The organism is Mycobacterium sp. NGS35 (assembly GCF_059812855.1).
The window spans coordinates 54,761-110,178 of the sequence record NZ_JCALDL010000013.1 but is presented as its reverse complement, the minus strand read 5'-3'; the positions used below and the strand labels follow the sequence as shown (position 1 = coordinate 110,178).

Below are 55,418 nucleotides of genomic sequence, written 5' to 3'. Positions count from 1 at the left end.
CCGCCGACCAGCGCCAGGAACGCTTCGACTTGATCCGCTACGCCGTCGACACATTGACCAAGGATCCAGCTGCGGCCGTGTACATCGACGCTGGCCACTCGCGCTGGCTGAGCGCCGAGGAGATCTCTGCACGGCTCAATCAGGTGGGCATCGACCACGCGCGCGGTTTCAGTCTCAATACCTCGAACTTCTACACCACCGACGAGGAAATCGGTTACGGCGAAGCGATTTCGGGGCTCACCAATGGCGCGCACTACGTCATCGACACGTCGCGCAACGGCGCCGGGCCGGCACCTGAGGGCCCGCTGAACTGGTGCAACCCCAGCGGCCGAGCACTCGGCGCCCAGCCGACGACCGCCACCGCGGGCCCACATGCCGACGCCTACCTGTGGATCAAACGTCCCGGTGATTCCGACGGATCATGTGGACGCGGCGAACCAGCACCGGGCCACTTCATGACCCAATACGCGATCGATCTGGCTCGCAACGGCAGCCGATAGCAAGCGGCCAGCAACTGCGCTGAATCACGAACGACGCAGGCCCGCAACAGGTTTCGCCCGCCCCAAGCCGATCGCAGCGACCTAGTGATGGCTGTCGCCGGCCTGCCGCCATCGTCGAATGCGGTGGTGATCGGGCATGAAGCCGTGGTCGACACCCCACAGCACGGCCTGAGTTCGACTGCCGACGTCGATCTTGCGGTAGATGTTGCGGATGTAGGACTTGACGGTGTTGGGACTCAGATATGTCAGTGCGGCGACCTCGGCGTTGCTTTTGCCTTGCGTGATCAGCGCGAGTATCTCGGCCTCCCGGTCACTGAGCCCCTCGTGCCGCCCGGGCCAGTCCAAACCGGCCGCGCGAGGCGCCCGCGCGGGCGGATCACTTATCACGATTTTGCCGGCGTGCACCGCCTCGAGGGCCGCGACCAAATCACCGGCCGGCAGCGTCTTCGACAGGTAACCGTGAGCCCCTTGCGCGCGCGCGTTGTCGATCAGGTCTGGCTGAAAGTTCCAGGTGTACACCACCACTCGGCGCGCCCGAGGATTGCCAACCAACACACCGACCTCTTCCTGATCGGACTCCGGCTGGGCGAACGAGTCGTAAAGGGCGATATCGACCACGCCGTCGACGTTCTCTTGTGAGTCCAATTCGGTGACGACGACGCGGTCACGGTAGGGCTCGAGCATGTTGGCCACGCCCATGACGACGACGTCGTAGTCGTCGACGACAGCCACGGTGATCGGCTCTTTCCGATCGGCCCCCACGCCGCCGACATTACCTCCCTAGGGGTGTACCGCGGACCGGCTCAGCGCTGGTCTCCTGGTGTCATGCCGGTCGTTCACCGGCAGCCCAGCGCCGATCATCGGCGCGGAAGGAAAGGGGCAACAGCCATGATCATTCTCGGAATCATTCTGCTCATCGCCGGCTTGCTGCTGAAACTGTCGATTCTGTGGACCATCGGCATCATCGTCCTGGTCATCGGTCTGATCCTGGCCGCGCTGGGCGCAATGGGCCGGGCGGTCGGCGGTCGGCGGCACTATTTCTAGCGGTTCGTCGCGCTGGTTCACTCGTAGTTGATGCCCTTCATCGTGAACGACCGCGACGAGAAGTCGATCTGCGCCGCCGGATTGGCGACCGCCGTGGTCATACCCGAACCGAATGCGCCTTGGCTGTCGAACAACGTCGCGGTGCCTACTGCGATGCCCTCGGCGGCCCAGTGTGAATCCCCCTGAACGCCGATCCACTCGTCGAGGGGCAACCGTGCCAGCGCGACGGTCAGGTCCCCGTTGATGTATCCGATGCCTTGCGTACCAAGGTTGGTCACCAGGCTTGTCGCTTCGGCGAGCATGACGGCACGCACGAAGGGCGAGACACTCTCCCCCACGACGACGTTGATTCCCTTGTTGTAGAAGCGCTTTCGCGAGGCGTTCTGATGTGCCGCCGGAGATCGGGTCCATCCCGCCTCGTCACTACCGACGAACGGCAATGTCTCACTGTCGATCGGGGGCGTCGGGAAGGCCGTCGGCGCAATCCACTGGCGACCGGGTGGAGCAGACGAGCGCCGATAGGACACCAGCGTCGCCTTGGCCACCAAGCGGCCGTCCTGCTGAAGCAACGCATCGGCGGCCCGCACCCGGCGGCCGTCTCGTACGATTCGGACGTCGACGGTGGTCGACGAATTGCGCGCCGCCCTGAACAAGTCCGCCGTCAACCGTGTCGGCATGAATTCCGGCGACCCGCATCGGCGTTCCAACGCCCGCGCCAGTAGCCCGACGACGGCCGGCCCGTTGAGATGGTCATCGCCCCAATGACTTTGTGCGAACTGTGTCGGCATGAAGGTGCCGTTTCCTGTTGAGGTGAAATACGCAGGCTCCGTCGACATCTGGGCATCCTCGCATACGGTGTGCTGACACTAGTCAGCTGTCACGGCCCTGATACGGATGGGTCCGCGCCATGCCGTGCTCGGATCAAGCACGTTGCCGCGCTGCAGGAGTTCGACGGCACCCGACCGCGCAAGCGTCACGGCGATCCGGCGCGTCTCCGCCATCAAGTCGCGCCACGCCTCGCCGCCCACCGCCCGAGCAGCGTCCGACGGACATGTCGTACCGCCGGGTGCGCGATGACGTGCGAGCGCAAGGATGGCAGCCCTCAGCCGCTCTTCGACCGAACCTGCATCGAGGGCGCGTCGAGCTTCGTCAGCCGCGACACCACGCCCGGCGGCCGCACGCTCCAGCTCTCTGCGGACCGAAGACTCGCCCATTTGAGTTGTCACGCGTCGGCAAGAAACACCGACGGACTCATTGGCGGCGAAAACGCGGCGAACGAATACCGCATGACGCGAGCCTGCCCTTCGAACTGGATTTCAGTGTCCGACAGGTTCGTAATCTCGAGCTGATAGCCCGACGTGTAGGCCGGATTCTGATCCGAACCGGGCGCGTACTCCAGTTCGGAGCCTGATACGAGCATCATCGACCTCCGTTGATCGTTGCTTCAGTGTAGATTTCCCGACGCGGGACGGGCTCGATCCGACTCATCTCGTCACCATCGCCACAACGGCGAACGGGTCGCCGCCCGGCTTATCGGTTAGGAACGAATAACCTTTGATTACATGGCCTTTCGGCCCACCAATCGCGCTACCGCGCATTCGGCGGACCGAACCACCTGGCGAGCGCCGCCGGTAGGCCGCTGTCACCGACGCCTCCTACCCACGCGACGTATCCGTCGGGGCGGATCAACACGGCCTTGGGAGCAGTCACGTGGCCAAGTGCGGGCAGCTCCCAGACGCCAGAGTATTGCGCGTCGACCGATTGGACCCGATCGGCCCAACCCGTGATGTCGAATCCGCCCCCGTCGCCGAAATCAATCAGCACCGGCTTTGCCGTGTGCAGGAGGCTGTATACCGGCACCGGGCCGTCGGCAGTGACGATGTCGAGGTCGGGCATGCGCCGACCGAGTAATGGATGTCCGTCACCGAGATCGTAATGAATGTCCAACCCAGACATCATGGCGCCAAAGCGCTTTCGCGGCTCCTCCATGGCGAGGAGCTCAGCGACGTTGTCACGCAACGCGGTTGTGCGTTCGTCACCGCGCAGCAACAACATTTGCGCCACCGTGGTGCGCAGCACGCGTGCGGCGACCGGGTGCCGCTCGGCGTGGTAGGTGTCCAAAAGACCATCGGGCGATGTGCGTTTCACCACTTGGGCGAGCTTCCATCCGAGATTCATCGCATCCTGCACACCGGTGTTGAGTCCTTGGCCACCCACCGGAGGATGCACATGTGCGGCGTCTCCGGCCAACAACACTCGCTTGTCCCGATACGCCGCTGCTTGTCGCGCCATGTCGGTGAACCTCGAGATGAACACGGGGCTGTGGACGCCGTAATCGGTGCCGTACACGCCGACAAGCGCCTCGCTGAGTTCACGCAGCGTCGGTTCGCCCGCCGGCCCGAGGCGCCGTTCGGTCACCATGACCCGAACCCGATTCTCCTCCTCGGTTCTGGCGAGGCCGTGAACGCCGATCTCGTCATGCCGAATCCCCCACTCCGGCTCCCCTTGGTCCGACGCCATCTCGACTTCGGCGATCAGGTGGCTGGTCGTCGGATCCCAGCCGGTGAATTCGATGCCGGCGGCCTTACGGACCACGCTGCGGCCACCATCGCACCCGACCAGATACTCTGCCCGTAGCGACTGCCCACCGGAGAGCTCGACGTCCACGCCGGTGTCGTCCTGCCGAAAACCTGTCACCTCATGCCCCCGATAGATCGGCACGGAGAATTCTTCGACCCAGTCGGCCAGAACGCGCTCAATGTGCTTCTGCCACAGCGCAAGCCCGTAGGGGTGCCGGGTGGGGAAGTCGCTGATGTCCAGGCGTATCTGGGCGTAACCGGCCACCTGCGCCACTTGCCCCTGCGCAAGGAACCGCTCAGCGATCCCGCGTTGGTCGAAGACTTCGATAGTGCGCGAATGCAGTCCTCCTGCCCGCATGCCGACCAGGCTCTGCTGGTCGCGTCGCTCGACGATCGCGACGTCGATACCGGCCAATGCCAGTTCGCCGGCCAAGCTCAGACCGGTCGGGCCCCCGCCTGCGACCACTACGGCATGACTGGACAACAATCCCATTCTTCGCTCCCCCATCTCCGCGACTGTTGGCATAGGGCAGCGATTCTGCGGCATGACCCGGGTCTTGCGGCAAGACCCGGGGTGCGCTATAGGTTGAGAGTGGGAGGGGCCGCTCCGCCCGGTTGAGGTTGCAGACGCATCAGTTCGCCCCGACGTAGGCTGCCAGGTGTTCGCCGGTGAGCGTGGATCGCGCAGCGACCAGTTCCGCCGGCGTGCCCTCGAAGACGATTCGTCCGCCGTCATGTCCGGCGCCCGGACCTAAGTCGATGAGCCAATCCGCATGAGCCATCACCGCCTGGTGGTGCTCGATGACGATCACTGATTTTCCCGCGTCGACAAGCCCGTCGAGCAAACCGAGGAGCTGCTCCACGTCAGCGGGGTGCAATCCGGTGGTTGGCTCGTCGAGGATATAGATGCTTGCGTCGCCGGCCATCTGGGCGGCGAGCTTCAGCCGTTGGCGTTCCCCGCCGGACAGCGTCGTCAATGGCTGGCCCAAGCTCAGGTAGCCGAGTCCGACGCTGTCCAAGCGCTCGAGGACGCGCTGTGCGGCAGGCAGTTTCACGTCGGCGGAACTGAAGAAGGTGAGGGCTTGAGCTACCGACATGTCGAGCACTTCGCTGATGTCTCGACCGCCGAGTTTGTACTCGAGCACCGCTGCGCCGAACCGCCTGCCTTCACACTCTTCACATGTGACGGCGACGCCGGCCATCATCGCCAAGTCGGTGTAGATAACGCCTGCACCATTGCAGTTGGGGCACGCGCCTTGGGAGTTGGGGCTGAACAAAGCGGGCTTGACGCCGTTGGCCTTGGCGAACGCCGTCCGGATGGGGTCGAGAAGCCCCGTGTACGTGGCGGGATTGCTGCGGCGTGAACCGCGAATCGGAGCCTGGTCGACCGTGATGACGCCATCCCGCCCGGCCACCGACCCGTCGACGAGTGAGCTCTTGCCCGAGCCGGCCACCCCCGTGACGACGACGAGCACGCCGAGCGGGATGTCGACGTCGACGTCACGCAGATTGTGAGTGTTGGCACCGCGAATCATCAGAGCGCGCTTGGGTTCTCGCACTGAGCCCTTGAGCTTCGCCTTGTCATGGAGGTGCCGTCCGGTAAGGGTGCCGCTAGACCGCAGCCCGTCGACCGTCCCCGCGAACACCACCTGACCGCCGACGGCGCCCGCCCCGGGTCCGAGATCCACAACGTGGTCGGCGATCGCGATGGTCTGCGGCTCGTGCTCCACGACAAGGACCGTGTTGCCCTTGTCGCGCAGCCGCAGCAGCAGTTCGTTCATGCGGTGAATGTCGTGGGGGTGCAGTCCTGCGGTGGGCTCGTCGAAGACATAGGTGACGTCGCTGAGCGACGACCCGAGTTGGCAAATCATCTTGACGCGCTGCGCTTCTCCGCCGGACAGCGTGCCCGAAGGCCGATCGAGGGAGAGGTAACCCAGTCCGATCTCCACAAAACCCGCGAGGGTGTCCTTCAACGCCGTCAGCAGAGGTTCCACGGAGGCGTCGTCGACGCCCTTCACCCATTCGAGGGTGTCGGTGATCTGCATCGCGCTGACTTCCGCGATGTTTTTGCCCTTGATTTTCGACGACCGGGCGAGCTCGGACAGCCGCGTGCCGTGGCAGTCCGGACAGATGCTGAAGGTGACCGCTCGTTCGACAAAGGCGCGAATGTGCGGCTGCATCGCCTCGATGTCCTTAGAAAGGAACGACTTCTGGATTCGCGGTATCAAACCCTCGTAGGTCACGTTGACCCTGTCGACCTTGATTCTGGTCGGCTCCTTGTAGAGAAGGTCGCGCATTTCTTTCTTGCTGAATTTACGAATCGGCTTGTCCGGGTCGAAGAATCCGCAACCTCTGAAGATCCGGCCGTACCAGCCATCCATGCTGAAGCCGGGTATCGTCAGCGCACCTTCGTTGAGCGACTTGGTGTCGTCGTACAGCGCGGACAGGTCGAAATCGGTGATCGAGCCGCGGCCCTCGCACCGGGGACACATGCCACCCGTGACAGAGAAGCTGCGCCTCTCTCTCACGGTTCGTCCGCCTCGGTCGATCGACACCGCGCCGGCTCCGCTGATGGAAGCGACGTTGAACGAAAATGCTTGCGGTGAGCCGATATGCGGCCGTCCGAGCCGACTGAACAAGATGCGCAGCATCGCGTAGGCGTCGGTGGCAGTACCGACCGTCGATCTCGGATCGGAGCCCATCCGATCCTGGTCGACCACGATCGCGGCAGTCAGGCCGTCAAGCACGTCGACGTCGGGCCGCGCCAGCGTCGGCATGAACCCCTGTACGAAGGCGCTGTAGGTTTCGTTGATCAGCCGCTGTGACTCTGCGGCAATCGTGTCGAATACCAACGAGCTCTTACCCGAGCCAGATACCCCGGTGAACACAGTCAGCCTGCGCTTGGGTAGTTCGATGCTGACGTCTTTCAAATTGTTCTCCCGCGCGCCTATTACGCGGATTACGTCGTGGCTGTCGGCCTCTTGCTTTGCTGGTGCTGTCGACTTCGCGTTCGTTGTCATAGTCGGTTGAATCGGTCAGCGAACTTCCTGGATGCGGATCATGTTGCCCGCCGGGTCACGCAGGGCGCAGTCACGCACCCCGTACGGTTGTTCCGCCGGCTCTTGGACCACTTCTGCGTCGCTGCCTTGCACCTGTTCGAATGTGGCGTCGAGGTCCTTGGTCGCCAACAGCAGCGTGCCGAAGGTGCCCTTGGCCATCATCTCGTGGATGACCCTCCGCTCGTCGTCGGTGAGGCCAGGGGTGGCGTCCGGCGGATACAGGACGATCGAGGTCTCGGGCTGATTCGGCGGCCCGACAGTGATCCATCGCATCGCGCCGGCGCCCACGTCGAGGCGAACTTCGAAGCCGAGGGTGTCACGGTAGAACGCCAGAGACTCCTCCGGATCGTCGTGCGGAAGAAAGCTGGAGTGAATGGTGATGTCCATGGCGCTCAGGCTAAGTGCAGACCGACCGCGGGTGCTTCTCGATTCCTGATCGGTTTGGTCACCTGCTTTTCCACACATGACGGCATCCCCTGCGTCATACGTGCTGTCCGTTCCCGGTAGACGCTGGGCGGCATCCCGACAAGCTCGGTAAAGCGGCTGCTGAATGTGCCCAAAGATGAGCAGCCGACGGCGAAACACACTTCGGTGACCGACATGTCGCCGCGACGAAGCAGTGCCATCGCCCGTTCGATGCGCCGCGTCATCAGGTACGAGTACGGCGACTCCCCGTAGGCCGACTTGAACTGGCGTGACAAGTGCCCGGCAGACATGTTCACACCGCGCGCAAGTGCGTCGACGTCGAGCGGCATCGCGTATTCGCGGTCAATTCGATCGCGCACGCGGCGAATTAATTTCAACTCGCGGAGGCGCTGCTGAGAAGCGGAACCGTTGCCCACCTGCGACATGGTGCCATGCCGATCCGCTTAGAGTCGGTGCAGCTGTTCGAGTCGCGCGAGCAGGGCCGCGATGTCCGGCTCGGAACGGCCGTCGGCCGGGATCTCGGACGGGTGGGCCGACGGTTCACCGAGCAGTAGTCGGGCCACATCGGCCACGCCGAACCGCAGGGCGTCGAGGTCGTAGCCTCCTTCGAGCAAGAAAACGATCCTGCCGTCGCAGAACCGCTGTGCCATGCGAATCACTTCGCCGGCGAGATGCGAATAGCCGTTCAGCGTCAGCCGCATTCCGGCCAGCGGGTCGTTCCAATACGCGTCGAAACCCAAGGACACCAGCAGGAGCTGCGGCTGAAAGCGCTCGGCGGCCGGCCAGATGATGCGCTCGAATGCGTTGGCATAGTTGACATCACCGCTGCCAGCGGGTAGCGGAATGTTGACGGTGAAGCCTTCGCCGCGGCCGGTACCGGTGTCGGTCGCCGCACCGGTCGCCGGATAGAACGGATACTGGTGGGTCGAGATGTAGAGCACCGTGGGGTCGTCGTAGAACATCGCTTCGGTGCCGTTGCCGTGGTGCACGTCGTAGTCGACGATCAGGATGCGTTCGATCCCGAATCGGCGTTGGGCGTATCGCGCCGCGATTGCTGCGTTGCCCAGGAGGCAGAAGCCCATGGCACGCCCGGGCATCGCGTGATGGCCCGGCGGCCGGATCGCCGCCAGACTGTTGTGCGCCATCCCGCTGAGTACCGCGTCGACGGCCCCGACCGCACCGCCGGCTGACAGCAGCGCGATCGTCAGAGCATCGGGGCCCGCGTACGTGTCCGGATCGAGAAAAGTTGTGCGCGGCGTCGCGCTGATGCGCTGCAGCAGTTGGAGATACGCGGCGGTGTGCACCGCGAGCACCAGCTCGGTGTCGACGGGCCGGGGCTCGATGGCTTGCATACGCGCGGCCAGCCCGGCTTCGTCCAGCCCTCGCCAAATCGCGCGGATGCGCTCGGCGTTCTCGGGATGCCCCGGGTGATCGTGCTCGGCGTAGCGCGGATGAGTCGCATAGATCGTGGTCATGGCGTCGTCGGAAGCCTACGTCGCGTTGACACGGAAGGCGGCCGCAGGTGTCATTCGCGGCGCCGTCTGGTCATCGCCGCCACCCCGGCTGGTCAACGTCGTAAAGTGACCGCATGTCCGCAAAGGATCACCCCAACAACGCCCCCGGCGTCCCGATGCGGTTTCCACCCGTCGTGGAACGTCTGCAGGTCAAATACATGAACCCGGTGATGAAGAAGATCGCCCCGTATTTGCCGACGTTCGCGATCATCAAGCACCGCGGACGCAAGTCCGGCAAGCCGTACGAGACGGTGGTGAATGCGCTGTGCAAAGGCGATGTGCGTAAAGACGTCCACATCGTCAACCCGCGGGTGATTCCGGCCGGCACCGATGACCCGGCGCTACCGGCAGCAGCGCGGCGAGCCGCCCGGTCCATGGGAGTGTTCGTCGCGGACATCGCCTGACCACGGCACGAAAGGAGCGCGCGATGGCGACCGACCTGACGCTCTATCTCGACGACGAGCCCGGCGAGCTCGCCCGCGTCGGCGACATCCTCGGTCAGGCCGGCGCCAACATCGAGGGGCTCTGCGCGATGCCCAGTGGCGGCGGCCAGGCCGAGATCCACATCCTTGTTTCGGACCCGACTCCCGCATTCGAGGCGCTGCAACGCGCAGGTATCAAGATCGTGTCCGAAGAAGAGGTGATTGTGCTGCCCGTCGAGGACCGGCCGGGCGCGCTGGGTGAGGTCGCCCGGAAGCTCGGCAACGCGGACGTCAATCTGACGACTGCCTACTTGGCGACCAACACCCGGCTGGTTCTGGCCGCCGACAACCTTGCCGCCGCCAAAGCCGCTCTCTCCTAACGACATTCAGGACACCGATGCCGACCTTCAGCCGCGACGACGCGACGATCCACTACACCGACACGCGGGCGCCGGCGGCGCGGCCCGATGCGCCCACCGTGTTCTTCGGCCACGGCCTGCTGTTCAGCGGCTGGATGTTTCATCCTCAGATCCAAGCGCTGCAAAGCGAATACCGTTGCATCGCCATCGATTGGCGCGGCCAAGGTGACAGCGCCGCCACCAAGGGCGGCTACGACATGGACACTCTGGCCGATGACGCCGTGGCGTTGATCGAGCTGCTGGGAGTCGCTCCTGTGCACTATGTCGGGCTGTCCATGGGCGGCTTCATCGGGCAGCGCGTCGCCGCCCGCCGGCCCGAGCTGATCCGCACGTTGACGCTCCTGGACACCAGCGCCGGCCCCGAAGACCCCGACAAGGTCAGGCGGTACAAGCTCCTCGGGACGATATACCGGTTCACCGGGATCCCGCCGCTGCGCAAAGCGGTGTTTCCCATCATGTTCGGTCCGAGCTTTCTCACCGACCCGGCCAGCCGGCCGCTTATCGCCGAATGGGAACGGCGCTTGAAGCGCAGCCGGCGCAGCGGCGTCAGTAAGGCCGTTATGGGTGTGGCCAACCGCGCACCGATCGACGACGAGATCGGTCGGATCACAGCACCCACGCTGGTGATCGTCGGTGCCGACGACGTCGCCACCCCACCGCATAAGGCGCAGCGCATCGCCGAGCTGATCCCCGGCGCACGACTGGAACAGATTCCGAACTGCGGTCACACCAGCACCCTGGAGCAACCTGATGCTGTCACCGCGCTGTTGCGAAACTTCTTGGCCGAGAACAGCTAGACGGCGAGCGCCTCGATGCGGGCCGGCACGTGCTTGTGCCACGGTGTGCCCGCATACGCGTCGCGCCATGCGCTCGATGTGAGAGCATTCGGAGCGACGCCAGAAATTTGGGTCTGGCCGTCCTCGTCGACAAAGTCCAGGCCGTAGCCGTTGGGCAGCGACGCGTGCCCGGCAAGCATTGCCTCACTGACCTCGACGACCGCCTCGGCGCTGCCGGCCGCGGTGGTGATGCGGGCGCGTCCGCCAGACACCAGGCCCAGCGCCTGTGCATCCTCGATACTTACCCGAAGCGCTCCGTGGGCGTCGCGCTGACGCCACGACGGGTCCCGGAAGATGTCGTTCGCGGTATACGGCCGCCGTTCCCCGGCGGACAGCACGATGGGGAACTCGGGTGTCGTCAGCTGCGAGCGCTCCGCCGCCAAATCGCTTATCTCTCTTAGCAGTTCGGGGATTGCCAGCGCGATCTTGTGGTCGGCATGCGTAATGAGCGCGAAGTCGTCGTCGTACTCGTGCACCGTGAACGTCACCCCCGAGCGATGGCTCAGGATCGCCTCGAACAGCGCATTGCCGTCGGCATGTCCCGCGCGCCGAACCGCGTCCGGGTAGGTCAACGCGGTCTTCTGCGCAAGCCCCCACAGCGCCGCTGCGCCGGCGAGCCCGTCGGGCAACGCAGGTCCGAGCGTCTCGTAAAGCACGAAGGGCAGTACCTTGTTCCACGTCGGATTCGCGCTCACCCCGGCCATGAACGCTTGCGCGAAGTCCTCCAGCCCTTGCTTGGCGGCCTCACGCAGCGGTCGCAGCTCGGCGTCGTCGACCACGTTCAGCTCGCGGGTCAGCCGCGCCCAGATCTCCGGCTCCGGCAATGTGCCCGGCAGCGGCTCGAGGATCGGATGGCGCAGATGGAAGGTGTTGTGGGGAAACTCGAGGTTGAAAAACGTCGCCTCCGGCTTTTCGAACTGGGACGCCGCGGGCAGCACGTAGTGCGCCAGTCGAGCGGTCTCGGTCATCGCCACGTCGACAACCACCAGCAGTTCCAACGACTCCAGCGCGGCCCTCACCGACGACGAATCGGCCACCGAGTGCGCGGGATTGCTGCTCTCGACGATCATTGCGCGGAACCGGTCCGGGTGGTTGGTCAGAATCTCTTCCGGCACGACGTTGGACGGCACCAGCCCGGCGATCACCGGAGCGCCGGTGACAGGCGTACGCCCGACTCCGCTGGATGAAAAGAGCGGCGCGAACGAGGAATGCAGATGCTGCCCACCGCGTTTGGCGAAGTTCCCGGTGAGGATCCACAGCAGCTTGTTGAGGTAGGAACACAGCGTGCTGTTGGGAGCCTGTTGAATTCCCAGGTCCTCGAACACCGCGACGCTGGCGGCGGCGGCGAGCCGGCGGGTGGCGGCGCGCAGCAGCTCCTCGTCGACACCGCAGCGCTGGGCGTAGTCCCCGACCGGCACGTCGTCGAGCACCTGCCGGACGGCATCAGCACCAGTGACATGGTCTGCGAGAAACGCTGTGTCGCAGAGGTTTTCCTGAACCAGCACACCGGCCATCGCCGCTAGGCACCACGCATCGGTGCCTGGCTTGACCCGCAGGTGGAAGTCCGCCATCTTCGCGGTGTCGGTGATGACGGGGTCGATGACGATCATCGAGCGGTTCGGGTCCTTGGCGATCTCGTTGAGAACCACCCGCGCTCGCGGGAAGCTTTGCGACATCCACGGATTCTTTCCGACGAAAACGGATACCTCGGCGTGCTCGAACTCGCCGCGAGTATGTCCGCCGTACAGGTGCCGGTCCACCCAATGTTCTCCGGTTTTCTCCTGAGCCAGGGCGTTCGACCGGTACCGCGAGCCGAGAGCCTTGAGGAACGCACCGCTGTAGGCGCCGCCGAGGTGGTTACCCTGTCCCCCGCCGCCGTAGTAGAAGATCTTCTCGCCGCCGTAAGTGTCGCGGACGTGTTCGAAGCCGGCGGCGATCTCGGAAATCGCAGTGTCCCAGTCTATTTCCTCATAGCCGCCATCCGCGCGCCGGCGCATCGGCGACGTCAACCGGCTGCGGTTGTTCTGGTAGTGGTCGAGCCGCAACGCCTTGTTGCAGGTGTAACCCTTCGACGCCGGGTGCTGCTTGTCGCCGCGGATCTTGGTCAGCTTGCGGCCGTCGAGCGCCACGACGATGCCGCAGTTGCACTCGCAGAGAATGCAGGCGGTGGGCTTCCAGTCAACGGTCATCGGCGGCTCTTTCTCTTTTGTGTTTCCGACTTGAGCAGAGCGCGCAGCTGGTGATGCACCATGTCGATGGGCTTGAGATCTCGAGATGCGCGTGCCACCACGATGGCGCCCTCGAGCGACGTGGTGGTCAGCATCGCCAGCTCCTCAGCGCGCGACGGCGCAACACCGTCGTCGACGAGTCGCTGCGCGATGAGCTCGTTCCAGCGCGCGAACGCCGCCGCGGACCGCTCGATCAGCGGCGCGGTGCGGTCGGGATTGTCCGGGTCACCGGCTTCGACGGCGACCGCGACGATGGGACACCCGGCGCGGTAGTCGGTGCTCTGCAGCTGGTCGCGGTATGCGGCGACAAGTGTGTCGAGGACATCGAGGCCGCTGCGTCCCTCGGCGATTCGCTTGGCGATGTACTCCCCCGCGTAATCGACCGCCTCACATAGCAATTGGGTCCGGCCGTCTGGAAAATAGTGGTACGCGGAGCCGCGTGGGGCGCCGCTGTGTCTCAGTACATCCGAGATGGCGGTGGCTTTGGCGCCGCGTTCGCGAATCAACAGCGCCGCAGACCGCACCATGCGCTCTCGCGGAGAAGCCATCTATATATGATGACATACATAACATGTCGCCGCACCTCCGCAACGTGGTCCAGGGTTGACGCTGCCGGGTTCGCCCGGCTGGGATAGACGCGCCGTTCCAACAGCGACACGGGAGGTTCGCATGGTCGAGGTGGACGTTTTCTGGGCCTACGGCATCGGTGCGGGGTTCGCCGCGGCCGCGACCCACCAGATCGCGCTGGCCAAGGACCGCCCCGCCGGCGCCGAAAGCCTCGGATGGCAGCGATATTTCTCGTCGCCTTACCTTTTCGTCGCGGTGCTCTACTGCGCCTTGCTGTTTGCGCCCAGCGGTGCATACCTGCTGTGGGCGTTTCCGGATTGGGAGACAATGCAAGTCGCGCGGGATCACGCGTCGCTACCGGCATGGCTGGTGACGCTGTTTGCGATCACCAACGTGAGCCAAGGCATCCTCGGCTACTGGGTGACCGCAAGGCTGATTCGCGCCGGTCGGCGCTACGCGGCGGGGCTGCAAGTCGGCGTCGGCTATTTCGGGATGTTCTTCATCCTGGTACACGGCTGGGACGGCCGCGGCTATCAACGCTTCTTCTCAGCCGACCGAGCGGTGTTCGCGTCGTGGCCGCGCCATGTGTCACCCGGTGACGCGGTCGAGCGCGCGGGCCGGTGGTTGACGTCGCCGGTGGCGCTGACATTGGCCGGTATGTCGGTGATCGTCGTGGTGCTGCTGTGGATCATGACGTCGTGGCTCGTCGAGGGTTACCGGCTAGCCGACGTGCATCATCCGCCCGGCGTCGCCGAGATTGTGGTCAGCGTGCTCGCGTTCGTGTTCGTCGGCGCGTTGGGTTCGGCGATCGTCGCGAGCGTGCTGATTCACCTGCTCGGTTGGTGGATCGGCGTTCCTGTTGCTGCTCTGCTGATATGGCTGGCCGTGGTGCGGCCGCGTACCAGCCTCGGCCAGCTGTTCTTCGAGCGTCTGCGGCTTGCCGGCACGGCGCCTAGCCGACCGTGCCCCTCAGATCCGGCCATGGCGGACGACGGATCATCGCCGCTGTCCCCAGCGTTGCCGCGACAAAACCCGTGAGCACGCCGATCAGCGCAATCGGCGTTGCGTCGACCGCAGCTTGCCATTTCACGTCGGCCCCGCGAATGACGAACAGTCCCACCGGCTTTGCGCGCACGGCGACGGCGTCGCCGTGCCCCCCAATCCTGCCGCGGACCTTGGACACAGCGATGATCGTCGCCCCGTCGGAGGTGTGGTACGGCTCGCTGTAAACATGAGCGGGTCGGCCATCCGCCGACATCGCGTCCAACGCGTCCTGCAGCTTCATAGGTCCTCCTCCACGCCGGATGACTGCGCAATCTACTCGCCTCTTCCAAGAGGGGCGTCGACAACCGTTTCCGATGGGCACGCCGGCCGGACGTGGTTGCGGACGCTGGTGGTTTCAGCGAAGGTGGACCGAACCGAGCGCCATGTGGTGTCAGCCACCGACATTCCCCATTCGAAGATCTCGAGGAGATGCTTGGATGCCACCCAGCAGCCGCCGACAGTTCCTTGGTTGCGGTGCCGCCGCCGCGACGGCAGTGGCTCTGGGCCCGTCGTTCCTCGCCGCCTGCGGTAGCACCCCCAACCGGTCCAGCGGACCGGTGTCCACCTCGCTTCGGATCTCGAACTGGCCCTTCTACATGGTCGACGGATTCATCGCCGGATTCCAGAACACGACCGGCATCACCGTCGACTACAAGGAGGACTTCAACGACGACGAGGAATGGTTCGCAAAAGTCAAAGACGCACTGTCACGTAAGCAGGACATCGGCTGCGACCTGGTGGTGCCGACGTCGTTCATGGTGGGCCGGCTACGCAACCTCGGTTGGCTCAACGACTTCAACGACGCCAACATCCCCAACTTGAAGAACATGCGGCCCGATCTCCTCAACGCCACGTTGGACCCCGGCCGCAACTTCAGCGCGCCCTACATGTCTGGGTTGGTGGGTCTGGCCTACAACAGGGCCGCCACGGGCCGCGACATCACAACCGTCGACGACCTGTGGGACCCGGCATTCAAAGGCAAGGTCAGTTTGTTCTCCGACCCGCAGGACGGACTGGGCATGATCATGCTGTCGCAAGGCAATTCACCGGAAGACCCGACTGTCGAGGCCGTGCGCAAAGCGGTCGACCTCGTCAGGCAGCAAAAAGACAAGGGACAGGTGCGAAACTTCACCGGCAATGACTACACCAGCGACCTGGCCGCCGGCAACGTGATTGTGGCCCAAGCGTATTCGGGTGATGTCGTACAAATGCAAGCGGACAACCCAGATCTGCAGTTCGTGATGCCGCGAACGGGCGGAACGGCTTTCATCGACACCATGGTCATCCCATACACCACTCAGCATCAGGACTGGGCCGAGGCCTGGATCAACTATGTCTACGACCGGGCCAACTACGCCAAGCTGATTGCCCACACCCACTACGTGCCGGTGCTGTCCGGCATGGCCGACGAACTCAACAAGATCGATCCCAAGCTGGCCTCGAACCCGCTGATCAACCCGCCGCAGTCGCTGCTCGACAACGTCAAATCATGGCCCACTCTCCCGGATCGACAGACCGAGCAGATCAATGCCCTCTACGCCGCGGTGACCGGCAGTTGATTCCGGCGGCTTCACGAACGCTAACCGGAATGTGACGAAAAGTTCGCTGCACGTACGCAGCGGGTACGGCTCGGCCATGACCGACACAGATGCAGACAGCGTGACCCGTGACGACCACCGTCGACCTCCCGGTGTCGACGACGCGACCGTCGAAGCGGTGGGCGCGGTGTCCGAAGCGCTGGAGTGGGTGGAACGCGCCCGCGGCAACCTCTATACCTTTCATCAGCTGATGGGGCGCGCCGATCTCCTCCTCGGCGAGGCGTGCGACAAGCTCCGCGAGGCCGGGCACGGCCCCGTCGCGGATCGGCTGCAGGCCGAGCTGGTGGGACGCAACGTGCTTTACGGCCGCTGGACGTTCCAGATCGTCGAAGAATTCGACGACGACTATTGGACGGTATTCCGTCGCCACGAGAAACAGGTGCGTGACGAACTGCAGGGCGGCAGGCGCCACGTGTTCGAAGCCGAGATGAAGGAGAGCCGCCGCACGCACGGGCGGGAAGGCCACGAAGGTCGCCCCTGACTGCGGGGAACCGATGATATTTGTGCGCCGGCGCGGTCACTACTGGTAACCGACTCCTGAAGGGTAAGCCATGCGCACGCTCGTCATCACGCAGAACATGACGTTGGACGGCTCGATCGAGATGCTCGACGACTGGTTCGACCCCGCGTCGCAGGACGACGAACTGCTCGAAGAGATGCACCGTCAGGATGCCCAGTCTGATGCGCTGCTGCTGGGTCGGGAAACCTTCGAAGCGTTCCGCAACTATTGGCCCGCTCGAACCGACGACCGAACGGGGATCACCGACTGTCTGAGTTCCGTTGCCAAATACGTGGTTTCGTCGACACTGGACGACCCGGAATGGGAGAACTCGACAGTGCTGCGCGGCGATCCCGTACCGCAGGTGCGCGCGCTGAAGAGACAGCCGGGCAAGGACATCGTGGTCACCAGCAGCATCACACTCGTCCACACACTGATCAGCGCAGGGCTGGTCGACGAGTACCGCTTGTACGTCTAACCGGCGATCCAGGGCCGTGGGCGGCCGTTGTTTCCGTCCGACAGCCGCCCGCAGCTGCGGCTACTGGACCGACCGAAATCCTTCCGCGCCGGGACCGTGCTACTGAGATACGGCATCCGCGGGTAAGAATGACTTCGTGGACGTCGACCACCCGGAACGCGATCAGCAGTGGGATGACTCCGCCCGGCACGAAAGCGAATCCGAACGGCTGGACCGCAATTGGAGCAACTTGCTGCAGGAACTGCGTGTCACCCAGACCGGCGCCCAGCTGGTCACCGGTTTTCTGTTGACGCTTCCGTTCCAGCAGCGGTTCTCTGCGTTGAGCGACGTCATCAAGGATGTGTATCTGGCGACGGTGGTGTGTTCCATCGGCGCCACGCTGCTACTGGTCGCTCCAGTGGTCATTCACCGCGTACTGTTCCGGCAGCGGCGCCTGCGGACGCTGGTGTCCACCGCGCATCGGTGCGCGATCGCCGGCGTTGTGCTGCTGGGTATCGCGATGATCGGCGTCACCATCGTGATCTTCTATGCGGTGTACGGCGCGGCGGCCGGATGGGTGGGCGGCGCATGCGCGGCCGTGGCGATGGCGTTCCTGTGGATCGCGGTGCCGGTGTTTCAACGCGTCACCGACAACCACGCGCCGGGACAGCACTGATGTCGGGTTTGCGAAGCGAGAAGGAAGGTTATTCGGAGGCATGCTAGTTCGCAGAGTTGCGCGTCCGCTGCTGTCAGCTGTGTTCATTGGCCAAGGGATCGAGGCTCTTCGCAGCCCCGAGGAGGCGGCCGAGACGGCCCGTCCGACCGCCGAGGGCTTGCAGAAACTGCCGCCATCCGCGGCGAGCAAGGTCGCTCAAGATCCCCTCACATTGGCCCGGGTGACCGCCGGAGTACAGATCGGTGGCGGTCTGTTGTTGGCCAGCGGCAAACTGCCGCGGCTTGCGTCGGCGGCGCTGGCGCTCACGGTGGTGCCGGGAAGCCTTGGCGGACATCTGTTCTGGACCGAAACCGATCCGCAGCGCAAAGCGCAACAGCGGCGAGATTTCCTGACCGATCTCAGCCTGCTTGGCGGGCTGATGATCGCGTCGGTGGATACCGAGGGCAAGCCGTCGCTCGGCTGGCGGGGCCGTCGGGCCGCGAAGCGGGCATCCGAAGCGGTGTCGGCGGCGTTGCCAGTAGGCGCAGCCTCCGGCGGCGCGTTGCTCGGCACCGTCGGAGAGAAGGTCAGCCAAGGCTTGCAGACAGGCGCCGAGCGCGGCCGCGAGCTCGCCGACGTCGCCGGTGAGCGGGTCTCTCCCCTACTCGAGGTCGCCCGCGAGCGTGGGGCGGAGCTTGCCGAGGTCGCCCGTGAACGCGGCGCCGAGCTTGCCGAAGTGGCGCGTGAGCGCGGCGCCGACTGGGCTGACCTGGCCCGCGAGCGTGGGTCCGACTGGGCCGATGTGGCACGCGAGCGCGGCGCCGACTTGGCCGAAACCGCCAGGAAGCAGAGTAAGAAGGCCGCCAAGAAGGCCCGCAAGCGTGCCGACAAGCTGAGCAAGGAGGCACAGAAGCGGGCCGACAAAGCGGCCAAGCAGGCGCAAAAGCGGCTCGACGAGCAATTCGCCTGAGCCGGGCGTCAGATCACCAACCCCAGCAACAGCACCAGCACGAAGCCCACGACGGACAACAGCGTCTCCATCAATGACCACGTCTTGATGGTTTGTCCTACCGTCATGCCGAAATACTGGTTCACAAGCCAGAATCCGGCGTCGTTGACGTGCGAGAAGAACAGCGAACCGGCGCCCACCGCGAGCACTACCAGCGCCACCTGACCGCTGCTCATTTCCTCGACCAGACCCAGCATCAACGACGAGGCCGTGACCGTCGCGACCGTGGCAGAGCCGGTGGCCAGCCGGATCAACACGGCGATCACCCATGCCAGCAGCAGCACGGAGACGTGTGCGCCCTTGGCCCAGTCGGCGAGCATGGTGCCGATTCCGGTGTCGACCAAGATCTGCTTGAAACCGCCGCCGGCGGCGACGATCAAGATGATGCCGGCCACTGGCGGCAAGCCGGACTCGATGCAGGTCGCCACTTCGGCACGCGACATGCCGACCCCCGCGCCGAAGGTGAACATCCCGACCACGACCGCGATCAGCAATGCCAGCAACGGTGTCCCGAGGACGTCGAACACCACACGGACGGGCTGGTTGTCGTCATCGATGAAGATGTCCGCCACGGCCTTGCCCAACATCAACACGACGGGCAGCAGCACCGAGAACAGCGTGATACCGAAAGACGGTCGGCGCCAACGCCGTTCGGGACCGTCGACGCGTACTTCGTCGACCGGTGCGGGACCGGGGCGTTCGGTGGAGAAGGTCGCGGGCACGTCGACCACCACCCAGCGCCCGGCCAGCATGCCGAACAACGGACCAGCGACGATCACGGTGGGTATCGCCACCATGACTCCGAGCGCCAGCGTGACGCCCAGGTCGGCATGCAAGTTCGCGATCGCCACCAGCGGTCCAGGGTGCGGCGGCACCAGGCCGTGCATCGCCGACAACCCGGCGAGCGCGGGAATGCCGACGGCGATCAGCGACAACTGCGACCGCCGCGCCACCAGGTAAATCACCGGCATCAGAAGCACGAGGCCGATCTCGAAGAACATCGGCAGTCCGATGATCGCGCCGACGAGTGCCATCGCCCAGGGCAGAGCGCGCGGCGATGCGTGTCCGACGATCGTGTCGACGATCTCGTCGGCGCCGCCGGAGTCGGCGAGCAACTTGGCGAACATCGCACCGAGCGCGATGAGGATTCCGACTCCGGCCGCGGTGGAGCCGAAGCCGTCGGCGAACGACTTGAGCACCTTCTCCGGGCTCTCGCCGGCCACACTGCCCACCGCGAGGCTCCCGAAGATCAACGCCAGGAAGGGATGCAGCTTGACAGCGGTGATCAGCACGACGATCAGCGCGATGCCCGCCGCCGCTGCGAGGATCAGCTGCCACCATGCTGCCACCGGCGCAGGCATGTCGGCGGCCAGCAATGTGCGCGTCACCGGGTGCCCCTCTCCTGCGCGGAGGCCAGATAATCGGCGACGATCGAGTCGATGTCGTGGCCGACGTCGAGGGTCATGCCGTGCTCGTCGGGTTGCAGCGGTTCCAGCGTGGCGAATTGCGAGGCCATCAGCGACGCGGGCATGAAGTGGCCGGGCCGGCTCGCCTGCCGCGCGGCGATCACTTCGGGAGATCCGCTCAGATGGACGAAGGTCGTTCGCGCACAATGGCTTCGCAGCTGATCCCGGTATTTGCGTTTGAGCGCAGAGCAGCTCATCACCCCGCCGGTGTCGCAGCGATCGGCCAGCCAGCGGCCGATCGCGTCAAGCCAGGGAAAGCGGTCCTCGTCGTCGAGTGCGATGCCCGCGGCCATCTTCGCGATGTTGGCGGCGGGATGAAAGTCGTCAGCGTCGGCGAACGGCACGCCGAGCCGCTGCGCCAACGCGGCAGCCACGGTCGATTTGCCGGATCCGGACACGCCCATCACGACGATCGGCCGCATGCCTGAGGTTAACTCGCACTGTGGACCGACAGCCCGAACTCGCGCGACGTTTCTTCAACCGCTTCGAACCCGTGCACGCCGTGACGTACTTCGCGCCCGAGGCTCGAGCCGCGCTCGACGGGCTCGGCTACCGCGGATTTTGGATGGGGTACTTCGCGGCGAGGTCAGCACCGCTGGGCAAGGTCGCACCCGAGGTGGTGACCGCGGTGTTCTACAACTTCGCACCGCAGCGGGTGGCCAAGTCGCTGACCGGCGCATGGGCGGTCGCCGGCCCCGACGCGGCGCTGCAGGCACGCTACGACTCGGCTGCCGCGGCGCTGCGCCGTTACGGAATCAGCGACGACGACGCCGTGCGCACCGCAGCAGGTCTCGCCCGCCGGGCCGCCGAGCATCTGGGCGTCGACGGCCGCCCACTGTTCGCGGCCAACAAGGCGCTGCCCTGGCCCGACGAGCCGGCCGCGGCGCTGTGGCACGCCTGCACCTTGTTGCGCGAGCACCGCGGCGACGGCCACGTCGCATTGCTGACCGCGGCATCCATCTCGGGGCGGCAGGCCAATGTGCTGCATGCCGCAGCCGGGAAAGTGCCGCGCGAATACCTCATGCGGACCCGGGATTACGACGAGGCGTCGTGGCAGGAGCACGAAAGAGCTTTGGCCGCAAGGGGATTACTCGACGACACCGGGACGCTCACCGCTGCGGGCATCGAACTGAAAAATCGGCTGGAAACGGAAACAGACCGCCTGGCGCTGGCCGCGCTCGACGCGCTCGACGATGACGAAGTCGAGACGCTTTTCCAGGCGCTGACGCCGATCACGCGGCGCGTCATCGCCGGCGGCGACATCCCGGAGATGACGCCAATGGGGCTCGGCCGTGACGACCTCGGCGACGGCAGCGCTCACCTGGCCTGACGCTCATTTCGTCGGATCGTGGCCCCAGTTCATCAGCGAATACCGCCAGGCGGTGTCATTCACGGACCCTGAAGGGCGTTGCGCCAGATGGCGTTTGGTGTAGCCGACGACCTTGCGCATATGGGCGAAGTCGTGGTCGGTCAGCTCCGACTTCTTCGATTTGAGGATCGCGACGATGCGCCGGCCGCTTTCATGGCCGGTTGATTCTGACCCTCCTGACTTCTGCCCAACACTCTTCGACTCGTCAGTATCAAGCCATCGCTGTAATTCCGAGGCCGTCATGTTGACGGCATCGCGGAATTCTCTCCAGGTCTTGGCGTCGTCATCGGCCATGTCACGTGGATTTCTTCTTGTGCAACGCTTCTGGCTTGTGCACCGCGTCGTTGCCGCTCTTGTCGCTGCGTACCCGGTATTGCGGTTCGTCCTCAGAAGCCCGCACTTTGCGCTTGGCAGCCGTCGTGTCAGACGTGATCTTCTCCTCGACGGCGCCTTCTGCGGTGCTGCCGTGACTCTTCCAGGTCACCTTGTCACCCTTGTGGAATTCTTGTTCACCCATGACGCCCGCATACCCGTTGCCTGCGACCCGACGCTTACAGATTTGTGACGACTCAGTGCTCGGCGGGAATCCTGGTCATCGAGCGCCGCCGCACCACCGCGGCTCGCACCGCGTGGGCGCCGACTGCGGCAAACAGCAGCATCACCCATACTTCGAGTGGCGGATGGGTCAGTTCGGCGGTGAACACGGCCGCGAAAACCGGTGCTTGCTGCGTGATGCCGAGAACGGCGGCGCCTCCGATCAAGGCCAGCGTGGGAACACTGGCCTCACCACCCAGGTGGTTGACGGCCAGCGCCACACAGGCGCCGGTTGCGACGCCCGTCGACAATGCCGGCGTGAGCATGCCCCCCACTGCGCCGGCGCGGATGAACAACGCCGTCAGAACCGGCTTGAGCACCACCGCCACGCTCACCCCGATCAGCGTGTCGCCGCCGGCGAGGCTTTCCAGCACGATGCTCCTACCGTTGCCCGGCATCTGTGGCATCCAGATCGATGCCGTGCCCGTGACCAGTCCGGCCAGACTGATCGCCGGTATCACAAGCCACGACGTCGCAGGCGCCTTCGCCCGAGCGTGGGCGATCAACCGGTTGAACGCCGTGCCCACGAGCGCGGCAAGCGGCATCGCGGTGATTGCGAACAGGAAGGCCTTCCATGTGAAGGCAGTGTCCGGCCAAACGAATGTGGGCGCGCCGTGGGTGATGGGCCACACGGTCACCGTGGCGATGCACGACGACGCCACCGCCACCAGCACCGGCAACGGCCGCCAGCTGCGCAACACGATGCCCAAGGCAAACAGCACGCCGGCCGCAGGCACGTTGTACACCGCGGCCAAGCCCGCACCGGCTGCGCTGCCGAGCAGAATTCGACGCTGCTCTGGCGCAAGCGATCCCAGCCGAACCAACAGCTCAGTCGATGCGGCCGCGAAGAGTCGAGGCGCCTGCTCGCGCCCCAGTGAGGCACCGGAGCCGACGGCCAAGATCTGCAACAGCGCGTCAGCGGCCATCGGACCCTGGGCAAAAGGGCGGCCTTGCCGGATGGACTCGGTCAGACCGGGCACTGTTGTCCTGCGTCGCAGTAGCCACCAACCCGCACCGGCCAGTGCGCAGCCGAGCGCAGGTCCGAGTAATCGCCGTGGTATCGAGGCGTCTTTCACGCCCGTGAGCAGGGGACCCTGCAGATAGCCGTAGGTGAGGTGTTCGATCGCCCGCACCAACACGGTGGTGAAGCCGCCGGCCACACCGCTGAGGACACCCGTCACCAGGATCGCGGCGGCGAAGGTGAGGTAGCGCTGAAGGCAGGTCATCTAGTCGACGTCGTTGCGGTTCCACTCGATCCAGCCGACACCGTCGCGCCCGTCGGACGTGGTGACCGCTGCCCATGCGCGTGCGAACCATGCCACTCGGCCGTCGGGGGCTTGCAACCTCAACGGGGCGTGACCTCGAATGTCGGCGGCCACCTCCAGGTCGTCGTAGATGATCGCGGTCGTCAGCGGTAAACCGTTGGGGCCGAACGATGCTCGCACGCTGATCGATTGCAGCTCGGTCAGTTGAGCGCCAGGCGGTTGCAGATAGCCGACGCCGAAGGGCGGGGCGCCGGGCAGTCGGATGTCAACGGCGTGCAGGTGGGTGCCGTCGGTGAGGTGCAAGGCGCTCCACACCCAATCCATCCCCCACCAGTCGCGCACCCCCCACGAGTGGTCGCGCTGTCCGGGCACTGCATCGATTCTCGTGTGCTGGCCGCCGATAATGACGGTTCCTGTTACCGCGCAAGGGATTTCGTAGCGTGACGTGACGCGGTATTGATACGGCGTCCCGGCCGTGACCCACTCCAGATCCATGCTGACCTCGACGTCGCGGCCGGGCTCTCCGCGCAGCAACGCGGCGGGATCGTCGTGCAGTTGACCGTGGCCGTTGAGCACCAGCCGGTACCGCTGCAGCGGCGAGACGATCGTATGCGCGAAATCGAACGCGTCGGTGTTGACGCTATATGGGTCGTCGATCGGGGCGGCGAAGTCGATCACCGCGACCGTCGGTTGCTCAGGGCCGCACAACAGGGCGGTGAACCAGGCCACGCCCTCATTCGGTGTCAGCCCCAGCCGCACATATCCTCCGATGCGCTGCGCCGGGTCGACGAAATCGCAATACCAGCTTTCGTTCCACAGCGGCTCCACTCCGGTAGGGTGCGCGAACTCGTCGGCCGCTGCAGGGGTAAGAGGTTGGGAGGCAACGGGTTCCGGCAGCAGCGCAAGCGCGTCGGTGTCGAGCACCTGCTCGCAGTGCCGCGCGATCATGGTCATGAACATCTCGTCGCCGCGATCTGTGCGAGTCACCAGCATCGGCGACACGATCGCCATCATCACCCCGAAGAAGCTCTGCCGCCGCACTCCTTCGCGCACGTCGGCAAGTGTCAGTGCGCTGGCCGCCCCCAGCGCCGTGTGGTAGTGCGCTGTCAGTTCGTCGGCGTGCGCGCGTCGCAACGGCACCGGCAGCGCGCATCCCAGAAAGTATGCGAGGTCGGTCATGGCCGGCCCCCAGCTGACGGTCTGCCAGTCGACCACGGTCAGCGGCCGGTCGGCACCTTCGAGGCCGAACAGCATGTTGTCGAGCCGGTAGTCGCCGTGTATCAGACCTTGCGGCGTCTGCGTTTCGGCGGCCGCGTACGCGTCGAAGCTGGCGACCAGACGCTCGCAAACCTCCCGGTGGCGCGGCGCGATCCGGTCTGTGTAGCGCTCGGCGAACCCGGCGTACAGCTGGGCCAGCATCGCTTGGCTGATCGGCGATTCGCGGTTGAGCCAGTCGGCTCCGGCGAGCGCCGGGTCGCCGATCGTGGGTCCTTGCAGGCGGCCGAGTTCGGACACCGCCAGCCGCGCCCGATCCACCGACGTGCCGGCGATCTCGTCGCCGACTTCCGCGGGTCCGGCGTCACCGAGCAGCAGTGCGAACGTCTGCGCTTGCCCGTCGAACGACGCGTGGTAGCACGGTGCGATCGGCCCCACCAGCCGCGGGGCCACCTCGGCGTAGAACCGGACCTCGCGCTCGTAAAGGCCCAGCGCGAAACCGGTTTGGCTGCTCACCGGGTCAGCGGCGGCGACCTTGAGAACCACCGAATCGGGACCTGCCGCGGCGTTCGCGTAGCGCAACGCGACGCGATAGCACTCGCTCATCTGGCCGGTTCCGATGCGCTGCACATCGAACTGTGAAACCTCAGCGTGCAGCTGGGCGCTCAACCACTCGGCGGTCACCTCGGCGGCTCGCATTGTCCGACCCTAAGCCGAGCGGGCGCGCAGCACATCGCGATTGAGTGTTCGCGGTGACGCATGGCCCGAAAGTGCCAGTGTCAGATCGACTTCCGCGAGCAGGTTGCGGATCACCTGCGCCACGCCGTCGGCACCCTGCAGCGCCATCCCCCACAAATACGGGCGGCCCAGCAGCACCGCGCTGGCCCCCAGGGCCAGCGCTTTGACCACGTCGGCACCGGAGCGTATGCCGCTGTCGAACAGCACGGTGAGTTGGTCGCCGACTGCGTCCACCACGTCGGGCAGCGCGTCGAGCGCCGCGACGGCGCCGTCCACCTGCCGCCCACCGTGGTTCGACACCACCACGCCTTGCACGCCGTGGTCACGGGCCAGCCGCGCGTCGTCGGGATGCAAGATGCCCTTCAAGACGATCGGCATGTCGGTCATTTCGCGCAGCGCAGCCAGATCGGCCCAACTCATGGCGGGATTACTGAACACGCTGACGAAGTGCAGCACCGCGGCCGTCGGATCCTCTTCCGGTGGTGTCGGCAGCGCGGCGCGAAACACGGGGTCCGACAAGTAGTTTGCGATGCCCACCGACTGCAGGAACGGCAGGTAAGCGGTCTGCAAGTCGCGGGGACGCCATGCCAGCAGCCCGGTGTCCAGCGTCACCACTAATGCGCCGTACCCGGCGGCTGTCGCGCGTGCGACGAAGCTTGCGGTCAGTTCGGGATCCTTGGGCCAGTACAGCTGATACCAGCGGGGCACCTCGGCGCCGGCAGCGGCGATTTCTTCCATCGAGTACGACGCCGCGGTGGATGCGACGAAGCCGATTCCCGTGGCGGCGGCACCGCGGGCGGCGGCGATCTCCCCGTCGGGGTGCACGATCGACTGCACGCCCACCGGCGCCAGCAGCACCGGTGCCGCGTGCTTGACGCCGAAAAGCTCAGTGCGAAGGTCGCGTACCGACACGTCGCGCAACATGCGTGGCACGATCCGGTGCCGATTGAAAGCCGCCCTGTTCTCCCGTTCGGTGTCCTCGGTGCCCGCGCTGCCGAACACGTAGCCGTTGGCACCGGCGTCCATCGCCGCCGACGCCTGCACTTCGAGCTCGGTCCAGCTCATCGGGAAGGCCGGCGTCTGGCCGGCCATGCCCTTGAGATAGATCTCGAACTGGTAGTTGCCGAATGGACTCTGAAGCGCAGACATGTGCCGACCTATCGGGCGAGGCTGAAGTCCTGCCAGGCCTCGCGGCGGGCGGGGTACGGGTCGTATTCCACCCGCGAGTGCTTGTCGAAGACCATGACCGCGCGGTTGTGGTCGTAGCTGGGCCAGCCCTGGCCCGGCACGCCGGTGCGGCTGAACCGCCGCCACCGCGACTGGATGTTGTTGCTCACCCGCAGCGCCGAACGCCGATCCCCGGCCACGGTCAGCAGAGACCCCAGCCGAGTGCGGTACATGTCGAACACAGCCAGCAGCTCCATCGCATGCGTGGCGCCCAGCCCGCTCCACGCCAGCGTCCGCGGCGCGTAGTCATACCGGTACATGTACGTGGGCGCGTGCTTGCTGTGCGCCTCGGCGATCTGCCACGCTGCCGACCCGAAGAACATGTCGGCGGACAGCCGCATGCACTCGTCGGGGTGCGGATAGCCCGGGTAGGCGGCTTGGATGCGTTCGCGGGCGGCGGGGTCGATGTCGGCGAGCAGTCGCTCGAGCGCCCGCTCCGTCGTCGGCATCATCTTCAACCAGCGGGTGAACAGCCGCGACTCTTCGGCGTTGTTGCCGACGACCACGGGAACCCGGTGCGCCTCGCCGCGCGCCATCGCCTGCACCGGATCGCGGGGCAGGTAATCGCCGTCGACGGTCGGGCCGAGGGCGAACGATCCGCCGGACATGTCCTGAACTGAATGCTCGAGCAGCTGGTCGCAGGCTTTGACCAAGCGGCGCGGCTCAGCGTGCATCAGCGTGGCGGCGGCATCACGCCGGTCGACCCCCAGCAGCTCGGCGAACTTGGCGGCGAACCGGGGGGCGGCTTCGGCGCTGACCACCATGCCGCTGGCAGGGCTTTCCGAGATCGCGCCCGCGAACAGGCCCTCGGCGGCCGGCACGGCGAGCAGCGTGGCGACCGCGTGCGCGCCGGCGCTCTCGCCGAAGATCGTCACTCGATTCGGGTCTCCCCCGAAATGGCCGATGTTGTCGTGCACCCACTGCAGGGCCAGCACCAGGTCACGCAGGAACAGGTTGTTCTCGATCGGGTGCTCGGGAGTGGACAGCGACGACAAGTCAAGACAGCCGAGTGCACCGAGCCGGTAGTTCACCGAGACGTACACGCAGCCGCGGCGAGCCAGTGCCGCGCCGTCGTACAGCGGTGTGGCCGAGCTGCCCAGCATGTAGCCGCCGCCGTGGATGAAGAACATCACCGGCAGCGGCTCGTCCGACGGCGTGGCAGGGGCTACCACGTTGAGCGTCAGACAGTCCTCGCTGACAGGTTGATATTTGTTCAAGCCGATGAGCGTGTACCGGCGACGCTGCGGGGCGCAGAACGCGAAGTCGTGGCAGTACCGCACCCCGCGCCAAGGGATCGGCGGTTGCGGGGCTCTGTACCGCAGCCGGCCCACGGGCGGGCGCGCGTACGGGATGGCCCGCCATCTGGTCACCCCACCACTCGTGTGCCCTTCGACGGTGCCGCTCGTGATGGTTACTCGCACATTGCCATCGGCCATCCTTCGACGGTAGCGAAGCCGTAGCCGTCCGGCCGGTTGGGACTCGCCTCCAGACCGCGTTTCGCTGGTCAGCCTGCAGCGCGGGCAGGACGCAGCAGGTCGCTGTCGCGGATCGCAGCCACCGACAACGTGCGGTAGCCGTAGTCGTCGAACAGCACGGTGAGCCGGTCCTCTTCTGCTCCGATCACCACGCCGCGTCCCCACTCGCGATGCTGCACCTCCGCGTCCACAGCGAACCCGGCTGCCTCGTCGCGCGCGGACGTGCTGTCCCCCTCCGTGCACTGGTCGCAGTTGCCGCAGGGCTCGGCGAGCGTCTCGCCGAAGTAGCTCAGCAAAAAGCGCCGTCGGCAGTCGCGTGCCTCGGCGTAGCCGCGCATCATCTCGACACGGGTGCGGTCCACCCGCTCGGCGACGTCGGCCACCTCCAGTGCGCGAGCCACCGCGAGGGCGGCGGCCTGACCGCTGGCGCGAAAGCCCTTCTTGGTGCTTGTGATCGCGCCGGCCTGCTCGAGCAGGTTGACGGCATTGGTCAGCTTGCGGCCACGCACATCCAGCTCAGCGCCCAGGTGTTTGAGCCGTTTCGGCTTGTCGCCGAGCGCGTCGTACACCGCCCGCAAGAACCCGTCGTCGGGCCGCTGAGTCGTGAAAAACCTTGCCAGAGAAAGGTCTTCGGGCCGATAGAACAACCGGGCCAGCGCCTCGTGGCCGTCTCGGCCGGCGCGACCGATCTGCTGGTAGTAGCTGTCCACCGAATCGGGAACCGACGCGTGGATGACGAACCGCACGTTCGGTTTGTCGATGCCCATCCCGAACGCCGACGTCGCGGCGACCACGTCGTACTCGTCATCGCCGAATCCCGCGTGCACCGTTTCGCGTTCGGCGGCGGACAGCCCCGCGTGGTAGACCGCGCTGCGACGGCCGCGCTCGGCCAGTTCGCGGGCGTAGAACTCGGCGTCTTTGCGGGTGGCCGTGTACAGCAGGCCGGGGCCGTCCAGTTCCAGGGCGGCGGCCAGCACAGCGCCACGTTTGTCGTCGTCGTGCAGATGGTGGTGCACCTCGAGGCGGATGTTGGGCCGGTCGAAGCCGCCGGCGATCTCGACAGGGTCGCGCAGGTGAAGATGCTCGACGATCTCGCGGCGCACGACCGGGCTCGCGGTTGCGGTGAGTGCGAGCACCGGCGGCCGGCCCAGGTGCGCGAGCGCGTCGGGGATGCGCAGGTAGCTCGGCCGGAAGTCGTGTCCCCACGACGAGACGCAGTGCGCTTCGTCGACCACGACGAGCGACACCCGTCCGTGCGAAAGTTCTTCCAGCACAGCGTCTTTGGCGAGCTGCTCAGGCGCCAAGAAGACGTAGTCGGCCTCTTGGTGTCGAACCGCGGCCCAGCTCTCCTCGGCCTGCGCGGCGCGCTGGCGTGAGTTGATCGCGACGGCCTCGAGCTCGTCGGTGGCCTCCAGCGCGGCGATCTGATCCTGCTGCAACGCGATCAGCGGCGAGATCACCAGTGTGGTGCCGTCGGTCAGGACCGACGGCACCTGGTAGATCGCCGATTTGCCGAATCCGGTCGGAAGCACCGCCAGGACGTCGCGGCCGGCAAGGATCGCCCGCATGCCGTCGAGCTGGTCCGGCCGGAGCTCTTGCCAACCGAACAGTCGTCGGGCGACGGCTTGCAACTCCTCGGCTGGGTTCACCGCTGCCAGGTACCCGCAGGCGATGGGCAACTAACGTCAGAGGCGCTCAGCGCCACCCGTCGGCCGCTTTGGCCGCATCCAGCAACGCGCCGCACAGTTCCCGCAATTCGGCCTTGTCCGCGCCCTCGTCGAGTGCGGTTGCGACGTCTTCTGCCGCGCAGCGCAGCTGGTAAAGCCGGTCGGACCAGCGGGCGGCTTCCTCGGCGGAGAGCACCACCGCGTCGGCAGGCAAAGTGGTGCCCTTCACGGCAGCGCGGTGCTCATAGGCCCGCTGGCGGCACGACTGGCGACAGTATTGGCGCTTGCGACCGATTCCTGCGTCGGCGACGTCGCGACCGCACCAGCGGCACGGTTGCGCGCGGCGGACGCCGCGGATGCGAGGGGCAGAAGTAGTCACCGCCTGATGACTCTAAGCGGCTTTTCAGCGCAAGCCCGGTATCCTGGAGGTCGCGTCGCCCACCGCGTGGGAACTGCCAGCGCACCTTCTGCGTTGCTTACCTGGGTAATTGCGCGGACATGCAACAGATGGAGAGTGTTGACGATGGCTGATCGAGTCCTGAGAGGCAGCCGGCTCGGTGCCGTGAGCTATGAGACCGACCGCAACCACGACCTGGCGCCGCGTCAGATCGCGCGGTATCGCACCGAGAACGGCGAAGAGTTCGAGGTACCGTTCGCCGACGACGCCGAAATCCCCGGCACCTGGCTATGCCGCAACGGCATGGAGGGCACGCTGATCGAAGGCGACCTCCCCGAGCCGAAGAAGGTCAAGCCGCCCCGCACGCACTGGGACATGCTGCTCGAGCGCCGCACCATCGAGGAGCTCGACGAGCTGCTCAAGGAGCGGCTGGAGATCATCCGCCAGCGCCGCCGCGGCTGAGCCGCGCAATCAACCACCGCGGCTGAGCCGCTGGGCGGGGGCGGTTCCACGCGCGCGGTCTCTGCGCCCCTGGATGCCCCATTGAGCGACCTTGACGATCGCCTCGCGGATATTCGACCCGCTCATCTTGGAGACACCGAGTTCGCGTTCGACGAACGTGATAGGCACCTCGACCACGGTGAAGCCGTTGTTGATCGTGCGCCAGGTCAGGTCGATCTGGAAGCAGTAGCCCTTCGACTCGACGGCCGACAGGTCGATCTTCTCCAGCACCTCCCGGCGATACGCGCGGTAGCCGGCCGTGATGTCGTTGACGCTGGTGCCCAGCAGTGTGCGCGAGTACCAGTTCGCGGTGCGCGATAGCACCAGCCGGCGCCACGGCCAGTTGCGCACCTGCCCACCTTCGACGTAGCGGGAGCCGATTGCCAGGTCGGCACCCGCGTCGATCGCGTCGAGCAACCGCGACAGCTCCTCCGGGGCGTGGCTGCCGTCGGCGTCCATCTCGACGAGAACCGAGTACTGCCGGGCCAGGCCCCAGGCGAAGCCGGCCAGGTATGCCGCGCCCAACCCGTCCTTGGCGGTGCGGTGCATGACGTGGATGCGTGCGGGGTCGGCCGCGGAGAGCTGGTCGGCGAGCTCGCCGGTGCCGTCGGGGCTGCCGTCGTCGACGATCAGGATGTGCACGTCGGGCCGCGCGTTCTGCAGCCGCTGCACGATCAGCGGCAGGTTCTCGCGTTCGTTGTAGGTCGGGATGATCGCCAACGTCCGCTGGCTTGGTTGGCCGCCGGGGCTTCCGGTGGTCATGACGCTCCTTTGTCTTTACCGCCCGGCCGGAGCCGACGTATGAACCACCCATTGTGCAGTATTCCGGCGAGCAGGGCGGCACCGCCGATTGCGATCAGCACCCACAACACGACCGGTCCCCACCGCGTCGCAGGGGTCAAATGCGTTTTCAGGTGCACCTGTTTTACCAGGTAGGCGGGTTCGAAGAAGTCCGTGCGGGCCACCTCATGGCCGTCCGGGGCGATGATCGCGCTGATCCCTGTGGTGCCTGCCACAACGGCATACCGGTCGTGCTCGACGGCGCGGACCTTCGCGAAGGCCAGCTGCTGCTCGCTCATCGGCTGGCCGAACAAAGCGTTGTTGGTGGGCACCGCCAGCAGCTGCGCGCCGTTGACGACGGACTCCCGGGCGGCCCGGTCGAAGATCACCTCCCAGCACGTCGTGACGCCGATCGGCACCCCTGCGGCGTGCACGACCCCGTCACCGTCGACCGGCACGAAGTAGCCTGCGCGCTCGGCGTACGGCGACAGATGGGAGAACAATCCGCGCCAGGGCAGGTACTCGCCGAACGGCTGCACGATCTGCTTGTCGTGCCGCTCCCCCGGCCCACGCCCGGCGTCCCAGACGATCACGGTGTTCGTCGACGCCGGGTTATCTTCGGAGTAGTCCGGCCGCTGCAGCACCGCACCGACCAGAATCGGCGCGCGGATGACCGCGGCGGCAGTCGAAATCTCTTGTGCTGCATCAGGATTGCGCAGCGGGTCGATGTCCGACGAGTTCTCCGGCCAGATCACCAGCTGCGGCTGCGGGGCGCGGCCGGCCCGCACGTCGTCGGCGAGGCGGACGGTTTCGCGGACGTGGTAATCGAGCACGGCTCGCCGCTGGGCGTTGAAGTCGAGGCCGAGCCGCGGCACGTTGCCCTGGATCGCGGCGACGGTGATGGTTCGGTCGGTGTCGGCACCGCTGCCGGACTGGCGCACCCCGGGCCAGGTCGCCGCGACGGCGAACAGCACGACGGCGATGCACATGCCGGGCAGCAGCACGCGCGGCGGGGCGTCGCCGCGACGCGGCCACCAGTGCACGACTTCGAGGACCAGCGCGGTGATGCTGAACCCGGTAAGCGCGATCGCGAACGACAGCAGCGGAACTCCGCCGAGCCGAACCAGCGACAGCATCGGACCGTCGGTCTGTCCGAATGCCACGACGCCCCATGGGAATCCGCCGAACGGCACACTGCTCTTGAGCCATTCGGCTCCCACCCACAGCGCGGCGAACCAGACGGCCCAGCCGGGTAGCCGCCTGACCGCGACGGCGGTCGCACCGAACAGCCCCGGGAACACCGCCTGCACCGCTGACAGCGCCAGCCACGGCACCGCGCCGACCAGTTCGCCAGTCCACGGCAGCAGTGGGATGTAGAACGCGAGGCCGGACAAAAAGCCGTAGCCGAAGCCGCCGAGCGCCGTGGTGGTATTCCGCAGCAGCACCCAGCCCAGCATCGCGAACGCGACGACTGCGCAGTACCACCAACCGAACGGCGGAAAGCTCACGCACATCAGCAGGCCCGCGCCGACGGCCGCCGCGAGCTGAGGTATCCGGTTCAGGACGCCGGGGCCGAGCCGCTCGAGCACGCGGGCGTCAGCCATATATGACCTCGCCGCAGTGCACGGTCTGCAGGCAGCGCGGCAGTGGGTCGTCGGGATCGAGTCGGGGCAACGACGGCACGTCCCACACGGCGAAGGAGGCGGGCGCACCGGGTGTCAGCGTTCCGGCCAGGCCGTCGCGGACGCCGGCAGCCCGCCAGCCGCCGCGGGTGGCCGCGGCCAGCGCGGCCTCGGTCGAAATCCCACTGCGCGGCGTTCGGTGGTGCACGGCGGCACGCACCGTTTTCCAGGGATTCATGCTGGTCACCGGGGTGTCTGAGCCGAACGCTAGGGACACGCCTTCGGATGCTAACAGCGCCAGCGGGTTGCACCGGCGCGCTCGGTGAGCGCCCAGCCGCGCGGCGTACATGCCGTCGTCGCCACCCCAGAGCGCGTCGAAATTGGGCTGCACGCTTGCGGTCACGCCCCACTCGGCCAGCTTGCGGGCCTGCTGTGCGTCGACCATCTCCAAGTGCTCGACGCGATGCCCGCATCGAGCGACGGCTGTGCGCCCGCAGCGGTCGACGGCCGCGGCAATCGCGTCGACCACCGCCGTGACCGCCGCGTCACCGATCGCGTGGAAGCCCGCCGGGATGCCCGCCTGCGTGCATGCGAGCACGTGCGAGGCGATCTCTTCTGGGGCGAGGTAGCAGTTGCCATGCGGGTTGGGGCAGTGGCGGGCGTCGGCGTACGGCTGGGTCAGCCATGCGGTGTGCGAGCCGAGAGCCCCGTCGACGAAGAGGTCGCCGGCCAGGCCGCGCGCCCCGGTGCGGGCCAGCAGATCGGCCGCGTGGTCGGCATCGCTGACCGCCTCACCCCAATAGCCGACGACCTCGACGCCGTGGGTGGTGATGCGTAGCTCTTGCCAGTCCTCGAGGCCGCCGATGTCAGGGCCGGCGCATTCGTGGACGGCGACGATCCCGAGCGCGGCGGCCGCGTCGAGCGCCGCAAGCCGTGCCTGTGCCCGCTGCGCGGCGGTGAGCAGACTGCGCGCGAGGGCCCTTACGGCGTGGTGCGCATCTGCGGTCAGCGCCGCCTGAGGATGAAACCCCTTGCAATGCCGCAAGTTTGGCGCGAGCGCACGCAGCGCGGTGGACGCGGCCGCGGAGTGGACGTCGACCCTCGCCAGATACGCCGGCCGGCCCCCGACGGCCGCGTCGACGTCGTCAGTCGTGGGTGCATTCGGCTGCGGCCATGCCGACTCGTCCCAGCCGTGGCCCCAGATCACCCCGTTCGGGTGGGCACGGGCGAAACCGCGCAGCAGTGCCAGGCAGTGCTGCAAGGAGGTGGCGGGCCGCAAGTCGAGTCCGGTCAACGTGAGCCCGGTGGCAGTGGTGTGGACGTGGCTGTCGACGAACGCGGGGGTGACGAGCGCGCCGTCGAGGTGGACCACCTCGGCGCCCGGGAACGCGTCTCGGCCGGCAGTGTCGCTGCCCAGCCAGGCGACGACGCCGTCGAGAACAGCAAGTGCGGTCGCTTCAGGGTGCGTCGGGCTGTGCACCCGGCCGCCGAGCAGCAGTGTGGTCAAGGGGTGCGCGGTAGGGCCGGCGGCTCGTAGTCGACTACGTCGACGACCTCGCCGTCGACGTAGTCGCGCCGCTGCGCGATGAGCGGGACGCGTTTGCCCACGAGCGCCGCCACCATCGGGCGGGCGGCCGCTCGAGTCGGTGGGAGCAACAACAGCAATCCGAGCGCGGTGGTGACGATTCCCGGGATGACGACCAACACGGTGCCGAGCGCGATCAGCGCCCCGTCGGTGAGTGCGCCCTGGGCGGTGACGAGCCCGCTGCGGAAACGGCGGATATGCCGTTCGGCCTGCGAGCCGGCCAGCGCGAGACCGCCGACGAACGACGCCAGCACGAGCAGCAGCGTCCAGCCCACTCCGATGGCCCAGCCGAGCCCAACCACGGCCGCGAGCTCGAGGACGACGTAGAGCCAGAACCACCGAATCACCATGTGAGCAGAACGTGCCACGCCGGGTTTCGGTTCCTAGCCGGCCGGGGTGATCTCGAGGCCGACGTGCACCTTGTCGATGCCTCCGCGCAGCAACGTGTGCGCGTAGAACCACCACGCGTGATACCAGTAGCGCTTGAGGATCGCTTGGTAGACCGCGTGCGTCTCGGATTTCGGAAGTACCCGCGCGACGGCTTCGACCGGGTCGCTCTTGGGCTTGCCGAGGCCGCTGCTCTTGGCGATGGTGACCCTCGGGGTGTTGCGAATTCGCTTCACCTTCCAGGAGTCGTCGTCGGTGATGACGAGCAGTCGGTCACCGTCGCGAACCGCCCAGATCGCCGACGGTTTCGGCCTGCCGTCCTTGGTGAACGTGGTGAGCAGGATGTACTCGGAGCCGGCGACGTCGTCGAAGGTGGTCATCTGTCAGGCCGCCTTCAGCTCGAGGCCGACGTTCTTGCGCATGCCGCCGCGCACGTACTTGCTGAACAGGTTGAACACCTTGCCCATCAGGCCGTAGCGCTTGCCGATCGCGTCGTACACCAGATTCGTCTGCGACCTGTCGAGGATGGTCGCGGTGGCGTCGACGGGGTCGCTTTTCGGAGTGCCCTTGACGTCACAGGCGGCCAGTGTGACGCGGGGGTTATTGCGGATTCGCTTGACCTTCCAGGAGTCGGCTTCAGTGATGACGAGCAGCCGGTCGCCATCAGGTGCTGCCCAGATGGGCGTCGGCTTGGGCCGGCCGTCCTTCGTGAACGTCGTCAGCAGGATGTACTTGGACTTGGCGACGTCCTCGAATGTGGTCGGCACCGCTCCAACCTAGCGGTGCGGTCGCGGCTCCAGCGAATTCAACGCTATGCAGAGAAAGTGCGAGAAGGGCACGCCATAGCGTTGAATTCGACGCGAAACTGCTCAGGCTTCGAGCTCGCCCTCGGTTTCCAGCAGGACCTGCTTGAGCCCGTCGACCGTCGCCGCCTGCGGTTGTGCCCACATGCCGCGGCTGACGGCTTCGAGCAGCCGCTCGGCCATGCCGTGCAAGGCCCATGGGTTGGACTCCGCCATGAATTTGCGGTTCACGTCGTCGAAGACGTACTGCTCGGCCAGCCGCTCATACATCCAGTCCGCCACTACGCCTGCGGTGGCGTCATAGCCGAAGAGGTAGTCGACGGTGGCGGCCATCTCGAACGCGCCCTTGTAGCCGTGGCGTCGCATCGCGGCCATCCACCGCGGATTGGTGACGCGGGCACGAAAGACCCGCGATGTCTCCTCCGCCAGGCTGCGGGTGCGCACCGCCTCAGGACGGGTGTTGTCGCCGATGTAGGCCGCCGGGTCGCGGCCGGTGAGGGCGCGCACGGTGGCCACCATCCCGCCGTGGTACTGGAAATAGTCGTCGGAGTCGGCGATGTCATGTTCGCGGGTGTCGGTGTTCTTGGCCGCCACCGCTATTCGCCGGTATTGCCGAGCCATGTCATCAGCCGCCGGCGCACCGTCGAGTCCGCGGCCGTAGGCGAACCCGCCCCACGCCGTGTAGACCTGGGCGAGGTCGGCATCGGTGCGCCAGGCGCGGCTGTCGATCAGCTGCAGCAGCCCGGCGCCGTAGGTCCCCGGCTTCGATCCGAAAACCCTTGTGGTTGCCCGTCTTTCGTCGCCGTGCTGAGCCAGATCGGCCTGGGCGTGGGCGCGGACGTAGTTGCGGTTCGCGGGTTCGTCAAGACCGGCCGCCAGTCGCACCGCGTCGTCGAGCATCGCCACCACGTGCGGGAAGGCGTCTCGGAAAAAGCCCGAGATGCGCACTGTCACGTCGATACGCGGCCGGCCGAGCTCGGCGAGGGAGATCGCTTCCAGTCCCGTTACCCGCCTCGACGCCTCGTCCCACCGCGGCCGGATGCCGAGCAGCGCAAGTACTTCGGCGATGTCGTCGCCGGAGGTGCGCATCGCCGACGTGCCCCACACCGACAGGCCGACCGACCGCGGCCAATCGCCGAACTCGTCGCGGTAGCGCGCCAGCAGTGAATCTGCCAGTGCGGCACCGGTTTCCCACGCGAGCCGCGACGGCACGGCCTTGGGGTCGACGGAGTAGAAGTTGCGTCCCGTCGGGAGCACATTGACCAGCCCGCGCAACGGCGAACCCGACGGTCCGGCCGCGATGAACCGCCCGTCCAGCGCGCGCAGCACCTGCTCGATCTCGGCCGCCGTGGAAGCCAACCGCGGCACCACCTGCGTGGCGGCGAACCGCAGGATCCGCGCGACATCCGGCTGGTCGGTCAGGCCGTCCACGGCCGACGGATCCCAGCCGGCTTTCTGCAATCCGGCCAGCAGAGCCCGGGCGTCGGCTTCGACCGCGTCGACGTCGGCACGGTCGGTGGCGTCGTCGGCGAGTCCCAGGGCTTGCCGCAGACCGGGCAGCGACTGGTCGCCCGCAAAGAGCTGCCGGGCCCGCAGAATCGCCAGCACCAGGTCCAGCAGCTGTTCGCCTTCCGGCGTACGACCGAGAATGTGCAGCCCGTCGCGGATTTGGACGTCCTTGATCTCGCACAGCCAGCCGTCGACATGCAGCAGGATGTCGTCGAACTGCTCGTCGGCGGGCCGTTCGGTGAGGCCGAGGTCGTGGTCGAGCTTGGCGGCTTGCAGCAGCGTCCAGATCTGCTGCCGCACCGCGGGCAGTTTCGCAGGGTCCAGGGCAGCGATGTTGGCATGCTCGTCGAGCAGCTGCTCCAACCGAGCGATGTCGCCGTAGCTTTCGGCCCGCGCCATCGGGGGGATCAGGTGGTCGACCAGCACCGCGTGCGCACGCCGTTTGGCTTGCGTGCCCTCCCCCGGGTCGTTGACCAAAAACGGGTAGATCAGCGGCAGATCGCCCAGCGCAGCGTCGGGACCACACGCTGCCGACATGCCGAGAGTCTTGCCGGGCAGCCATTCGAGGTTGCCGTGTTTGCCCAGATGCACGATCGCGTGGGCTTTGAATCCCGTGCGCAGCCAGTGATATGCGGCCAGGTAGTGGTGGCTGGGCGGCAGGTCGGGATCGTGGTAAATCGCCACCGGGTTGTCGCCGAATCCGCGGGGCGGCTGCACCATCAGCACGACGTTGTCGGATCGTATTGCGGCGACGACGATTTCGCCGTCGGGATCGATGCTGCGGTCGACGAACAACTCGCCGGGCGGCGGCCCCCAGTGCTGCTGCACCTGTTCGGCGAACGACCGGGGCAACGTATCGAACCACTCGCGGTAATCGCGGGCCGCCACGCGGATCGGGTTGCCGGCCAGGTGTCCCTCGGTCAGCCAGTCGGGATCTTGTCCCCCGCGTTCGATCAGCGCGTGCATCAGCGCGTCGCCATCGCCCGCATCCAACCCGGGAATGTCACCGATCCGATAACCGTGCCGGCGCATCGCGTCCAGCAGCGCAATCGCGCTTGCCGGCGTATCCAACCCGACGGCGTTGCCGATCCGCGCGTGCTTGGTGGGATAGGCGGAGAACACAACAGCCACCCGCTTGTCGCCCGGCGCAACGCGGCGCAGCATCGCCTGCCGCATCGCGATCCCGGCGACTCGGGCGCACCGCTCGTCGTCGGGCACGTAGGAAATCAGTCCTTCGTCGTCGATCTCCTTGAACGAGAACGGAACTGTGATGATCCGGCCGTCGAATTCGGGCACCGCCACCTGGCTGGCTACGTCGAGAGGGCTCAGCCCGTCGTCGTTGGACTCCCACGCGGCCCGCGGGCTGGTCAGGCACAGCCCCTGAAGGATCGGAATGTCAAGGGCGGCAAGGTGTTCGACGTTCCAACTGTCGTCGTCACCCCCGGCCGATGCGCCGGCGGGAACCGCTCCGCCGGCCGCCAGCACAGTCACCACCATCGCATCGGCGGCCGCCAGCGCTTCGATCAATTCCGGTTCGGCGGTCCGCAACGATGCGCAGTACACCGGAAGTGCGCGACCGCCGGCGTTCTCGATGGCCCGGCACAGCGCCTGCACGTAGCCGGTGTTGCCGGCCAGATGCTGTGCGCGGTAGTAAAGCACCGCGATCGTCGGCCCGTCGGCATGCGGCGACGCCCAGTCGAGCCGACCCCACGTCGGCGACGGGGTGGGCGGCGCGAAGCCGTACCCCGTCATCAGCAGGGTGTCGGACAGGAAGGCGTGCAGTTGGCGCAGGTTCTCGACGCCGCCGTGGGCCAGGTACAGGTGCGTCTGCACCGCGATCCCGGCGGGCACCGTAGAACGGTCCATCAAATCCGCGTCCGGTGCCTGCTCACCGCTTACCAGCACCGTCGGCACGCCACTGGCCCGCATTGCGTCGATGCCGTCTTGCCAGGCTCGGTACCCGCCGAGGATGCGCACGACGGCCACGTCGACGCCAGCGAGCAGCTCCGGCAGCTCGTCGATGTCCAGCCGAGACGGGTTCGCCCACCGGTATGCGGCCCGGCTGGAGCGTGCCGTGATGAGGTCGGTGTCAGAGGTGGACAGCAGCAGGACGGTCGGGGCGGGCACCCGTCATTCGTACCCCACCGCGGCCATCGAGGGCGGGGTGACCACAGCCGGAGGGAGCGCGCGAGGCGGACGCGGCGGTTCCACCTGCACCTTGGCCGGGTCCGTGCCCTCGTACACACCGTCGAGATACACGTCGCACCACTTCTTGCCGTCGATGTCCTTGTAGCAGCACTTCGAGAAGCGGCTGCCGTTGCTGACGGTTGTGGTGTACGTGCCGTTCGCGGCCGCGCATTCGCTCTTGATGGTGGACTCCGACAGCGCGAAGGCCGCAGGAGCGGTGGCGATCATCGCACCCGCGGCGCCAGCGACGATCAGCAGTCCAACGTGAAATTGCTTCATGGTCGTCTCCTCTGTGTGGGGGCGATCGTTCGATGGAACGCCTCACAGGTAGGAGCGAGCCGCCTCGATTCGGTGACAGTTTTTCGGCGGATCAGATTTTTCGCTGACCCGACGTTTCCTCGAGGGCTTTCAGTTCGTCGGCCATGTTCGCTCGTGCGCGCGACTCCCATCGGCTGCGCGCCAACGACGTGTGAAACAGCCACGACGCGGCCAGCAGCTCGTGGAGGATGCGCGTGCGCCCGGCGCGGAACTCGGCGTCGCCGACGTGGCCGTACTCGGCTCTGACCGCGGCGCTGTTGGCGCGGTAGCGATCCGGTTCGATGCCCAGCACAGCAAGATCCGCATCGCACAGTGCCTCGCCGTTGCGGTCACCCTTCTGCGGATGGTGGCCGACCGTCACGCGCACCAGGCGCGCCACCTCCGCGACCAGCGCCGGGTCCACGCCGAGGGCGGCCAAGTCGGTTTCTGCCCGCTGTGCGCTGCGCTCCTCGTCGTCGGAGCGGCCCTGAAAGACCGCGTCGTGATACCAGGCCGCCAGCCGCACAGCGTCGGGGTCTTGCGCGTGGTCGGCCAATTCCTCGACGTGAGTGAGGACTTCGCGCAAGTGCGCCAGCGTGTGGTAGCGCCGGTGCGGCTCGGACCATGACGCGATCAGCGCACGCCCGGTCGCCTCCGCGGCGGGGTCGCAAGTGTGCCGCGCAAGCAGATCGTTCCAGGCGCGCACAAGATCCTCTGCGTCATCAGCCATGCCGCTGCCCTTCACCGGCCTGCTGGCCACGCTGGAACGGCAGCAGTGAGAGCAGGAAGATCGCCACCGCGACGGGAGGAGCGACCAGCGGAAGCCAAGGCAGCTCGACCGGCAGCACGGTGGCGACGATCCCGACGAACGTGAACCCCACCATCCCGATCACGGTGGGCAGAGTACTGGTCACGATGTCTGCTTCCGCCGCGTGCCTCAACACCAGATACGCCGCGGCCGAAAGGCCCGACAGCGCCGCGAACGTCGGTGCCGGGTCGGACAAAGCGACAGCGGTGCCCGCGAGCAGCACGCAAAGAGTTGCGGCGGAGCGGTATCGGAGCCCGAGGACCACGGTGACGGCGGCCACGACCGCAGCGATGGTGCCCGCGGTGCCCGCGCCGTTCCACGCGGCGGCAGTCATCAAGAAACCGAACGCCGTCGAAAACATCAGCGCGCCAGGCTGATTGCGCGTGTTCATCTCAGCGCCTCGCCGCCGGGTGCAGGTGGTCGGGTACCAGACGCATCGACTGGTCGAGGGTGACATCGGCCGGCCACGACACCACGTCGACGCCGATCACGCCCATGTCCCGGTACATCGCCGACCGTTGCAGCGCCCACATCCGCGTGATGATCGGATCCTGCTCCTGCTCGAACGGTGCACCCACGAGCACGTCGACTGCCACCACGGTGTGGCCGCGTCGCCGCAGGTCGAGCAGCGCCAGCGCAAACTCCGTGTCGAGCAGTGTGGAGAACGCGACGACGATGGCCCCGGGCGGCACGGCCGCTCGCGGTGCCAGCGTCCCGGTGCTCACCTCGTATTCGTTACCGGCGGCCAGGATCGCGTCGAGCACCCGGTAGAACTGGCGCCGACCGATGTCGGCGCCCAGCCATCGCGGCCGGCGCGCCCCGAGGGTGACGATCCCGGCCCGGTCGCCGTTGCGCAACGCGGTCTGCACCACCTGCACCGCACCGCGAACCGCGCGCTCCATGGCGTCGGTCGCCGGACCGGCGGCCTGCGTGCTGGTGTCGATCAGCACCACCACGTCGGCGGCACGGTCGGTCAGCCGCTGCGTGACGTGCAGGCTGCCGCGCCGGGCGCTGACCGGCCAGTTGACGGTGCGTAACTGATCCCCCGGCAGATACGGGCGAACGTCGGCGTATTCGACGCCCGGCCCGATGTGCCGGGTGAGGTGGGTGCCGAGTCGATCGGGTAGCTCGGTGCGCGGCAGGCCCGTGGACTGCGGCGGCGCGGTCGGGAACACGAAGATGTCGGCCACCTGCACCTCCGCCGACCCTGACAGCAGGCCGCCTGCACACAGCGCATGCAGCCGCGCGGACAGCGGATAGCGGCCCCACCGCTGCGCCCGGGCGGCCACGTTCTTCGCGTAGACGGAACTGTCTTCGAGTACGTCGAGCTCCATCCCCTCTGGCGCGGTGACCTCCAACTGCACGGCGACGTCGTCGGCCTGTGCGGTCACCCACACGCGGGCGTGCGCCGGTTCGGATTCGAAGCAGCGGACCAACGCCGGTTGGGCGTGCGCCCGGACCGCCGACGCTCGTCGTTGCCACGGAATCGAACACAGCACGCCCAGCAGCGGCGCCACGAACGCGATCAGTGACGGCCGAGATGCGAGCACCGCCGCGCCCAGCCCAAGCGCCACACACGTGGCGATTGCTCGACTCAGAGGTGATGGCCCCCAACGGAACTCGACTTCCTCGATGCGGTGGTCAGCCAGGCCCGCGGCGATGTCAGTCACGTCGACCGTGCGCCCGGGGCACCGGCAGCCGCGCCAGCAGTTGTTCCACCACGTCGGAGCCGTGGACGCTGCGGACCCACATCTCCGGCCGTAAGCTGATCCGATGCGAGATAGCCGGCACCGCAAGGGTTTTGACGTCCTCGGGGATCACATAGTCACGGCCACACAGCAGAGCGCGTGCGCGGGCCAGCTGGACCAGGTCGAGCTCAGCGCGCGGGCTGGCGCCCACGGCGACCTGCGGATGGCTTCGCGTGGCCGCGGCCAGCGACACCACATAGTGCAGGATGTCGTCGTGGACGGTCACCTGCTCCACCGTCTCCCGCATCGCGAGGACGTCGTTGGCGTCGACGACCTGGTTGACCGCCGGTTGCGCCGACCCTCTGTCGAGCCTGCGCCGCAGCATCGCGGTTTCGTCGCGCTGGGACAGGTACTTCAATTCCAGCTTGATCGCGAAGCGGTCGAGCTGGGCTTCCGGCAGCGGGTAGGTGCCTTCGTACTCGATCGGGTTGTCGGTGGCCAGAACGATGAAAGGTAATGGCAGCCGGTGCGTCTCACCGTCGATGCTGACCTGCTCCTCGGCCATGGCCTCCAGCAGCGCGGCTTGGGTCTTCGGTGGCGTGCGGTTGATCTCGTCGGCCAAGAGCAGGTTGGTGAAGATCGGGCCACGGCGGAATTCGAACCGGCCCGACTGCATGTCGTAAACCGTCGAGCCCAGCAGGTCCGCCGGAAGCAGGTCCGGGGTGAATTGGACGCGGGTGAAGTTCAGGCCCAGCGCTGAGGCGAACGAGCGTGCAATCAGCGTCTTGCCCAGTCCGGGAAGGTCTTCGATCAGGACGTGCCCGCCGGCGAGCACGGTGGTCAGGATCAAGGTGAGCGCGGCACGCTTGCCGACGACCACGCGTTCGATCTCGTCGAGCACCGCCTCGGCGTGGGCGGTGGTCACCGTCGCCGGCATCGTCATACTCGTTCCAATCGCTCCAGGATGTCGTTGAGCGCGCTGCGGCCTGGACCAGGTGTGTGGCGCTCATTAAGCGCGACGTTGCTGGGATCGACCCACTGCCAGAGTTCGTCACCGAACAGCATCCGGCCGGTAGCCTGCATGGCCGCCGGGTCCTTGGTCGCCCGCTGCCCGGTGGCGAGCATGAATTCCCTTGCCAGCCTTGGCCTTAGATGCCGGTCCCAGTCCGCACGGCTGGAGTCGGCCCACCGGATCATCGATTCGGTGCGGGCGATCCAGCGCCGCATCGACTCTGCGGGCCCGTCCTGCTCACGCTCAGGCGTCTCGGTGGCGGGAACCCGCACAAGCAGCCGACGCGCTTCCACCAGCACCAGCGCCGCGACCCCGCCGGCGATCCACGGCACCCAGCGGTGTTCGACCATCGTCAACGCCAGTACCTCCGTGGCCAGCACCAGTCCCAGTCCGATCAGCGCCACCTTCGTCATACCGCGCTCCTGAGCTCGGCGAGCACCAATTCCAGTGCCCGCACGGCGGTTTCGCGATGCTCCTCCGTCATGACGTGCGGACTGAACCGTGCCTCGGCGAACAAGTCGACCAGATCTGTCGCGGCGCCGGGGTGAACGGCATGGTGCTCGACTGCCCGGGCCAGCACTTCGGAAGGGGTGTCCGACTCTTGCGGCACCACGCCGGGGGCGTTCGCCAACGCCTGCTCCATCGCCGCGTAGCACGCGATGATCGCCTCGCGGGGTTCGCGGCGCAGGTCGCCCATCGCGGCCAAACCGCGTTCGGCGGCCAGCGCCAGCGATTGCGGCTCCGACGCCGCAGGCGCCGCCTCTGCGGCGGCGTCGTCGAGCGGCAGCGGCGGCACAGGGCCGCGGCGGTGCCGGCGCAGCGTGATCACGGCGCCGATGCCCCACAACGCCAGCATGACCATCGTCGTGGCGAACAGGTACCAGAACAGGCCGCTCTGCTCTGCCGGCTGGGCGGGCGGCGCGGGGGGCGGGGTTGGTGTGGGGGTGGCGCCGGACGCGCTGCTGGTCGGAGCCGACGTCACCGACGGTGTCTCCAGCCGGATGTCGAGGCGCAGCAGCACGATGACGACGGCCAGCCATGCCACCAACACGGCCAGCCCGATCAGCAGAATGCGCCGGGTGGGCCGCCACCGCTCGCCGCTGCGGCGCCGAGGCAGCTGTTTGGAGGTCGGCGCCTCGGCGCGGGGATTGCGAAGCACGGTGACGATCGCCAGCGTGATGATCGCGACGGCGACCGCGAGCAGCGCGATCACCGCGACCATGGCCGCCGGGTTGTCGGTGTGCTGCTCCTGCGTGCGGGCCGCTTGGCCCGGCAACCGCCCGCGCAGCGCGACGCCGGCGAAGACCACCAGCGTGATCAACGCGACCACGCGCCCCGTCGCCCTATCGATACCGGGCATCATGACCCATCGTGGCACGTCCGGGTCGCTTACGGTGGACGGATGCGCACCCGTGACGTCGACGCCTGCCCCGGCGCGCTGTCGGTGCACCACGCGGCGGACGGCGCGCTGGCCCGCATCCGGCTGCCGGGCGGAATGGTCTCCTCGGCGCAGCTGCAGGCACTTGCACGGGTGGCCGCCGACGTCGCGTCGCCGGCGATGGAGCTGACCTCGCGCGGCAACATTCAGATCCGGGCCATCACCGACGAAGCGGCCGTCGCGCAGGCGGCGGCCGCGGCCGGCCTGCTGCCGTCGGCCACCCATGAGAAGGTGCGCAACATCGTCGCGTCGCCGCTGTCGGGGCGCGTGGGCGATCACCCTGATGTGCGGAGTTGGGTTGCCGAGCTCGACGAGGCGATCATGGCCGAGCCGTCGCTGGCTTCGGTGGGCGGCCGGTTCTTGTTCAGCATCGACGACGGCCGTGGCGACGTGTCAGGGCTGTGCGCGGACGTCGGCGCCCATGTGGTCGACGACGATGCGGTGGCGCTGCTGCTCGCCGGACGCGACACCGGGGTGCGGCTCCCGTTCTCCGAGGTGGTGACGACGCTGGTGACGGTGGCGACCCGGTTCGCCACACTGCGTCAGAAGGCTTGGCGCATAAGCGAATTGGATGATGTAGCACCGCTGGTTGCCGGATTCCGGAGGTCGGCCCACGCGGCAGTGGCATGGCCGACCGCCGCTGAGCCCCCGGTCGGCTGGCTGCCGCAGCGCGACGGCCGGGTCGCGTTGGGCGCGGCAGTGCCGTTGGGGGTCCTGCAAGCATGCGTCGCCGAATTTCTCGCCGCAATCGAGTCGCCGATGGTCGTCACCCCGTGGCGGTCGGTGCTGGTGTTCGACCTCTCCGAGCACGTCGCCGACACCGCGCTGCGGGTGCTGGCGCCGATGGGCCTGGTATTCGACGCGAACTCGCCGTGGCTGTCGGTCAGCGCCTGCACAGGCAGCCCGGGATGCGAGCACTCGCGCGCCGACGTGCGCGCCGACGCGGCTCGGCTGGTCGCCGACGGGTTCGGCGGTCATCGCCGCTACGTCGGCTGCGAGCGGGCGTGCGGCAGCCGCCCTGGCGACGACGTCTGGGTGGCCACCGGTGACGGATACCGGCGCCTGCCTTCGTAGGGTGAGCGGCGTGCTCGACTACATCCGCGACCCCGCCGAGATCTACCGGCAGTCGTTCGCGACGATCCGTGCCGAAGCCGATTTGTCGCGGTTCCCCGACGACGTCGCGAACGTTGTCGTCCGGATGATTCACACCTGCGGTCAGGTCGATCTGGCGGAGCACATCGCCTTCACCGACGACGTCACCGCCCGCGCCCGCGCGGCGCTGGCCGCCGGCGCGCCAGTGCTGTGCGACTCGTCGATGGTGGCCGCGGGCGTGACGCGGCTCAAGCACGGCAACGAGGTGGTCTCACTGGTGGCCGATCCCCGCGCCGCCGGCCTGGCCGCCCGACTGCACACCACCCGCTCGGCCGCCGCAGTCGAACTCTGGGCCGATCGGCTGGGCGGGGCGGTGGTGGCCGTCGGCAACGCGCCGACAGCGCTGTTCCGGTTGCTGGAACTGGTCGACGACGGCGCGCCGGCACCGGCGGCCGTGCTCGGCGGGCCGGTCGGATTCGTCGGGTCGGCGCAGTGCAAGGACGAACTGATCGCCCGCCCCCGTGGCATCGCCTATCTGGTGGTGACGGGCCGGCGGGGCGGCAGCGCGATGGCCGCCGCCGCAGTCAACGCCTTGGCGGGCGGGCCGGCGTGACCCGCCGCGGCACATTGTTCGGTGTCGGGCTGGGCCCGGGCGACCCGGAGCTCGTCACTGTCAAGGCCGCCCGCGTCATCGGCGCGGCCGACGTGGTGGCGTACCACAGCGCGCGCCACGGGCGAAGCATCGCGCGCGGCATCGCCGAACCGTACCTGCGGGCCGGGCAGATCGAAGAGCATCTGGTCTACCCGGTGACCACCGAGACCGTCGACCACCCGCGCGGCTATGCCGGCGCGATCGAGGACTTCTACGCCGAATGCGCCGAGAAGATCGCGGCACATTTGGACGCCGGGCGGGATGTTGCGCTGCTGGCCGAGGGTGATCCGCTGTTCTACAGCTCCTACATGCACATGCACACCCGGCTCACCGAGCGCTTCGACGCGGTGATCGTGCCGGGCGTGACGTCGGTGAGCGCGGCGTCTGCTGCGACCGCGACGCCGCTGGTGGCCGGCGACGAGGTGTTGTCCGTGCTCCCCGGGACACTGCCGACCGCCGAGCTGGCCCGGTATCTGGCCGACGCCGACGCGGCCGTGGTGCTGAAGCTGGGACGCTCCTATCCCGCTGTGCGAGAAGCACTTTCGCTTGCCGGCCGACTTGACGACGCGTATTACGTCGAGCGGGCCAGCACCGGTGCGGAGCGGGTGTTGCCGGCCGCGGAGGTCGACGGCGCGTCGGTGCCGTACTTCTCGCTGGCCATGGTGCCCGGTGGTGCGCGCCGATCCGCGGTGGGCGGAGTCGCCGTGGTGGGGCTCGGACCCGGGGCGCCGGAGTGGATGACGCCGCAAAGCCGGCGCGAATTGGCGGCGGCCACCGACGTGATCGGCTACGGCCCGTACCTGGACCGGCTGCCCGAACGGCAGGGGCAGCGCCGCCATCCCAGCGACAACACCGACGAGCCCGCCCGAGCCCGGCTGGCCTGCACGCTTGCCGAGCAGGGCCGCGCGGTTGCGGTGGTGTCGTCCGGCGATCCGGGCGTGTTCGCGATGGCGACCGCGGTGCTCGAGGAGGCCAAGCAGTGGCCGGGTGTGAAGGTGCGGGTGATTCCGGCGATGACCGCCGCACAGGCAGTCGCCTGCCGTGTCGGCGCGCCGCTGGGACACGACTATGCGGTGCTGTCGCTGTCGGACCGGCTCAAGCCGTGGGAGGTGATCGAAGCCCGGCTGATCGCGGCCGCGCAAGCCGACTTGGTGCTGGCGATCTACAACCCGGCGTCGAAAAGCCGCACCTGGCAGGTAGCTGCGATGCGGGATCTGCTGTTGGGCTACCGCGATCCGGGCACACCGGTGGTGATCGGGCGCGACGTGTCGGGACCGCACGAAGACGTGCGTGTGGTGCAGTTGGCCGACCTCGACCCCGCGTGTGTCGACATGCGCTGCATGCTCATCGTCGGTTCGTCCCAAACCCAGTGGTACTCAAGCGATTCCGGGGATCGGGTGTTCACCCCGCGCCGCTACCCAGCCTGACGCGTACGGGTGACATCATTGCGCGGTCCAAGCCGGGGCGCTCATGTGATTGTTGTCTTGACCGGCGCGGAAGCCACTGAATATGTTGGCTACCTCGATGGTATGCAGCGGTGTAGCCCTGTCTGAGTGAGGCGCGATGGACCATGACCTACGTGGCCAAGGGGTCCGTCAGCTGCCTGGTGAAGGACCGCGCTGGACTGATGGACCCAAGCCGTCGATCTGATTCGGTTGAGAGCGGGCCATCGATGATTCGTCGGTGGGCGAGCGCACCGGCGACAGTGGCCTCGGGTCAGGCCACTCAATTCGACTGGGTCACGCAGTTCCTTCGAGAGCGGGGATTGCTGCGGGCCGCGCAGAAAGTCATGGCCGTCGTGAACTCGTCGGCGGCGTTGGTGGCGCTCAGCCTCATGGTCGGCTGGGCGCGCAAGAATCCGACCTTGCTCATCTTCGGGGGTTTGGCGCTCGCGTACATCGCGGTCCGGACGGCGTTTTGGCTGACCCGGTGGCCGACGCGCCGACAGTCGGCGACCTTCGTCATCCTCAGCATATTCTGGGTCGCCCTGCTGAGCCTGCTGCAGTGCAAACCCGCTATGGGGGCGTTGGCCTGTACGGCCCTGGCGGTCACTGGCAGCTACATCGCGTTCTTCCACGGCACGAAGGTGTTGACGCTCAACTTCGCGGTGGCCGTCTGCGTCGGCCTGGTCGCCGCGTGGCGGCTGTCCCGTGACTCCGGCTTCGCGACAGCGGCGTGCGCGCTGTGGGTGATTTGGTTCCTGAACTTTTCGGTGCCTCTGGCCATCCGGGGTGCGATCAATGCGATGGGCCGGTTCGCCACGCGCTGCGAACAAGACCCCCTCACCGGCCTGCTGAACCGCCGTGGATTCATCGGCACGCTCACTCGCGAGTCGGCTCGCCGCACGATGTCGGACGGTTACCTGACCATGCTGATGGTCGACATCGACAACTTCAAGCGCATCAACGACAGCCATGGCCACGTTGCGGGCGACCGCACTCTGGTGTGCGTCGCCGATACGCTTCGCCGCCACAGTCCATCCGACGCCACGGTCTGCCGGGCCGGCGGCGAAGAATTCCTGATCGCGATCAGAAGCTCCACCCCGGCGGCGACCGAGGTTGCCGCCGACCTCTGCGCCGCCATTGCAGCGCTTCCGCACCGGATCACCGCAAGCATCGGTGCCGCCTGCGTCGATCTGCGCACCTTGCGATACCCAATCACCGGTGCATGCGTCGATCAGCTGATCGCGACAGCGGACTCGGCGATGTACGCCGCCAAACGCAGCGGCGGCAATCGTGCGATGCACACGTCACGCCGTGCCTGAGCCGGTGATGTGAGTGCCCGAAATCGGGTACTCGCATCTGCTGGGCTTTTCACCAGCAGGACCCACCGGGGGTGTGACATGTCATCCAGTCGTCTCACAGCACGCCGAGTTGCTGCAGCCCTTGCGATCGCGGGCGCTGCGGTCGCGGCGCCGGGCGTCGTTACGGGTACCGGCGGCATCGGGGTCGGCCAAGCAGCTCCGGGGTCCGATTGCACCACCGACACGACCCTGGGCGACAACTCGGTGTCATGCGCACCGGAGGCTCCGGCCCCCTCCGGTGCACCGAGCGAACAGGACCTGACCGATTCCTCCGACAACGGCGCCGGGCAAGGGGCGGGCCCGCGCTAGCAGCGTGCCGGTCTGATGTTGCGCAGCCAGGTGAGCGCCTCGTCGACGGTGCCGACGGCAGGCACTCCCGCAGGAAGCGCTGGCCGGTCGATCATCAGAACAGGAATGTAGAGAGCGGCCGCGGCATCTAGTTTGGCGCGCGTGTGGTCACCGCCGCTGTTCTTGGTGACGAGGGCGTGGATGCGGTGCTCGCGCATCAGTGCGAGTTCGTCGTCGCAGTGGTACGGCCCGCGAGACAACAACAGGTGGTGGCGCATGGGCAGCGCATCCGGACGCGGTGCAACGACGACGCGGATCAAAAACCACGCAGTCGAATCCGCGAACGCCGCAATGGTGGAGCGGCCACTGGTGAGGAACACACGTGAATACCGTTCGCGCTCAATAACTCCAGCCGCTTCGGCCGCCGACGCCACCGATATCGCACCGCTGCAATCCCACGGCGGCCGGGACAGAATCAGATGCGGCAGGCCCAGACCGGCACACACGTCGGCAGTCCGCGCGGTCATCGTGGCGGCGAACGGGTGAGTGGCGTCGACGACCGCGTCGATCCGGTTCTCCAGCAGCCACTGCCGCATCGCCTCGGCCCCACCGAACCCGCCGATGCGCACTTCGCCGGCAGGCAGCGCCGGGTCGGGCACCCGCCCAGCCAGCGAGCTGATCACATCGACGTCGGGATGCAGCCGCTGGGCAAGCGCCCGCGCCTCCGCCGTGCCGCCGAGCAACAGCACCCGCATCAGTGCCTCCCGGTGCGCCGCCGCGCCGGCGAGTAGAGATAGCTGTCGGTGAAACCTTCGGCGGCGAGCACGTCCCCGACGACGATCACCGCCGTGCGGGTGACGCCCGCGGCGTGCATCATCTCGCTGATCCCGCCGAGTGTGCCGTGCAGCGTCTGCTGTTGCGGCCAGCTCGCGAAAGCTACTACGGCACAAGGTGTTTCGCGTCGGTAGCCACCGGCTATCAGCTGCTGCACCACGGTGTCTATCTGCGCGGCGGCCAGATGCAGCACGAGCGTCCCCCGGCCCGACAGACTTGCCAGGTCCTCCCCGGGCGGCATCGCCGTCGACAGCGTGGCCACCCGGGTCAGCGTGACAGTCTGCGCGACGCCGGGGACCGTCAGCTCCCGGCGCAGGGCGGCCGCGGCGGCCGCGAACGCCGGTACCCCGGGCACGATCTCGTAGTCGATGGCGAGCGCATCGAGCCGGCGACACTGTTCGGCCACCGCGCTGTAGAGAGAGGGGTCGCCGGAGTGCAGGCGGGCGACGTCGTGGCCCGCGGCGTCGGCCGCCGCGAGTTCGTCGACGATCTGGTCGAGGTTCAGCGGACCGGTGTCCACCACGCGGGCGCCCGGTGGGCACTGCGCCAGCAGGTCGTCGGGCATGATCGACCCGGCGTACAGGCACACCGAGCAGCGCTGGAGCAGCCGCAGGCCCCGCACGGTGATCAGATCCGCCGCGCCCGGACCTGCGCCGATGAAATAGACGGTCACCTCTTCGTCACCACCCATTGCGTGATCGGCATCGCCGGTCGCCACCCGGTGAATCTTCCCAGCGGCTCGCCAGCGTAGTGCTGAAACCGCCGCAGCTCGCCGCCAAACTTCGAATACCAGTGCAGCACAACAGCTTCGGACTCGACAGTGACTGCGTTGGTAACCAGCCGGCCGCCGCTGAGGAGTCGCTCGAAGCAGGCCTCCACCATTCCCGAGCGGGTCAGCCCGCCGCCGATGAAGATCGCTGACGGGTCGGCGGCACCGTCGAACGCGTCCGGCGCAGCGCCGCGGACCTGGACGTCGACGCCACTGCCGATCGCGTTGAGCTCGACGAACCTGCGGCGCCGCTCGTCGCGCTCGAAAGCGACCGCGGTGCAGTCGGGCCAGCGCAGCGACCACTCGACCGCGATGCTTCCCGAACCGGCGCCGACGTCCCACAACCGCTCCCCCGGCCGCGCCGCCAGCGCCGCCAGCGTGAGCGCCCGGATCGTCTGTTTAGTGATCTGGCCGTCGTGAGCGAAGACGTCGTCGGACAAGGGCGAAATTCGCTCGTCCGGAAGATATTGAATGGCAACGACATTGAGGTCGTCCACGTCTTGGGGGTGGTCGGCCGCCCAGTCCCGGGCGGTGCTGTCGCGGCGGCGTTCCGCGGGACCGCCCAGCTGCTCGAGCACCGTGAACACCGAGTCCCCGCGGCCGCAGGCGTCGAGCCGCGCCGCCAGCTCGAACGGTGTGGTCCTGTCGCGCGACAGCACGACCGCGCGACCACCGCGGCGTACCGCGGTGTGCGGCTCGGCGGTCACAAGGCTGATCACCTCCGTGTCGTGCGCGGTCCAACCCATTCGGGAACAGGCGAGCGCTGCGCTGGACACGTGCGGCAGCACCTTCACCCGCTCAGGACCGAAGAGCCGCATCAGTGTGCCGCCGACGCCGTGCAACATCGGGTCGCCGCTGGCCAGCACATGCACGTCGGCGGGCAATGCCCGCAGCGCCGGCAGCATCGGGGACGGCCAGTGCCGCAGCTGCGCCGTGACGGACGTGTCGAGCAGGTCGAGTTGACGCCGCGACCCGTAGATCGTGTGGGCACGGCGAAGCTCGCCCCGGGCGGCCTCTGACAGGCCGGCCATGCCGTCCGCGCCGATGCCGACGACGACGATCACCTCGGCATTCTCCGCCACACCCACCGCGGCAGCAGCCGCATCCCGAAGAACACCGGCCGTAGCACCCACGGCACCCAGACCTCGCCGCGGCCCTTCGCCAGCGCCCGCACCGTCGCGGCGGCCACCTGCTGCGGTGTACTGGAGAACGGCGCCGGCGTCATGCCCTGCGTCATCCGGCCGATCACGAAGCCGGGCCGCACCACCAGCACGTGCACCCCTGAACCGAACAGCGCGTCGGCCAGCCCTGAGGTGAACCCGTCGAGTCCCGCCTTGGCCGACCCGTAGACGTAGTTGGCTCGACGCACCCGCACGCCCGCCACCGAGGAGAACACCACCAGCCGACCTCGACCGGCCGCACGCATCGCGTTGGCCAGATGCGTCAGCAGGCTGACCTGCGCGACGTAATCGGTGTGCACGATCGCCACCGCATGCGAGGCGTCGCGTTCCGCACGCTGCTGGTCGCCGAGAATGCCGAACGCCAGCACCGCGGTGCCGATCGTACCGTGCTCGGCGACAAGGGATTCCACCACCCGACCGTGGCTGTCGAGGTCGTCGGCGTCGAACTCGACAGTATGCACCGCTTCGGCGCCGGCGGCGGTCAGTGCGTCGCACTGCTCGCGCAGGCGCTGCGGGCCGCGGGCGGCCAGCACCACGGTTGCGCCGGGCGCGAGCCGCACGGCGAGCTCGGTGCCGATCTCGCTGCGGCCGCCGAAGATCACCACCAGGTCCGTGTCGCCCACGCGTGGAGACTATCGCCTGCGCTAGCGTGGTCTGCGATGGCAAACTCGTCGACCACGCGATTGAACGCCGACGCGCTGGCCTTTCTCAGCGAGCGCCATCTGGCCATGCTGACCACACTGCGCGCCGACAATTCGCCGCATGTCGTTGCCGTCGGTTTCACATTCGATCCCAAGACGCACATCGCCCGGGTCATCACGTCAGGTGGATCCCAGAAAGCGGTCAACGCCGAGCGTGGCGGCATCGCGGTGCTGAGTCAGGTCGACGGCGCACGGTGGTTGTCGTTGGAGGGCCGGGCCAAGGTCAATACCGACGCCGACGCGGTCCGCGACGCCGAGCTGCGGTACGCGCAGCGCTACCGCACCCCGCGCGAGAACCCCAAGCGGGTGGTCATCGAAGTACAGGTGGAGCGGGTGCTGGGCTCGTCGAACCTGCTGGACCGCTCCAGCGGGTAGTGCTATACGGGCACGACAGCGAGCTCGTGCGGTCGGTGGTTCACCGGCTCTGCGCCGTAGGACGTCACGATCACGATGTCCTCGATGCGCGCGCCCCACCGCCCCGGGAAGTAGATACCGGGCTCGACCGAAAACGCCATCCCCGCCCGTAGCGGTAAGCGGTTGCCGGCCACGATGTAGGGCTCCTCGTGTACCGACAGCCCGATGCCGTGTCCGGTGCGGTGCACGAACGCCTCCCCCAGCCCGGCCTGCGCCAGCACCCCGCGAGCGACGGCGTCCACTTGTTCGGCGGTGACGCCCGGGCGCACCGCGGCGACAGCCGCCTGCTGCGCGCGTTGCAGTACCGAATAACGTTGCGCCACTTCCGGGTCGGGCTCACCGAGGCTGTAGGTGCGGGTGGAGTCGGAGTGGTAGCCCGGTTCGTAGGCGCCGCCGATGTCGACGACCACGATGTCGCCGGCCTGCAACACCCGGTCCGAGCATTCGTGGTGAGGATCAGCACCGTGCGGGCCGGAGCCGACGATGACGAACGCTACCTCCGAATGTCCTTCGGCCACAATCGCTTTCGAAATATCGGCGGCAACGTCGGCCTCGGTGCGCCCCGGCGCCAGGAACTCCGGTACCCGCGCGTGCACGCGGTCGATCGCCGCACCGGCCTGCCGCAGAGCGTCGATCTCACTGTGGTCCTTGATCATCCGCAGCTGGCGTAGCACGTCGGTGGCCAGCACCGGTGTGACCCCGAGCAATCTGGCCAGGGGCAGCAAGTGCAAGGCAGGCATGGATTCAGTGACCGCGGTCGCTGTCTTCGCAGCGCCGAGTGCATCGACCACCAGCGAGTACGGATCCTCGCCGTCGACCCAATCCCGGACCGGCAGGCCGAGTTCGGCGATCGCGGACTCTCTCAGCGACGCCAGCTCGAGCCGCGGCACCACCACGGTCGGCGCGCCGGTGGCGGGCAGCACCAGCGCGGTGAGCCGCTCGAAGGTCTGCGCCCGCGACCCGACGAGATAGCGCAGGTCATAACCCGGGGTGACGATCAGCCCCGCCAATCCGGCCGCCGCGGCGGCGTTGGCGGCGCCGTGCAGGCGGCGGGCGTAGACCTCGGAGCTGAATCGGCTCATGGCGAAAGGCTAGCGCCGCGCGTCCCCCAACTCGGTCAACGACAGCTCGAGTCCGCTCGCCAGCAGATTCGTCATCGTCCGTCGACAGCAGCCGCGACGTCGCGATTGTGCAACAGCACATCGTCCATCACCGCGGTCGTCACCGGGCGCATCGCCAGCAGCGGCGCGACCCAGGACGGCGCGGCGACCGAGGCCGCGCGCCGTTCGATTCCGTCGAGCACCACAGCGGCGGCGTCGCTGACCGGGATCGGGCGCGACAGGAAGCCGGGAAACGCCTGCCGCACCCTTGCTGCCTTGTCGTGGGAGAACACGTCGGCCGCCAGATCGGTGTCGATGAACCCGAGGTAGGCGATCCCCGATGTCACCCCGTATGGCGCGAGTTCGACGCGCAACGCCCTGCTGAGCTGCTCGACGCCGGCCTTGCTCATCGCGTACGGCGCTGCCAGCACGCCGTTGAAGAACGCATAGATAGAGCCGACGAACATGATGTGCCCGCGCCGCTGCATCAGCGCGTCGACGGTGGCCCGCGCGGTTCGCCACTGGCCCAGCAGGTCGACCTCGACCGTGCGCTCGAATGCCGACGGGTCGATGGTCGCCACCGGCTCTGAGGGCGGCGCGATGCCGGCGTTGGCCACCACCACGTCGATGCCGCCGAACTCTGCGACCGCGCCGTCGGCCGCCGCGCGCAACGCCTCCACGTCGGTCACGTCGGCCTC

At 67.3% G+C, this 55,418-nt stretch carries 59 protein-coding genes and 1 pseudogene (2 of these 60 running past the window's edge); 18 read left to right on the top strand and 42 right to left on the bottom strand.

The window, feature by feature from the left end; genetic code table 11:
* A protein-coding gene (locus AC5Y4C_RS18925) for a glycoside hydrolase family 6 protein (RefSeq protein WP_499964432.1) crosses the window boundary here: on the top strand, positions 1-500 show its 3' portion. The gene continues 499 nt to the left of window position 1, outside the view; the window shows 500 of its 999 coding nt (coding positions 500-999); its start codon lies beyond the left edge, outside the window; the stop codon is at positions 498-500.
* A gap of 81 nt (positions 501-581) precedes the next feature.
* On the opposite strand, the gene AC5Y4C_RS18920 is transcribed toward AC5Y4C_RS18925, so the two are convergent.
* Positions 582-1,262: a response regulator transcription factor gene (locus tag AC5Y4C_RS18920; RefSeq protein ID WP_499964434.1), complete on the bottom strand. Its 681-nt coding sequence runs from the start codon at positions 1,260-1,262 to the stop codon at positions 582-584.
* Positions 1,263-1,388: 126 nt separating this feature from the next.
* Here AC5Y4C_RS18920 and AC5Y4C_RS18915 point away from each other — a divergent pair, with 126 nt between their 5' ends.
* Positions 1,389-1,544 (top strand): DUF6131 family protein, encoded by a 156-nt coding sequence (locus AC5Y4C_RS18915; RefSeq protein ID WP_499964435.1) that lies wholly within the window; start codon positions 1,389-1,391, stop codon positions 1,542-1,544.
* 17 nt (positions 1,545-1,561) lie between these two features.
* Here AC5Y4C_RS18915 and AC5Y4C_RS18910 read toward each other — a convergent pair whose 3' ends face one another.
* The 8 genes from AC5Y4C_RS18910 to AC5Y4C_RS18875 form a co-directional block, all read right to left on the bottom strand.
* A complete protein-coding gene (locus AC5Y4C_RS18910) occupies positions 1,562-2,380 on the bottom strand; it encodes an acyl-CoA thioesterase domain-containing protein (protein ID WP_499964437.1) in 819 nt (272 codons plus the stop codon).
* 30 nt (positions 2,381-2,410) lie between these two features.
* On the bottom strand, positions 2,411-2,758 hold the full coding sequence (locus AC5Y4C_RS18905) for a DUF3253 domain-containing protein (RefSeq protein ID WP_499949387.1): 348 nt from the start codon (positions 2,756-2,758) through the stop codon (positions 2,411-2,413).
* Positions 2,759-2,766: 8 nt separating this feature from the next.
* Positions 2,767-2,967, bottom strand: coding sequence for a hypothetical protein (locus tag AC5Y4C_RS18900; protein WP_499949225.1), 201 nt, complete (start codon positions 2,965-2,967; stop codon positions 2,767-2,769).
* Between the two features lie 164 nt (positions 2,968-3,131).
* Positions 3,132-4,607, bottom strand: a complete 1,476-nt coding sequence (locus tag AC5Y4C_RS18895) for an FAD-dependent monooxygenase (protein WP_499949391.1) — start codon at positions 4,605-4,607, stop codon at positions 3,132-3,134.
* Between the two features lie 148 nt (positions 4,608-4,755).
* Positions 4,756-7,143, bottom strand: a complete 2,388-nt coding sequence (locus tag AC5Y4C_RS18890; protein ID WP_499964438.1) for an ATP-binding cassette domain-containing protein — start codon at positions 7,141-7,143, stop codon at positions 4,756-4,758.
* A 15-nt stretch (positions 7,144-7,158) separates the two neighbouring features.
* Entirely contained in the window at positions 7,159-7,569 is a 411-nt protein-coding gene (locus AC5Y4C_RS18885; RefSeq protein WP_499908182.1) for a VOC family protein, read from the bottom strand.
* A 5-nt stretch (positions 7,570-7,574) separates the two neighbouring features.
* Positions 7,575-8,033 (bottom strand): helix-turn-helix transcriptional regulator, encoded by a 459-nt coding sequence (locus AC5Y4C_RS18880; RefSeq protein ID WP_500008510.1) that lies wholly within the window; start codon positions 8,031-8,033, stop codon positions 7,575-7,577.
* 18 nt (positions 8,034-8,051) lie between these two features.
* On the bottom strand, positions 8,052-9,083 hold the full coding sequence (locus tag AC5Y4C_RS18875; protein ID WP_499964441.1) for a histone deacetylase family protein: 1,032 nt from the start codon (positions 9,081-9,083) through the stop codon (positions 8,052-8,054).
* 113 nt (positions 9,084-9,196) lie between these two features.
* Between AC5Y4C_RS18875 and AC5Y4C_RS18870 the strand changes: the two genes are divergently transcribed.
* From AC5Y4C_RS18870 to AC5Y4C_RS18860, 3 genes are read left to right on the top strand one after another with little or no spacing between them, the layout of a single operon-like run.
* Positions 9,197-9,526 (top strand): PNPOx family protein, encoded by a 330-nt coding sequence (locus AC5Y4C_RS18870; protein WP_499964443.1) that lies wholly within the window; start codon positions 9,197-9,199, stop codon positions 9,524-9,526.
* Positions 9,527-9,549: 23 nt separating this feature from the next.
* Positions 9,550-9,924 (top strand): ACT domain-containing protein, encoded by a 375-nt coding sequence (locus AC5Y4C_RS18865; protein ID WP_499908178.1) that lies wholly within the window; start codon positions 9,550-9,552, stop codon positions 9,922-9,924.
* A gap of 17 nt (positions 9,925-9,941) precedes the next feature.
* Entirely contained in the window at positions 9,942-10,760 is an 819-nt protein-coding gene (locus AC5Y4C_RS18860) for an alpha/beta fold hydrolase (RefSeq protein ID WP_499964444.1), read from the top strand.
* On the opposite strand, the gene AC5Y4C_RS18855 is transcribed toward AC5Y4C_RS18860, so the two are convergent.
* Together AC5Y4C_RS18855 and AC5Y4C_RS18850 are read right to left on the bottom strand one after the other, a co-directional pair.
* Entirely contained in the window at positions 10,757-12,988 is a 2,232-nt protein-coding gene (locus AC5Y4C_RS18855) for a molybdopterin-dependent oxidoreductase (RefSeq protein ID WP_499964445.1), read from the bottom strand. The genes AC5Y4C_RS18860 and AC5Y4C_RS18855 overlap by 4 nt on opposite strands.
* Positions 12,985-13,575 carry a TetR/AcrR family transcriptional regulator gene (locus tag AC5Y4C_RS18850; RefSeq protein WP_499949245.1) on the bottom strand — a complete coding sequence of 197 codons (591 nt, stop codon included), beginning with the start codon at positions 13,573-13,575 and terminating at the stop codon, positions 12,985-12,987. The genes AC5Y4C_RS18855 and AC5Y4C_RS18850 overlap by 4 nt, the downstream gene beginning before the upstream one ends.
* A gap of 121 nt (positions 13,576-13,696) precedes the next feature.
* On the opposite strand from AC5Y4C_RS18850, the gene AC5Y4C_RS18845 reads away from it, so the two are divergent.
* Positions 13,697-14,632 (top strand): hypothetical protein, encoded by a 936-nt coding sequence (locus AC5Y4C_RS18845; RefSeq protein WP_499949249.1) that lies wholly within the window; start codon positions 13,697-13,699, stop codon positions 14,630-14,632.
* Here AC5Y4C_RS18845 and AC5Y4C_RS18840 read toward each other — a convergent pair.
* Positions 14,547-14,879, bottom strand: a complete 333-nt coding sequence (locus AC5Y4C_RS18840; RefSeq protein WP_499908173.1) for a hypothetical protein — start codon at positions 14,877-14,879, stop codon at positions 14,547-14,549. The genes AC5Y4C_RS18845 and AC5Y4C_RS18840 overlap by 86 nt on opposite strands.
* Before the next feature lie 196 nt (positions 14,880-15,075).
* Between AC5Y4C_RS18840 and AC5Y4C_RS18835 the strand changes: the two genes are divergently transcribed.
* The 5 genes and pseudogenes from AC5Y4C_RS18835 (at position 15,076) to AC5Y4C_RS18815 (ending at position 18,817) form a co-directional block, all read left to right on the top strand.
* Positions 15,076-16,197 carry an ABC transporter substrate-binding protein gene (locus AC5Y4C_RS18835; protein WP_499908172.1) on the top strand — a complete coding sequence of 374 codons (1,122 nt, stop codon included), beginning with the start codon at positions 15,076-15,078 and terminating at the stop codon, positions 16,195-16,197.
* A 76-nt stretch (positions 16,198-16,273) separates the two neighbouring features.
* A complete protein-coding gene (locus AC5Y4C_RS18830) occupies positions 16,274-16,717 on the top strand; it encodes a hypothetical protein (protein WP_499964447.1) in 444 nt (147 codons plus the stop codon).
* Between the two features lie 70 nt (positions 16,718-16,787).
* A pseudogene (locus AC5Y4C_RS18825) lies at positions 16,788-17,339 on the top strand (dihydrofolate reductase family protein).
* 10 nt (positions 17,340-17,349) lie between these two features.
* Positions 17,350-17,868, top strand: coding sequence for a DUF6328 family protein (locus tag AC5Y4C_RS18820; RefSeq protein ID WP_499908169.1), 519 nt, complete (start codon positions 17,350-17,352; stop codon positions 17,866-17,868).
* A 40-nt stretch (positions 17,869-17,908) separates the two neighbouring features.
* Positions 17,909-18,817, top strand: coding sequence for a DoxX family membrane protein (locus AC5Y4C_RS18815; protein ID WP_499908168.1), 909 nt, complete (start codon positions 17,909-17,911; stop codon positions 18,815-18,817).
* Positions 18,818-18,825: 8 nt separating this feature from the next.
* Here AC5Y4C_RS18815 and AC5Y4C_RS18810 read toward each other — a convergent pair whose 3' ends face one another.
* Positions 18,826-20,217, bottom strand: coding sequence for a GntP family permease (locus AC5Y4C_RS18810; protein ID WP_499964543.1), 1,392 nt, complete (start codon positions 20,215-20,217; stop codon positions 18,826-18,828).
* A gap of 23 nt (positions 20,218-20,240) precedes the next feature.
* Complete coding sequence (locus AC5Y4C_RS18805; protein WP_499964449.1) at positions 20,241-20,744, bottom strand: gluconokinase; 504 nt, start codon at positions 20,742-20,744, stop codon at positions 20,241-20,243.
* A 20-nt stretch (positions 20,745-20,764) separates the two neighbouring features.
* Between AC5Y4C_RS18805 and AC5Y4C_RS18800 the strand changes: the two genes are divergently transcribed.
* Positions 20,765-21,652, top strand: coding sequence for an SCO6745 family protein (locus tag AC5Y4C_RS18800; RefSeq protein WP_499964451.1), 888 nt, complete (start codon positions 20,765-20,767; stop codon positions 21,650-21,652).
* Positions 21,653-21,655: 3 nt separating this feature from the next.
* On the opposite strand, the gene AC5Y4C_RS18795 is transcribed toward AC5Y4C_RS18800, so the two are convergent.
* The 8 genes from AC5Y4C_RS18795 to AC5Y4C_RS18760 form a co-directional block, all read right to left on the bottom strand.
* Complete coding sequence (locus AC5Y4C_RS18795) at positions 21,656-21,985, bottom strand: DUF3140 domain-containing protein (protein WP_499908165.1); 330 nt, start codon at positions 21,983-21,985, stop codon at positions 21,656-21,658.
* Position 21,986: 1 nt separating this feature from the next.
* The gene (locus tag AC5Y4C_RS18790; protein ID WP_499964452.1) at positions 21,987-22,208 is read right to left on the bottom strand and encodes a hypervirulence associated TUDOR domain-containing protein; all 222 of its coding nucleotides are present in this window, start codon (positions 22,206-22,208) and stop codon (positions 21,987-21,989) included.
* Between the two features lie 52 nt (positions 22,209-22,260).
* Positions 22,261-23,511 carry a chloride channel protein gene (locus tag AC5Y4C_RS18785; RefSeq protein WP_499964453.1) on the bottom strand — a complete coding sequence of 417 codons (1,251 nt, stop codon included), beginning with the start codon at positions 23,509-23,511 and terminating at the stop codon, positions 22,261-22,263.
* Positions 23,512-25,464 (bottom strand): DUF7064 domain-containing protein, encoded by a 1,953-nt coding sequence (locus AC5Y4C_RS18780; protein WP_499964455.1) that lies wholly within the window; start codon positions 25,462-25,464, stop codon positions 23,512-23,514. It lies immediately after the preceding gene.
* Positions 25,465-25,473: 9 nt separating this feature from the next.
* On the bottom strand, positions 25,474-26,652 hold the full coding sequence (locus AC5Y4C_RS18775) for a lactate 2-monooxygenase (protein ID WP_499964457.1): 1,179 nt from the start codon (positions 26,650-26,652) through the stop codon (positions 25,474-25,476).
* A gap of 8 nt (positions 26,653-26,660) precedes the next feature.
* Positions 26,661-28,166: a carboxylesterase/lipase family protein gene (locus AC5Y4C_RS18770; protein ID WP_499908160.1), complete on the bottom strand. Its 1,506-nt coding sequence runs from the start codon at positions 28,164-28,166 to the stop codon at positions 26,661-26,663.
* A gap of 68 nt (positions 28,167-28,234) precedes the next feature.
* Entirely contained in the window at positions 28,235-29,854 is a 1,620-nt protein-coding gene (locus AC5Y4C_RS18765; protein ID WP_499964458.1) for a RecQ family ATP-dependent DNA helicase, read from the bottom strand.
* A gap of 46 nt (positions 29,855-29,900) precedes the next feature.
* Positions 29,901-30,230, bottom strand: a complete 330-nt coding sequence (locus AC5Y4C_RS18760; protein WP_499908689.1) for a hypothetical protein — start codon at positions 30,228-30,230, stop codon at positions 29,901-29,903.
* 165 nt (positions 30,231-30,395) lie between these two features.
* Between AC5Y4C_RS18760 and rbpA the strand changes: the two genes are divergently transcribed.
* Positions 30,396-30,731 (top strand): RNA polymerase-binding protein RbpA, encoded by a 336-nt coding sequence (gene rbpA / locus AC5Y4C_RS18755; protein WP_499908158.1) that lies wholly within the window; start codon positions 30,396-30,398, stop codon positions 30,729-30,731.
* A 9-nt stretch (positions 30,732-30,740) separates the two neighbouring features.
* Here the strand turns inward: rbpA and AC5Y4C_RS18750 are convergent, their stop codons facing one another.
* The 14 genes from AC5Y4C_RS18750 to AC5Y4C_RS18685 form a co-directional block, all read right to left on the bottom strand.
* Positions 30,741-31,532, bottom strand: a complete 792-nt coding sequence (locus tag AC5Y4C_RS18750; RefSeq protein WP_499964460.1) for a polyprenol monophosphomannose synthase — start codon at positions 31,530-31,532, stop codon at positions 30,741-30,743.
* The gene (gene lnt / locus AC5Y4C_RS18745) at positions 31,529-33,154 is read right to left on the bottom strand and encodes an apolipoprotein N-acyltransferase (RefSeq protein ID WP_499964461.1); all 1,626 of its coding nucleotides are present in this window, start codon (positions 33,152-33,154) and stop codon (positions 31,529-31,531) included. Before lnt ends, AC5Y4C_RS18750 begins: the two co-directional genes overlap by 4 nt.
* Positions 33,147-34,679, bottom strand: a complete 1,533-nt coding sequence (locus AC5Y4C_RS18740; protein WP_499964463.1) for an amidohydrolase — start codon at positions 34,677-34,679, stop codon at positions 33,147-33,149. Before AC5Y4C_RS18740 ends, lnt begins: the two co-directional genes overlap by 8 nt.
* The gene (locus AC5Y4C_RS18735) at positions 34,676-35,107 is read right to left on the bottom strand and encodes an FxsA family protein (protein WP_499964465.1); all 432 of its coding nucleotides are present in this window, start codon (positions 35,105-35,107) and stop codon (positions 34,676-34,678) included. Before AC5Y4C_RS18735 ends, AC5Y4C_RS18740 begins: the two co-directional genes overlap by 4 nt.
* 33 nt (positions 35,108-35,140) lie before the next feature.
* Entirely contained in the window at positions 35,141-35,524 is a 384-nt protein-coding gene (locus tag AC5Y4C_RS18730; protein ID WP_499908153.1) for a PPOX class F420-dependent oxidoreductase, read from the bottom strand.
* Positions 35,525-35,527: 3 nt separating this feature from the next.
* Complete coding sequence (locus AC5Y4C_RS18725) at positions 35,528-35,911, bottom strand: PPOX class F420-dependent oxidoreductase (RefSeq protein WP_499964467.1); 384 nt, start codon at positions 35,909-35,911, stop codon at positions 35,528-35,530.
* A 102-nt stretch (positions 35,912-36,013) separates the two neighbouring features.
* Complete coding sequence (gene cobN, locus AC5Y4C_RS18720; RefSeq protein ID WP_499949275.1) at positions 36,014-39,583, bottom strand: cobaltochelatase subunit CobN; 3,570 nt, start codon at positions 39,581-39,583, stop codon at positions 36,014-36,016.
* Positions 39,584-39,586: 3 nt separating this feature from the next.
* Positions 39,587-39,922, bottom strand: a complete 336-nt coding sequence (locus AC5Y4C_RS18715) for a hypothetical protein (RefSeq protein ID WP_499908150.1) — start codon at positions 39,920-39,922, stop codon at positions 39,587-39,589.
* A gap of 91 nt (positions 39,923-40,013) precedes the next feature.
* The gene (locus AC5Y4C_RS18710) at positions 40,014-40,670 is read right to left on the bottom strand and encodes an HD domain-containing protein (protein ID WP_499949278.1); all 657 of its coding nucleotides are present in this window, start codon (positions 40,668-40,670) and stop codon (positions 40,014-40,016) included.
* On the bottom strand, positions 40,663-41,139 hold the full coding sequence (locus AC5Y4C_RS18705) for a hypothetical protein (protein WP_499964468.1): 477 nt from the start codon (positions 41,137-41,139) through the stop codon (positions 40,663-40,665). The genes AC5Y4C_RS18710 and AC5Y4C_RS18705 overlap by 8 nt, the downstream gene beginning before the upstream one ends.
* A gap of 1 nt (position 41,140) precedes the next feature.
* The gene (locus AC5Y4C_RS18700; protein WP_499908687.1) at positions 41,141-42,397 is read right to left on the bottom strand and encodes a DUF58 domain-containing protein; all 1,257 of its coding nucleotides are present in this window, start codon (positions 42,395-42,397) and stop codon (positions 41,141-41,143) included.
* A gap of 13 nt (positions 42,398-42,410) precedes the next feature.
* The gene (locus tag AC5Y4C_RS18695; RefSeq protein WP_499908147.1) at positions 42,411-43,379 is read right to left on the bottom strand and encodes an AAA family ATPase; all 969 of its coding nucleotides are present in this window, start codon (positions 43,377-43,379) and stop codon (positions 42,411-42,413) included.
* Complete coding sequence (locus AC5Y4C_RS18690; protein ID WP_499908146.1) at positions 43,376-43,861, bottom strand: hypothetical protein; 486 nt, start codon at positions 43,859-43,861, stop codon at positions 43,376-43,378. The genes AC5Y4C_RS18695 and AC5Y4C_RS18690 overlap by 4 nt, the downstream gene beginning before the upstream one ends.
* Positions 43,858-44,808, bottom strand: coding sequence for a DUF4129 domain-containing protein (locus tag AC5Y4C_RS18685; RefSeq protein ID WP_499964469.1), 951 nt, complete (start codon positions 44,806-44,808; stop codon positions 43,858-43,860). Before AC5Y4C_RS18685 ends, AC5Y4C_RS18690 begins: the two co-directional genes overlap by 4 nt.
* 42 nt (positions 44,809-44,850) lie before the next feature.
* On the opposite strand from AC5Y4C_RS18685, the gene cobG reads away from it, so the two are divergent.
* The 4 genes from cobG to AC5Y4C_RS18665 all read left to right on the top strand — a co-directional run bounded on the left by cobG (position 44,851) and on the right by AC5Y4C_RS18665 (position 49,394).
* Complete coding sequence (cobG, locus tag AC5Y4C_RS18680) at positions 44,851-45,960, top strand: precorrin-3B synthase (protein WP_499964470.1); 1,110 nt, start codon at positions 44,851-44,853, stop codon at positions 45,958-45,960.
* A 10-nt stretch (positions 45,961-45,970) separates the two neighbouring features.
* Positions 45,971-46,591, top strand: coding sequence for a precorrin-8X methylmutase (locus AC5Y4C_RS18675; protein WP_499949291.1), 621 nt, complete (start codon positions 45,971-45,973; stop codon positions 46,589-46,591).
* Entirely contained in the window at positions 46,588-48,057 is a 1,470-nt protein-coding gene (locus tag AC5Y4C_RS18670; protein ID WP_499964472.1) for a precorrin-2 C(20)-methyltransferase, read from the top strand. The genes AC5Y4C_RS18675 and AC5Y4C_RS18670 overlap by 4 nt, the downstream gene beginning before the upstream one ends.
* Positions 48,058-48,302: 245 nt before the next feature.
* On the top strand, positions 48,303-49,394 hold the full coding sequence (locus AC5Y4C_RS18665) for a GGDEF domain-containing protein (protein ID WP_499964473.1): 1,092 nt from the start codon (positions 48,303-48,305) through the stop codon (positions 49,392-49,394).
* 344 nt (positions 49,395-49,738) lie between these two features.
* Here the strand turns inward: AC5Y4C_RS18665 and AC5Y4C_RS18660 are convergent, their stop codons facing one another.
* The 4 genes from AC5Y4C_RS18660 to dprE2 are packed head-to-tail and all read right to left on the bottom strand — an operon-like array spanning position 49,739 to position 53,128.
* Positions 49,739-50,476, bottom strand: coding sequence for a cobalt-precorrin-6A reductase (locus tag AC5Y4C_RS18660; RefSeq protein ID WP_499964475.1), 738 nt, complete (start codon positions 50,474-50,476; stop codon positions 49,739-49,741).
* Positions 50,476-51,228 carry a precorrin-4 C(11)-methyltransferase gene (cobM, locus tag AC5Y4C_RS18655; protein WP_499964545.1) on the bottom strand — a complete coding sequence of 251 codons (753 nt, stop codon included), beginning with the start codon at positions 51,226-51,228 and terminating at the stop codon, positions 50,476-50,478. The genes AC5Y4C_RS18660 and cobM overlap by 1 nt, the downstream gene beginning before the upstream one ends.
* Positions 51,225-52,388 carry a precorrin-6y C5,15-methyltransferase (decarboxylating) subunit CbiE gene (cbiE, locus tag AC5Y4C_RS18650; protein ID WP_499964547.1) on the bottom strand — a complete coding sequence of 388 codons (1,164 nt, stop codon included), beginning with the start codon at positions 52,386-52,388 and terminating at the stop codon, positions 51,225-51,227. The genes cobM and cbiE overlap by 4 nt, the downstream gene beginning before the upstream one ends.
* Positions 52,385-53,128 (bottom strand): decaprenylphospho-beta-D-erythro-pentofuranosid-2-ulose 2-reductase, encoded by a 744-nt coding sequence (gene dprE2 / locus AC5Y4C_RS18645; protein ID WP_499964477.1) that lies wholly within the window; start codon positions 53,126-53,128, stop codon positions 52,385-52,387. The genes cbiE and dprE2 overlap by 4 nt, the downstream gene beginning before the upstream one ends.
* 36 nt (positions 53,129-53,164) lie before the next feature.
* On the opposite strand from dprE2, the gene AC5Y4C_RS18640 reads away from it, so the two are divergent.
* The gene (locus tag AC5Y4C_RS18640; protein ID WP_499964479.1) at positions 53,165-53,581 is read left to right on the top strand and encodes a F420-dependent biliverdin reductase; all 417 of its coding nucleotides are present in this window, start codon (positions 53,165-53,167) and stop codon (positions 53,579-53,581) included.
* 2 nt (positions 53,582-53,583) lie between these two features.
* Here AC5Y4C_RS18640 and AC5Y4C_RS18635 read toward each other — a convergent pair whose 3' ends face one another.
* Both AC5Y4C_RS18635 and AC5Y4C_RS18630 read right to left on the bottom strand, forming a co-directional pair.
* On the bottom strand, positions 53,584-54,702 hold the full coding sequence (locus AC5Y4C_RS18635; protein WP_499908137.1) for a M24 family metallopeptidase: 1,119 nt from the start codon (positions 54,700-54,702) through the stop codon (positions 53,584-53,586).
* 71 nt (positions 54,703-54,773) lie between these two features.
* Positions 54,774-55,418, bottom strand: partial view of an SDR family oxidoreductase gene (locus tag AC5Y4C_RS18630; RefSeq protein ID WP_499964481.1) — the 3' portion only. The gene runs 264 nt beyond the window's last position; the window shows 645 of its 909 coding nt (coding positions 265-909); its start codon lies beyond the right edge, outside the window — the gene reads right to left on this strand; its stop codon occupies positions 54,774-54,776.

Bases quoted from the DNA above. Each gene is read 5' to 3' on its own strand.
- AC5Y4C_RS18915 (WP_499964435.1), top strand. From the start codon at position 1,389: ATGATCATTCTCGGAATCATTCTGCTCATCGCCGGCTTGCTGCTGAAA.
- AC5Y4C_RS18910 (WP_499964437.1), bottom strand. From the start codon at position 2,380: ATGTCGACGGAGCCTGCGTATTTCACCTCAACAGGAAACGGCACCTTC.
- AC5Y4C_RS18905 (WP_499949387.1), bottom strand. From the start codon at position 2,758: ATGGGCGAGTCTTCGGTCCGCAGAGAGCTGGAGCGTGCGGCCGCCGGG.
- AC5Y4C_RS18900 (WP_499949225.1), bottom strand. From the start codon at position 2,967: ATGATGCTCGTATCAGGCTCCGAACTGGAGTACGCGCCCGGTTCGGAT.
- AC5Y4C_RS18890 (WP_499964438.1), bottom strand. From the start codon at position 7,143: ATGACAACGAACGCGAAGTCGACAGCACCAGCAAAGCAAGAGGCCGAC.
- AC5Y4C_RS18885 (WP_499908182.1), bottom strand. From the start codon at position 7,569: ATGGACATCACCATTCACTCCAGCTTTCTTCCGCACGACGATCCGGAG.
- AC5Y4C_RS18880 (WP_500008510.1), bottom strand. From the start codon at position 8,033: ATGTCGCAGGTGGGCAACGGTTCCGCTTCTCAGCAGCGCCTCCGCGAG.
- AC5Y4C_RS18875 (WP_499964441.1), bottom strand. From the start codon at position 9,083: ATGACCACGATCTATGCGACTCATCCGCGCTACGCCGAGCACGATCAC.
- AC5Y4C_RS18870 (WP_499964443.1), top strand. From the start codon at position 9,197: ATGTCCGCAAAGGATCACCCCAACAACGCCCCCGGCGTCCCGATGCGG.
- AC5Y4C_RS18865 (WP_499908178.1), top strand. From the start codon at position 9,550: ATGGCGACCGACCTGACGCTCTATCTCGACGACGAGCCCGGCGAGCTC.
- AC5Y4C_RS18860 (WP_499964444.1), top strand. From the start codon at position 9,942: ATGCCGACCTTCAGCCGCGACGACGCGACGATCCACTACACCGACACG.
- AC5Y4C_RS18855 (WP_499964445.1), bottom strand. From the start codon at position 12,988: ATGACCGTTGACTGGAAGCCCACCGCCTGCATTCTCTGCGAGTGCAAC.
- AC5Y4C_RS18850 (WP_499949245.1), bottom strand. From the start codon at position 13,575: ATGGCTTCTCCGCGAGAGCGCATGGTGCGGTCTGCGGCGCTGTTGATT.
- AC5Y4C_RS18845 (WP_499949249.1), top strand. From the start codon at position 13,697: ATGGTCGAGGTGGACGTTTTCTGGGCCTACGGCATCGGTGCGGGGTTC.
- AC5Y4C_RS18840 (WP_499908173.1), bottom strand. From the start codon at position 14,879: ATGAAGCTGCAGGACGCGTTGGACGCGATGTCGGCGGATGGCCGACCC.
- AC5Y4C_RS18835 (WP_499908172.1), top strand. From the start codon at position 15,076: ATGCCACCCAGCAGCCGCCGACAGTTCCTTGGTTGCGGTGCCGCCGCC.
- AC5Y4C_RS18830 (WP_499964447.1), top strand. From the start codon at position 16,274: ATGACCGACACAGATGCAGACAGCGTGACCCGTGACGACCACCGTCGA.
- AC5Y4C_RS18815 (WP_499908168.1), top strand. From the start codon at position 17,909: ATGCTAGTTCGCAGAGTTGCGCGTCCGCTGCTGTCAGCTGTGTTCATT.
- AC5Y4C_RS18810 (WP_499964543.1), bottom strand. From the start codon at position 20,217: ATGCCTGCGCCGGTGGCAGCATGGTGGCAGCTGATCCTCGCAGCGGCG.
- AC5Y4C_RS18805 (WP_499964449.1), bottom strand. From the start codon at position 20,744: ATGCGGCCGATCGTCGTGATGGGCGTGTCCGGATCCGGCAAATCGACC.
- AC5Y4C_RS18795 (WP_499908165.1), bottom strand. From the start codon at position 21,985: ATGGCCGATGACGACGCCAAGACCTGGAGAGAATTCCGCGATGCCGTC.
- AC5Y4C_RS18790 (WP_499964452.1), bottom strand. From the start codon at position 22,208: ATGGGTGAACAAGAATTCCACAAGGGTGACAAGGTGACCTGGAAGAGT.
- AC5Y4C_RS18785 (WP_499964453.1), bottom strand. From the start codon at position 23,511: ATGACCTGCCTTCAGCGCTACCTCACCTTCGCCGCCGCGATCCTGGTG.
- AC5Y4C_RS18780 (WP_499964455.1), bottom strand. From the start codon at position 25,464: ATGCGAGCCGCCGAGGTGACCGCCGAGTGGTTGAGCGCCCAGCTGCAC.
- AC5Y4C_RS18775 (WP_499964457.1), bottom strand. From the start codon at position 26,652: ATGTCTGCGCTTCAGAGTCCATTCGGCAACTACCAGTTCGAGATCTAT.
- AC5Y4C_RS18770 (WP_499908160.1), bottom strand. From the start codon at position 28,166: ATGGCCGATGGCAATGTGCGAGTAACCATCACGAGCGGCACCGTCGAA.
- rbpA (WP_499908158.1), top strand. From the start codon at position 30,396: ATGGCTGATCGAGTCCTGAGAGGCAGCCGGCTCGGTGCCGTGAGCTAT.
- AC5Y4C_RS18750 (WP_499964460.1), bottom strand. From the start codon at position 31,532: ATGACCACCGGAAGCCCCGGCGGCCAACCAAGCCAGCGGACGTTGGCG.
- lnt (WP_499964461.1), bottom strand. From the start codon at position 33,154: ATGGCTGACGCCCGCGTGCTCGAGCGGCTCGGCCCCGGCGTCCTGAAC.
- AC5Y4C_RS18735 (WP_499964465.1), bottom strand. From the start codon at position 35,107: ATGGTGATTCGGTGGTTCTGGCTCTACGTCGTCCTCGAGCTCGCGGCC.
- AC5Y4C_RS18730 (WP_499908153.1), bottom strand. From the start codon at position 35,524: ATGACCACCTTCGACGACGTCGCCGGCTCCGAGTACATCCTGCTCACC.
- AC5Y4C_RS18715 (WP_499908150.1), bottom strand. From the start codon at position 39,922: ATGAAGCAATTTCACGTTGGACTGCTGATCGTCGCTGGCGCCGCGGGT.
- AC5Y4C_RS18710 (WP_499949278.1), bottom strand. From the start codon at position 40,670: ATGGCTGATGACGCAGAGGATCTTGTGCGCGCCTGGAACGATCTGCTT.
- AC5Y4C_RS18705 (WP_499964468.1), bottom strand. From the start codon at position 41,139: ATGAACACGCGCAATCAGCCTGGCGCGCTGATGTTTTCGACGGCGTTC.
- AC5Y4C_RS18695 (WP_499908147.1), bottom strand. From the start codon at position 43,379: ATGACGATGCCGGCGACGGTGACCACCGCCCACGCCGAGGCGGTGCTC.
- AC5Y4C_RS18690 (WP_499908146.1), bottom strand. From the start codon at position 43,861: ATGACGAAGGTGGCGCTGATCGGACTGGGACTGGTGCTGGCCACGGAG.
- AC5Y4C_RS18685 (WP_499964469.1), bottom strand. From the start codon at position 44,808: ATGCCCGGTATCGATAGGGCGACGGGGCGCGTGGTCGCGTTGATCACG.
- cobG (WP_499964470.1), top strand. From the start codon at position 44,851: ATGCGCACCCGTGACGTCGACGCCTGCCCCGGCGCGCTGTCGGTGCAC.
- AC5Y4C_RS18665 (WP_499964473.1), top strand. From the start codon at position 48,303: ATGATTCGTCGGTGGGCGAGCGCACCGGCGACAGTGGCCTCGGGTCAG.
- AC5Y4C_RS18660 (WP_499964475.1), bottom strand. From the start codon at position 50,476: ATGCGGGTGCTGTTGCTCGGCGGCACGGCGGAGGCGCGGGCGCTTGCC.
- AC5Y4C_RS18640 (WP_499964479.1), top strand. From the start codon at position 53,165: ATGGCAAACTCGTCGACCACGCGATTGAACGCCGACGCGCTGGCCTTT.
- AC5Y4C_RS18635 (WP_499908137.1), bottom strand. From the start codon at position 54,702: ATGAGCCGATTCAGCTCCGAGGTCTACGCCCGCCGCCTGCACGGCGCC.